A 54,627-nucleotide genomic window follows, 5' to 3' on the forward strand; every position below is an offset into this window, starting at 1 on the left:
GGACTGGGGCGGCTGGGCTGTTTCGGGCGTACCTGGTCGAATCGGGCGTACCTGGTCGGCTGGTCCGCCCCGGTACGCCCGAATCCGCCAGGCATCGCACGCGTTCTGGGAAAGAACGGACAGCCCGCCGGGGGCCGCCGACACTGCGCCGGGCTGTTTCGGGCGTACCTGGTCGAATCCGGCGTACCCGGTCGTTTGTTCCGCCCCGGTACGCCCGAATCCACCAGGCATCGCGCGCGTTCTGGGAAAGAACGGGCAGCCCGCCGGGGCCGCCGACACTGCGCCGGGTCGAATCGGGCGCACCTGGTCGGATCGGGCGTACCTGGTCGGTCGGTCCGCCCCGGTACGCCCGAATCCACCAGGCATCGCACGCGTTCTGGGAAAGAACGGGCAGCCCGCCGGGAGGCCCGGGGTAGCGTCCGGCGCATGACCCGCGCCGTTCTCGTGTCCAGTGCAGCCCCGCCCACCGTCACCGACGTCGACCTGCCGGATCCGGCCGAGGGCGAGGCCCTCGTCGACGTCACGTACTCGAGCGTCAACTACAAGGACGGCCTAGCCCTCGCGAGGAACCCCGGCGTCGCCCGGCTCGACCCACTCGTGCCGGGGATCGACGTGGTCGGCACGGTGTCGGGGCTCGGACCGGGCGTGCACGAAGTCGCGATCGGTGACCGGGTGGTGCTGAACGGCGCCGGCCTGGGTGAGACCCGGCACGGGGGCTGGGCGACGCAGGCCGTGGTGCAGTCCGGGTCGCTCGTCGTGCTGCCCGAGGCGATCGACGACTCGTTCGCGGCGGCCATCGGCACCGCGGGGTTCACGGCGATGCTCAGTGTGCTGGCGCTCGAGCGCTTCGTCGCGCCGGGGGACGGGCCGGTGCTGGTGACGGGGGCGTCCGGCGGGGTCGGCACCGTGGCGATCGCACTTCTCGCGGCCCGCGGGTACCGGGTGACGGCGTCGACCGGTCGCGCAGCCAACACGGACTCGCTCCGCCGACTCGGGGCGACCGAGGTGATCGACCGCGGCACCCTTTCCGAGCCGGGCAAGCCGATGCAGCGCGCCACCTGGGCCGGAGGGGTGGACAGCGTCGGCGGGGCCACCCTGGCGAACGTCCTGGCATCGACCCGGTGGGGCGGTGCCGTGACGGCGTGCGGGCTGGCGCAGGACTCCGTGCTGCCGACGACCGTGCTGCCGTTCATCCTGCGGTCGGTGTCGCTGCTCGGGATCAATTCCGTCGACGCCCCGCTCGAGCTCCGACGTCGGGCGTGGGATCGGCTCGCGACCGACCTCGACGCCGCGCTCCTGGCCGACGTCACCCGCACGGTCACGCCCGAGCAGGCCATCGCGGTGGGGGCCGAGGTCGTCGCGGGACGGGTGCACGGGCGAACGGTCGTCACCGTCGCGGGCTGATCCGGCATCCTTGCCGCGCGGTTGATTTAGCAAACGTTTGCATATTGGCACGCTAGGATTTCGAGTGTCGATTTCGTCCTCGAGGAGATGACATGCCGGTCCCCAAGTCCACCGTGGAGAGCTCTCCCCGGAAGCTCCTGCGCGACGTCGTCTACGACAAGATGCTCGCGGCCCTGCGGGACGGCACGCTCCAGCACGGCGAGCGCCTGAACGACGACGAGCTGGTCCAGTGGCTGGGTGTGAGTCGCACCCCGATCCGCGAGGCCATCGCGAAGCTCGTCGACATCGGCCTGGTCGAGATGGAGGCGAACCGGTACACCCGCGTCGCCACCCCGACCTTCGAGGACTGGGTCATCGCGACCCGCGCGACCGCCGGGTTCTTCGAGCTCAGCCTGCGCTGGGGCGTCCCGGAGTACAGCGACGAGGACGTCGAGGCCCTCACCGCGCTGCTCGACAAGGCCGACCGCATGCGCAAGGTGCGGGACTACGGGTTCAGCGGCGCCCTCACCGAGATCATCGAGTTCGCCGTCGAGCACTCCGGGAACCCCCTGGTGCAGAACGCGGCCGTCGGCGCCATGGAGCGGGTCCGCTTCACGCTCAACCCCACGCCGGCGTTCGAGCAGTACGGTTCCGAGGCGTTCTTCTCGATCCTGCGCGAAGCGCTCACCGAGCGCGACGGCGAAGGCGCTGCCGAGGCCGGACGAGCCCTCACCCGCAACTTCGAACAGCACATCGAGGCGGTCCGCGCCGACCGCGGCTGACCATGGTCGTCGGCGAGTGGGGTGACGCCGACCCCTGGGCGGCCGTGCACGACGACGCCTACGTGTCCCTGCTCGCCCACGTCCGGACCGGCCCCCGCGGACCGGTGTCCGTCGACCTCGACGCACTGAGCTGGGAGTGGGGCACCTCGCTCGGTGAGGTTCGATCGGCAGCGGCCCGGCTCGAGGACCTCGGCATCCTGGTCCACCAGCCGGACGGCACGTGGCAGTACGAGGAACTCTCCGACGCCGACCTGTCCGACGCACTGGACTTCTGGGTCGCGCTCATCGGTCCGGCCCTCCGTGCCACGATCCCGGCGCTCACCCCCGAACTGCGCGCCGAGCTCGACCGCCGGGTCGCACGGGCCCGCACCACCGCTGCCCTCCGGTTGCCGGAGTACCCGACGGCGTTCTCCGCCGCCTGCCAGTTCTGGTTCGAGCACTCCCCGAACACCCTGGTGCGCAGCCTGGGTCTGCGCGCGTTCGAGCGGATGCGGTGGGCACGCGTCCCCACCCAGCTCTGGTCGGTCCACGACGTGCACGCCTGGTTCGTGACCACCGACCGCGCCGTGGACACCGGCGACCCGGCAGTCGCGACCACCGCGGCAGAGGTCATTGACGGGCTGTTCGAGGTCCACCGGCGGAACGTCGGGATCCCGCGGACGAGCCGCCCGGCGGACGACACCACCGAACACCGTGTCGGCCCGGTCGACCGCGCCCTGCTCCGCGACGTCCGCTCCGGGGCGCTGGGGGTCGGGTCCACCCACGCGCTCGAGGAACTCGTGGCACGGACCGGCGCCGGACCCGAGCAGGTCCTCCACGGGCTGCGCTGGCTGCACGACGTGGGCCTCGCCGAGAGCGACCGGGGACGCCACCGCATCGTCGAACCGTCGCTCGCGACCTGGCGGGACACCATGGAGCTGCTCACCGGGGTCTTCGCCCACGGTGCCGTCCACGTGCTGCCCGGGCTGCGCGGATCCGACCTCGAGGAGTTCCGCCGGCTCGTCGAACGGGCGCGCGCGGACGGCCAGGTGCGCGACCACCGGTACACGGAGAGCGCGTTCGCCGTCACCCGGTTCCTGGCCGAGCAGTCCGGCAACCGCTGGACGCGGCAGGCACTGCGCCTCGCGATGGCACGGCTCGCCTACGCGCTGCCCGAGGCCCCCACGTTCCGGCAGTGGGACGCAGAAGCGCTCTGGCTGGCGCTCGACACAGCGGCCGGCACCGGAGACGTCGGTGCCGCCCGGGCAGCGGCCCGCCGGTTCGTCGACGTCGCACGGGCGCACGTGGACGACGTCACGGCGCGATGGGGCACGATGGGGTCATGACCGACGCGCACGACGACGTCCTGATCCACGCCACCGGGGTCCGGGTCACGCGCTCCGGCCGCGACCTGCTGCACGACGTCGACCTGACCGTCCGGCGCGGGGAGCACTGGGCACTGCTCGGCCCCAACGGTGCCGGCAAGTCCACGTTGCTGGCCGTCCTCGGTGCGACCGGGCACCCCACCGCCGGCACGGTCGAGGTGCTCGGTCGCCGCCTCGGACGCGTCGACGTCCGCGAACTCCGGGAGCACATCGGCCACGTCGACCCCCGACACCGGATGCTCTCGCCGCTCACGGTGCTCGAGACGGTGCTCACCGGGCTGACCGGCACGACGGACCTCATGATGCGGTGGGAGCCCTCGGCCGAGCAGGTCGCGCTGGCCGAGCAGCACATCGCCGACGTCGGGCTCACGGCACGACGGGACGCCCGCTGGCCGGTGCTGTCGCAGGGCGAGCGGGGACGCGCCCTCATCGCCCGTGCCCTGATGTCCGAACCCCAGCTGCTGCTGCTCGACGAGCCGGCGACCGGCCTCGACGTCGCCGCACGAGAGCACCTGCTGGAGACCGTCGATGCGCTGCGGCACCGACACCCCGAGCTGGGCAGCGTCATGGTCACCCACCACCTGGAGGACCTGCCGGCCTCGACGTCGCACGCGATGCTGCTCCGCGACGGTGCCGTCGTGGCCCAGGGCACCTCGGACCAGGTCATCACGTCGTCGGCGGTGTCGCACGCGTTCGACTTCCCGCTCGCGATCCTGCGGTCGGAAGGGCGCTGGGCCGCGCGCCGATCCGCCTGACGCGTGCTTGAATGGCCGTTCAGTGTCCGCGGCCCGTGTCGGGGAGGGACCCGGCACCGCACCACGGTGTCACGCCGCGGACCGTCACCAGGGGGAACCATGACGAACACGCCGCCGCCCTACCCGGGGTCCGAGCCGCAACCGAACGACGGGCAGCCCAACGCCGGCCAGCCGAACGGCCAGCAGTACCCGCAGCAGCCCGCAGGCCAGCAGTACCCGCAGCAGCCCGCCGGCCAGCAGTACCCGCAGCAGCCCGCAGGCGAGCCGTACCAGGCCCCGGCCGGCGCCGCACCCTACGCACCCCCGCCCAAGTCGTCGTCCCGCGGCAAGCGCGTCCTGATCTCGGTGCTCGGCGTCGTCGTGGCCGTGGTGGTGGCGTTCCTCGTCCGCCAGGGCCTCAACGCGGCCTTCAGCGACTCCACCGAAGAGAAGGTCTCGAAGGCCGTCGAGCAGATCCGCGAGCAGAGCGACCTGCCCAAGCAGGTCGACTCCGTCACGACGTGGACCGGGATCGAGGCCGAGGGCGCCGCGATCCACTACGACTACACGGTGTCGGCGGACGTCGACCCGGCCTCGATCAACGAGGGGGTCATCCGCGACGCCGTCGGGCCGAACCTCTGCTCGACCAGCGAGACGAAGAAGCTCCTCGACGAGGACGTCGACATGCGGTACACCTACGCGTTCGAGGGCTCGTCGAAGACCGTGGACACGACCTTCACCAAGGCCGACTGCTCCTGAGCCCCGACGCCCGTCACGCGGTCGCGGCGGCAGCAGCCTTCGCGGCCGCGGGCAGGGCGTCGAGGATCCGTCCGACCGCTCGGTCGTCGTGGGCGGCCGTCACGAACCAGGCCTCGAACACGCTCGGCGGCAGGGTCACCCCGGCGTCGAGCATCGCGTGGAAGAACGGCGCGTAGCGGAACACGTCCTGCGCCCGCACGTCGTCGTAGTTCCGCGGTGCCTGCTCGGTGAACGCGAACGAGAACAGGTTGCCGGCGCGCTGCACGGTGTGGGCGACGCCCTCGGCCGACAGGGCGTCCGACGTGGCCGCGGAGATGACCGCAGCCGTGCGGTTCAGCGACTCGTACACGGACGGCGTCGCGGCGCGCAGCGTCGCGATGCCGGCGGCGACGGCCAACGGGTTCCCCGACAGGGTGCCCGCCTGGTACACCGGCCCGAGCGGGGCGAGGAAGTCCATGACCTCACGCCGACCGCCGAGTGCGGCGAGGGGCATGCCACCGCCGATGACCTTGCCGAACGTGATGAGGTCGGGCTTCCACCCGGCGCCGTCGGGCACGACCTTGGACGCCTCGAGGCCCCACCAGCCGGCAGCACCGACGCGGAACCCGGTCAGGACCTCGTCGACGATGAGCAGCGCCCCGTGCGACCGGGTGATCTGCGCCAGGGCACGGTTGAAGCCGCGCTCCGGTGCCAGGACGCCCATGTTCGCGGCGGCGGACTCGACGATGACGGCGGCGATGCGCTCGGAGTGCTCGTCGAACGCCCGGCGGACGGCGTCGAGGTCGTTGTACGGCAGCACGAGGGTCTGCGCGGCGGTCTCGGCGGTGATGCCCGCACTGCCCGGCATGGCCAGGGTCGCGACGCCCGAGCCGGCCTCGGCCAGCAGGGAGTCCGAGTGCCCGTGGTAGTGCCCGGCGAACTTCACGAGCAGGTCGCGGCCGGTGTAGCCGCGTGCCAGCCGGATCGCGGTCATCGTGGCCTCGGTGCCGGTGGACACCATGCGGAGCTTCTCGATGGGCCCGTCGCCGTCCACCGACACCCGCTGCTTCACGAGTTCGGCCAGCTCGGTCTCACCCGGGGTCGACGCCCCGAACGACAGTCCGCGCGCGGCGGCCTGCTGCACGGCCTCGACCGTGCCGGGGTGGGCGTGCCCGAGGATCGCGGGGCCCCACGACGCGACGAGGTCGACGTACTCGCGACCCTCCGCGTCGGTGACGTAGGCGCCCTTGGCGGACACCAGGAACCGCGGGGTGCCGCCGACCGACCCGTAGGCGCGGACCGGTGAGTTCACGCCCCCGGGGATCGCGTTCTTGGCTCGGCCGAAGAGCTGGTCGTTCGTGGTCATTCGGGGGCCTTCCCGGTCGAGGCGATGCTGGCGACGTCCGCAGTGCTGCCCGAAGTGCGGAGGCCCGCTTCCTCGTTGAGCTTCCGCGCGATGTCGACGGCGAAGTAGGTCAGGATCGCGTCGGCACCGGCGCGCTTGATGCCGACGAGCGACTCCATCGCGGCGGCGTCGCGGTCGATCCACCCGTTCTGCGCTGCTGCGGTGATCATCGCGTACTCGCCGGAGATCTGGTACGCCCAGACCGGGACCGGCGAGGTGGCCGCGGTCTCGGCGAGCACGTCGAGGTAGCTCATCGCGGGCTTCACCATCACGATGTCTGCGCCCTCGTCGACGTCGAGCTCGACCTCGCGGAGTCCCTGCCGACCGTTCGCGGCATCGATCTGGTACGTCCGGCGGTCGCCGACGAGCGACGACGAAACGGCCTCGCGGAAGGGACCGTAGAACGCCGAGGCGTACTTGGCGGCGTAGGCGAGCAGCGCGGTGCCGCTGTGCCCGGCACCGTCGAGCGCGTCACGTGCGGCGGCGATCTGGCCGTCCATCATGCCGCTCATGCAGACGAGCTCGGCGCCGGCCTCGGCCTGCGCGACCGCCATGTCGCGGTAGCGCAGCAGGGTGGCGTCGTTGTCGACGGAGCCGTCGGCGGCCAGCACACCGCAGTGTCCGTGGTCGGTGAACTCGTCGAGGCACAGGTCGGACTGCACCACGAGGGCATCCCCCACCTCCTGCCGAGCGACGCGGATCGCCACGTTGAGGATGCCGTCCGGGTCGGTGGCGCCCGAGCCCTCGGCGTCCTTCGTGGTCGGGACGCCGAACAGGTTGACCCCGCCGACGCCCTGCTCTGCCGCCCCGACGAGCGCGCGGCGGAACGAGTCGAGGGAGTGCTGCTGCACGCCCGGCATGCTCGAGATGTCCACCGCGTCGGTCGCGCCTTCGCGGATGAACATCGGCAGCACGAGCTCGGCGGGGTGGAGCCGGGTCTCGGCCACGAGTCGTCGCATCGCGGGGGTGGCGCGGAGCCGACGGGGGCGGACCTGGGGGAAGCGTCCAGTCACGGGTGACCTTCCTGGTGGGGGGTGGTTGGGTTCAGTGCCTCGACGACGGCGTCGAGCAGGGCTTCTGCGGACCGGGACCGTCCGACGGCGTGCACGGGCAGTCCTGCCGCGCGCGCGTCGGCGGCGGTCCCGGGGCCGATGCAGGCCACGATGGTGCGTGGGTCGAGCGGGGTCATCCGGCGGGCGATCTCGCGGGCGACGCTGCCGCTCGTCACGAGCACCGCAGCGGGCGCCGTCTCGAGGGTGATCGGCTCGTCGCCGGTCCCCACGGTACGGTACGCGACCACGTCGTCCACGTCGATGCCGCGGGCACGGAGGCCGTCGACGAGCGTCGGTGCCGCGATCTCGGAACGGGGGAACAGCACGGTGCCGTCGGTGTCGGGGAACGCCGTTACCAGACCGGCTGCGGACGTCTCGGTGGGCACCAGGTCGACGACCCAGCCCGCAGCGCGCGCGGCACGGGCGGTCGGCTCGCCGACCGCGGCGACGCGCACCCCGGCCGGGAGGCCCGCCACGCGTTCCGACAGGACCGTCACGGCCGTCGCACTGGTCATCACCACCCATGCGTAACCAGCCACAGGGGTTCGGTCGCCGACGAGGGTCGGTGACCAGTTCCTCCCGGCCGCACCGGAGGCGACCAGACGGCGGACCGCAGCGTCGAGCGCGGTGGGGTCGGACGGCGGAGCCTCCGTGATGAGGGGGACGACGACGGGGGCGAGCCCACGGGCGCTGGCCGCTACGGCGACCCGGTCCCCCCACGCACCGCCACGCGGGACGAGGACGACCGGGGGTCGCGCCTCGTCCGTCGCGGTGGTGGAGGGTTCCGTGGTGACCGCCTACTCGGCCGGCGTCGCGAGGCCGGGGCCCGCGGTGTGCGGGCCGTCCGTGGTGTCCTCGGCGACGGTGGTCGCGAGGTCGGCCAGGTCCGCAGCACCGTTCTCGAGCAGCTCGGTCGCCACCCGGCCGCCGACCTCGAGGGCTTCGTCGAGACGGTCCTGCGCCGACCCGTCGAGCACGGCCGCGTGCGATGCGGTGCGGTACTCGGTGCCGTCGGGGCGGTAGACGGTCGCGGACACGAGCAGGAGCTCGGCGTCCACGACGGCCGTCGCACCGATCGGGGCGGAGCAGCCGGCCTCGAGCTTGGCGAGCACCTCGCGCTCGGCCGTGACCGTCAGGCGGGTCGGGGCGTGCTCGATCTTGCGGAGTGCGGCGAGCAGCCCACGGTCGGTCTCGTCCGAACGGATCTCGACCGCGAGCGCACCCTGACCGGGAGCACTCGGCCAGAAGCCGAGGTCGAGCAGCTCCGTCGCGGCCGACAGACGGTCGATACGACCCAGGCCGGCGGCGGCGAGCACCACGGCGTCGAGGTCGTCGTCCACCCGACCGAGGCGGGTGTCGATGTTGCCGCGGATGTCGACGACGTCGAGGTCCGGACGCGTCGCACGGAGCTGCGCGGCACGGCGGGGCGAACCGGTGCCGACCTTCGCGCCCTCGGGCAGGGTGTCGACGGTCGCGCCGTTCCGTGCGACGAGGACGTCACGGGCGTCCGCACGCTTCGGCACGGCACCGATCGTCAGGCCCGGGTACGGCGCGGTCGGCAGGTCCTTCAGAGAGTGCACGAGCACGTCGACCTCGCCGGCGACGAGCGCTTCACGCAGGGCGCTGGCGAAGACGCCGGTGCCGCCGAGCGACGCCAGGGAAGCACGGTTCGTGTCGCCCTCGCTCGTGACGGTGACGAGCTCGACGGGCCGACCGGCGGCCTTCGCCAGACGGTCGGCGACGTCCTGCGACTGCGCGACCGCGAGCCGGCTGGCACGCGTGCCGAGCCGGATCGGGGTCGGGCCGTCGGGCGACGTCGTGTCGGGGTCGCTCACGGGTGCATCGGTCACGGGGCGACGCCCGCGGCGGCGGGCTTGAACCCCGCTCGCACGTTCTCGCAGCACCCGGGACGGCACACGTCGTACCAGGGACCGATGTCGGTCATGTGCGGACGCTCGGCCTTCGGGGTGCCGTTGACCCGCTCGAGCACCAGGTCGACGAGCCCGGACACGTAGGCCGGGTCGATGCCGGGGGTCTGCGTACGGAGCGACCAGAAGCCGAGCTCACCGGCGGTCTCGGTGGCTTCCTCGTCGAGGTCCCACATGACCTCCATGTGGTCGCTGACGAAACCGAGCGGGACGATCAGCACGGCACGCGTCGGGCCGCCCTTGAGGTCCTCGTTCATGTAGTCGTTGATGTCGGGCTCGAGCCACGGCTGCGTCGGGGGGCCGGAGCGCGACTGGTAGACGAGCTTCCAGGCGGGCTTCGACGTGCCCTGCAGGTGGGCGTGCTCGGGCTGCTCGAGGAGCTCGGCCCAGGCCTGGTCGAGGACGACCTCGCCGACCGCCAGGTGCTGCGCCTCGTACGCGCCGTGCTCGTCGAACCCGCGGTAGTCGGGGCCGGAGCGGGCGGCGTCGGCCGAGGGGATCGAGTGCGTCGAGAAGAGCACCTGCAGCTCGGTCGCGACGTCGAGGCCGTCGTTCTCGGCGATCGCGCGGGCCATGCCGTCGCGGACGCCGTCGATGAACGGGCGGACGAAGCCCGGGTGGTCGAAGAACTGGCGGACCTTGTCGATCTGGATCGTGTCGATCAGGCCGGTCTCGTTCAGCACGCGGGCGTAGTCCTCGCGGTACTGCCGGCAGCTCGAGAACGACGAGTACGCGCTCGTGGCGATGGCGACCAGCTTGGTGTAGCCCTTGTCAGCCGCCTCGGTGAACGCTTCTTCCAGGTAGGGCTCCCAGTTGCGGTTGCCCCAGAGGACCGGCATGTCGATGCCGCGCGACGCCAGCTCGGCCTCGAGCGCTGCCTTGAGCGCACGGTTCTGCGCGTTGATCGGGCTCACGCCGCCGAAGTGGCGGTAGTGGTGCGCCACTTCTTCGAGACGCTCGTCCGGGATCCCGCGGCCACGCGTGACGTTGCGCAGGAAGGGGATGACGTCGTCCTGGCCCTCGGGGCCACCGAAGCCGGCGAGCAGGATCGCGTCGTAGGCGGTCGGGGTCTCGACGTGCTCGGGACCGGATGCCGCCGCGGGGGTGGCGGCGAGGACCTGGCCGTTCGTGATCATGCTGGTGTCGGTCATGACAGCACCTCCGGGAGTTCGGCGGTCGTCACGCGACGACCCGTGAAGAAGGGGACCTCTTCGCGCACGTGCATGCGCGCTTCGGTGTAGCGGAGATCGCGCATCAGGTCGACCAGGTCGACGAGGTCCGGGCTCTCGAGCGGCAGGATCCACTCGTAGTCGCTCAGGGCGAAGGTCGCGATGGTGTTCGTCAGCACGCGGCGGTACTTCGCGCCGGCGATGCCGTGGTCGCGGAGCATCTTCGAACGCTCCTCTTCCGGCAGCAGGTACCACTCGTAGGAGCGGACGAACGGGTACACCGTGATCCACGCCTCGGGGTCCTTGCCGCGCAGGAACGCGGGGGTGTGCCGCTTGTTGAACTCGGCCTCGCGGTGCATGGCCATCACGTGCCAGACCGGCTCGGCGTCCTGGAAGAGGCCGGTGCGACGGATTTCGCGCAGCACGGCCTGGATGACCTGCGCGTCGTCGCCGTGCAGCCAGACCATGACGTCGGCGTCGGCACGGAAGGCCGAGACGTCGTAGAAGCCACGGATCGTGACCCCGCGCTCGGCGGCGCTGGCGATCACGGTGTCGAGTTCGGCCACGGCGTCGTCTCCGACGCGGTGGACCGGACCGAGGGGCCGGCGGAACACTGCCCAGAGGGCGTAGGCCGTCAGCAGGTTCGGGTCGATCCCGGAGTCCGGGTGACCGGTCTCGGCGGGTTCGGTGTGGGGGTGGTCGTTCGCGTGCGCGGGCGCGTCGGAGCTCATGGATCCATTGTCCTATCGGTTGCCAGGGTGTTGGCCGCCCCGCATCCGGTGGACCGCGCTCGGGCGGTCTACCGCCGTCGGAGCACCATCACGACGATACCCCCGACCACCGCCACACCGGCTGCGAGACCGGCCAGGTAGGGCACCGGCTTCTCGTCGAGGCCGCGCTTGAACTTCGACGCCGCGATCCCGATCTGCTTCGGGACGTTGAGCTTGTCCTCGATCGCGTCGAGGGTGTCGAACAGCTGGGCGCGGGTCGCGGCGACGCGAGCAGCGAGATCGTCGTGCGGGTCGGTCACGGTTCCTCCGTCGGTGGTGCGGATGTCGGGCCTCAGGGTCGGCCGTCGACGTCCGGGTTGCGGCTGCCGTACTGGGTCGGCGGGGTCGGCTTCTTGCCGAGGCCCTTGACCGCGTTGATGTCGTCCTTGACGCTGGCGATCGTGCGCTTCGGCGTGACCGGCAGGCCCTTCTTCAGGCGCTTCCAGCCGATCAGGCCGAGGATCGCGGCGATGATCAGCATCACCACGGCCACCACCAGTGCGGCCAGCCACGCCGGCATCACGGTCGCGAGGCCCATCACGGCTGCGGTCAGCAGGACGCCGATCGCGTAGAGCACGACGACGAGGGCACCGACCAGCAGACCGGCTGCGAGGCCGAAGATCTTCGCCTTCGCGAGCATCTCGGCTTTGAGCAGGTCGATCTCGCCCTTGACCAGGCCCTTGACGAGCTTCGGGACGTCACCGACCAGGCCGAACAGCGAACGCGACTTGCGATCGCGGGTGTCGGTCATGAGGTGGTGGTGTCCTTCTTCTGGCCGACCTTGCGGACGGCCTTCTTGGTCGTCTCACCGATGAACTCGGCGACGTCCGGCGTCTTGTCGGCGATGAAGTCCTCGGCGACGTGCACGCCCTTCTGGACGCCGTTGCTGTTCCAGACCTTGCCGCTGACGGTCTTGATCTGCTCGTACCGCGCCCGTCCGGCTCGCGATCCCAGGACGTACCCGAGTGCGGCGCCGGCGACGAACAGGAGCTTTCCGCGCATGTGCGATTCCTCCGTGCATTGGTTGTGCGGTGGTCATGCACCGAACGGAATACGTCCGGCGGTCTGACCAACAGTAGCCCTCAGGGGCTGCGCGGTCCGCTCAGGAACCGAGGATCTCGTCGGCTGCCTTCCGAGCAGCGGCGATGATCCCCGCCAGGCCCCGTCCGGTGGAGGCCTCACCGATCCCGACGACGCCCTCGGCCAGCCCGGCCGCGGTCAGGTCCGGCCCGTACCAGCCGACGCGTGCGGCGCCGCTGACGCGGTCGGCCGTGATCGGCACACCGAGCAGCGTGGACGCGTCCTGCAGCGCGCGGCTGCCGACGGGGTCGGTCGGGTCGACCGGGAGGCTCGTGGCGACGCCCGCAGGGTCCGTCGAGGTGGTCGCGTAACTGAGCCGCAGGACGTGGCGTCCGTCCGCCGCGTCGGCCAGCCACGGCCACTTCACCGTCGCGTGCGTGAGGGCCTTCGCCGACACCGCCTGGGCGTCCGGGTGCACGAGCATCCCGGTGCCACGCGGGGCGGCGTCGAGCTCCGGCTGGTCGACGACGAGCGTGACGAGCTGGATACCGGTCCGGTCGGGGGCGGCGGTGCGCTCCGGGTCGGCGACGGACGACAGGGTGTGCTGGGCGGGCAGCCGTTCGCTCGTGCCGTCGGCGCTGACGATCTCGACCGCGTGCGCCTCGATGCGGGTCGCCCGGGTGTGCAGCCGGACGTCCACCCCGTAGGTCTCCATGTCGGCGACGAGCTCGTCCACCAGGCGCACCGTCCCGCCGCGGATCCCCTGCACCGGGGTGCCGGCGGCCGCGCGTGCCCGCAGCGACAGGACCGCCCGGGCGAGTGAGCCCTCGCGGAGCAGTGCGGCGCGCAGGCCCGGAGCCACCCGGTCGGGGTCGAGCTGGTCGGGGTGGGTGGAGTGCACGCCACCGGCGATCGGCACCACGAGGTCGTCGAGCACCCGCTCCCCCATGCGCCGACGGACGAGTTCGCCGAGCGAGGAGGCCTTGGCGCCCACCGGTGCCGGCAGCAGCGAGTCCATCTGGGCGCGCAGGCCGCCCTTCTGCCCGACCACGGCCAGCACGTCCGCGGCCATCGGGGTGCTCGGGATGCCGAGGAGCCCGGTCGCCGGGATCGGGGAGGTCCGGCCGTCGCGGGTCATCAGCCAGGCACCGCGGGGGTCGGGGGCGACGACGTCGTTGCCGAGCCCGAGCTCGATCGCCAGGCGGCCGACGGCGTCCGTGCGGGTGGCGAACGAGTCGGCCGCCATGTCCAGGTCGATCCCGCCGACGGTGTGCCGACGGATCATGCCGCCGAGCTCGCCCGAGGACTCGACGAGCACCACGTGGGCGCCGCCCTTGGCGAGGTCACGGGCGGTGACGAGCCCGGCGACCCCACCGCCGACCACGACGACGTCGGTCACGCGCCGGCTCCGTCCTGCGCTGCGCCGCCGTCCGCGCGGCCGTCGCCGAGCGAGTGGACCAGCTCGACCACCCGGGTCAGGACGTCCGGGTCGGTCTCGGGCGGGACGCCGTGGCCGAGGTTCACGACGTGGGCCCGTGCGGCACCGCCCCGACGGACGACGTCGCGGACGTGCGCTGCGAGGACACCCCACGGCGCCGAGAGCATCGCCGGGTCGATGTTGCCCTGCACGCTGACCCCGGTGCCGACGCGCTGGACGGCCTGGTCGAGCGGCAGGCGCCAGTCGACCCCGACCGCGTCGACGCCCACGGAGTCCGTGCCGAAGGTCGTCATGTCGGCCAGGACCTCACCGCTGCCGACGCCGAAGTGGATGCGCGGCACCCCGAGCTCGGCGACGTGCGACATCGCCTGGGCGGAGTGCGGTGCGACGGACCGGACGTAGTCGGCGCGGGAGAGCGACCCGACCCACGAGTCGAAGAGCTGCGCGGCCGAGGCCCCGGCGAGCACCTGTGCCCGGAGGAACATCCCGGACACCTCGGCGGCCCAGGCGAGCAGCCGCGACCAGGTCTCGGGGTCGGCGTGCATGAGCGTGCGGGCGCGGATGTGGTCCTTGGACGGGCCACCCTCGACCAGGTAGGCGGCGAGGGTGAACGGCGCCCCCGCGAAGCCGATCAGCGGGGTGTCACCGAGCTGCTCGACCGTGCGTCGGACGGCCTGCTCGATGGGGGCGAGGGCCGCGGGGTCGAGCTGCTCGAGGGCGTCGACGTCGGCGGGGGTGCGGATCGGCGACGAGAGCACCGGGCCACGACCGGGGACGATCTCGACGTCCACGCCGGCGAGCTTGATCGGCACGACGATGTCGCTGAAGAAGATGCCCGCGTCGACCCCGTGCCGGCGCACCGGCTGCAGGGTGATCTCCGACGCCATCTCCGGGTCGAGGCACGCGTCGAGCATGGCTGTGCCGACCCGGAGCTCCCGGTACTCCGGCAGGGACCGTCCGGCCTGGCGCATGAACCACACCGGGAGCGTCTCCGGACGGTCACCCCGCAGGGCCCGTACCAGGCGGGAACCACTCGTCCGCCCTGATGCCAGGGGGTGGGAGTCGGGGAGGGATGTGGTCGTCGCTTCGGTCACCGGATGATTCTCCCATCGAGCGCGTTACCATTGACTACGTGCTCATCTGTCTCACGGCGTCGCATCGCAACGCCAGCTTTGATCTCCTGGAGCGACTGAGCATCGGTGCACCCGCGGCAGCCAGCCGACTCGTCACGGATGCCGGCGTCCTGGACGGTGCCGTGGTGCTCGCCACCTGCAACCGCTTCGAGGCGTACCTCGACATCGCAGGCGACGAGAGCGACTCCGCCGTCTCTGCCACCGTGCAGGCCGTGGCCGCCGCGAGCGACCTGGACGCCACCGAGGTCCTCGACTCCGTCAACGTGCTGGACGGCAAGGACGTCGTGCAGCACCTGTTCGCCGTGTCGAGCGGTCTCGAGTCCGTCGTCGTCGGCGAGACCGAGATCTCCGGCCAGGTCCGTCGCTCGCTCGAGGACGCGCGGTCGAACGGCACCACCACCTCGGACCTCGAGCGCCTGTTCCAAGAGGCCGCGCACACCTCGCGCGGCGTCAAGACCCGCACCCGCATCGGCGCCGCCGGCCGGTCGCTCGTGCGCCTCGGCCTCGAACTCGCCTCGTCACGGGTCACCGACTGGGCCCGCACCCGCGTGCTGCTCGTCGGCACCGGCAGCTACGCGGCCACCACCATCGCCGCCCTGCGTGACCGCGGCGCCACGAACATCCAGGTGTTCTCGCCCTCGGGCCGGGCGCCCTGGTTCGCCGCCAAGCACGACCTCGTCGCCGCCCGCGACCTGCGCCAGGCCATCGGCGAGAGCGACGTCCTGATCACCTGCACCTCGAGCGAGGTCCCGGTCGTCGCACCGGCCGACCTCGACGACGGGGTCCGTCGGATCGTCATCGACCTCGGGCTCCCCCGCAACGTCGACCCCGCAGCCGCCGGAGTCGACGGCGTCGAGCTGCTCGACCTCGAGACGATCAGCATCCACGCCCCGATCTCCGAGCTGAACGCCGAGTCCGAGGCCCGCGCGATGGTCGACGACGCCGTGTCCCGGTTCCGCGCCCAGGCGATGGAACAGTCGACGACCCCGGCGCTCGTGGCGTTCCGCAAGCACGTGTTCGACATCCTCGACGACGAGATCGAGCGGGCCAAGCGCCGCGCGGACGCCGACGGCGAGTCCGTCGAGCACACCGAGCGGGCACTCCGGCACCTGGTCGGCGTCCTGCTGCACCGGCCATCGGTCCGCGCCCGTGAGCTCGGTCGCGCCGGTCGCGGCGAGGAGTTCGTCGGGGCGATCGACTCCCTGTACGGCGTCCGGCCCGCGGCCGAGCCGGAGCTGCCGTCGCCCGTCGTCCCGCTCGCCGACCGCACGGCACTGGACCCGACCGCCTCGGATCGCGACGACCAGGCGGACGCGAGCTGAGCCTCCAGGCCGCTCCTCAACCACCCACGCTGCGCGTGAGTGCGCTGTTGCTGGTGCGTGACCGACGTGTCCTGATGGTGCGCGCCAGGGCGCGCGACGTGCTCTACCTGCCCGGCGGCAAGGCGGAGCCGCACGAGACCGACGTCGAGGCCGCCGTGCGCGAGGCGTACGAGGAGACCGGCCTGCGGCTCACCGCCGCCGACGTCGATCCGTTCGGCGTCGTGCTCGAGCCCGCCCACGGGCAGGCTCCGGGGACCATGGTCGCGATGACCCTGTTCCTGGTCCGCGCGGGAGGCCCGCTGGACTCCGCCACGCCCGTCGCCTCGGCCGAGGTGGACGAGGTCGAGTGGGTCACCTCCGCCGACGCGGACCGCTGCCCGCCTGCGGGCGTGGAGACGCTCCGCCGCCTGGTGGCGGCGGAGCTGATCGACTGACCGTCAGGCCTTGTCGGTGTCGGTGTACTCCCCGACCTCGCCGTTCTGGGCCGGCTCGGCCTCTCCGGGGATCTCCGAGTCGACGTACTCGCCGTCGGGTCCGGCTCCGGTCGGACGCGTCTCGCCAGGGATGTCGCTCGAGACGAACTCGCCGACGGGCTCCGTCGACTCGACGGGCTCCTCGCCCGGGATCTCGCTGTCCGTGAAGGCTCCGGCGCGGGGCTCGACCCCGTCCGCGCGACCCTCGTCGCCTCGTGCCTGTTCGTGCTTGCCCGTCATGTCCGACCTCCGCTGCTCGGGTTGCTTGTCTCGGAGTGTGCCCGTGGTCCCTGGACGCCGACCGAACCGGATGCGGCGTCCGGTGCCGGAGGGGCAGCACGCTCCCTGAGTCTCGACCCCGCGGACAGTTTCGCCGTCGCTCCGCCAGTGATCGGTCCGCCGGGCCGAGACTCGGCACGGGCGGCGGCGAGCGCCCTCAGCGACGAGCCGGGGCGTGCACGGCCTCGAGCACCTCGGTGCCCATGGTCCGCAGCGCCTCGACGACGGCCAACCGCCGCTGCAACGAGGCGTCGTCGAACGTCACCGTCACGGCGTAGCTGACCGACGACCCGGGCCCCCGCAGGATCCCCGCCTCGGCCCGCACGCCGGTGCTCGACCCGGTGACCGCGACGACCTGCAGCCCGTGGTCGAGCGCCCGGTGCGCCAGGGGGTCGAGCCCGAAGGAGCCGGCGACCAGGTTCAGGTCACTCGCCAGGGACAACCAGCCGAGCACCCGGTTCGACACCGCTTCGTCGACGACCTCGCCGAGCGCCAGTCCGCGCATCACCCACGACAGCTCCCCGGTCGGTGCGACGGAGGCGTCGGGGGCGTCGTCCGGTCCGCGGCGGTCCCGCACGCGGTCGATCAACGCGGTGCGCTCGATGCCCAGGGACTCCGCGCGCTCACGGACGGCGTCGATCCCCACGGTCGACAGCAGTGCGTTCATGGCCCAGGCGTCGGCGCTGGCCCCGACCAGGGTCGCCAGGTCGGGCACCTGCATGGTCGGCTCCTGCAGGAACTGCCACAGGCCGGCGCCGGTCGCGGTGTCGCGGGCCATGCGCTGCAGTCGGTCACCGTGCAGGCGGCCGTCCTCGAGCTGGGCGGCGACCTCGATGAGCAGCAGGACACGGCCCAGGCTCGCGACCGGCTGCACCAGGGTGTCGTCGATCGCGAGCAGGGCCTTGCCGCTCGAGGTGTCGATCACCGAGGCGCTGACCCCGGCACCCTCGAGCGCGAGGGCACCGAGGGCCTCGGTGGTGGCGGTGAAGCGGTCGTCGGACCGGCCGCTGTGCCGCCCACGACCGCGGCCGCCACCTGCTGGGCGGTCGTCCGGTCGCCGGCGGCGCGACGACCGGGCCGCGTCCGGCTCCGTCATCACCAGATGGCGACGCGCTCGGCGGGGTCGAGGTACATCGCGTCCTGCTCGGTCACGCCGAAGGTGTCGTACCAGACGTCGATGTTCCGCACGACCTGGTTGCAGCGGAACTCGTTGGGCGAGTGCGGGTCGATCGACAGCAGACGAGCCGCTTCTTCCGGGCGGATCGCCATGCGCCAGGCCTGTGCCCAGCTCAGGAAGAAGCGCTCGGCACCGGTGAGGCCGTCGACGACCGGGGGCTCCTGGCCGTCGAGGGAGAGCAGGTACGCCTTCCACGCGATCGACAGGCCACCGAGGTCACCGATGTTCTCGCCGATCGTCAGGGCGCCGTTCACGTGACCGTCGGGCACCTCGGTCGGCACCAGGGCGTCGTACTGGGCGATGAGGGCCTTCGTCCGCTCCTCGAACGCGGCACGGTCGGCCTCGGTCCACCAGTTCTCGAGCTTGCCGTCGCCGTCGTACTGCGAGCCCTGGTCGTCGAAACCGTGGCCGATCTCGTGCCCGATGACGGCCCCGATCGCACCGTAGTTCGCGGCGGCGTCGCGGCTCGCGTCGAAGAACGGGAACTGCAGGATCGCCGCGGGGAACACGATCTCGTTGAAGCCCGGGTTGTAGTACGCGTTGATCGTCTGCGGGGTCATGAACCACTCGTCACGGTCGATCGGCTTGCCGATCTTGCCGAGCTCGCGGTCGACCTGGAACGAGGCGTTGGCGCGGACGTTGGCGACCAGGTCGTCGGCACGGACGGGCAGCGCCGAGTAGTCGCGCCACTTCACCGGGTACCCGATCTTCGGCGTGAACTTGTCGAGCTTGTCGAGCGCACGGGCACGGGTCTCGTCGGTCATCCAGTCGAGCCCCGTGATGCTCTGCCGGTACGCCTCGACCAGGTTGGCGACGAGGTCGTCCATCTCGGCCTTCGAGGTCTCGTCGAAGTGCTCCTGCACGTAGATGCGGCCGACGGCCTCGCCCATCGCGCCCTCGACCAGCGAGACGCCGCGCTTCCAGCGCTCGCGCTGCTTGGGCGCACCGGTGAGTGCGGTGCCGTAGAACGAGAAGTTCGTGGCCGAGAACGCGCTCGTCAGGTACGCGGCGGAGCCACGGATGACCTGCCAGCGCAGCCAGTCCTTCCAGACCTCGAGCGGCTGGTCGTTCAGCAGGTCGGCCAGGCCGGTGATGAACGAGGGCTCACGGACCACGACGGTCTCGAAGGCGCCCGCCGGTGCCTCGATGGCCTGCCACCAGATCTGCAGGTCGACGCCCTTCGCGAGCGCCGCGACCTCGGCCCAGGGCAGCTTGTTGTAGGTCTTCTGGCTGTCACGCGTGGTGACGTTCTCCCAGTGCTGGGCGGCGAGCGCCGTCTCGAGCGCGATGACGTGCTCGGTACGGGCACCGCCGTCGTCGAGGCCGGCGAGCGGGAACATCGCCGCGACGAACTCGCGGTACTTCTCGCGGATGTCGGCGAAGCGCTCTTCGCGGTAGTACGACTCGTCGGGCAGCCCGAGGCCGGACTGCTCCAGGAACACGACGTAGGACTCGGGGTCGCCCGGGTCGTTGTCGACGAAGAGCTGCAGGAAGCTCGGCAGGCCGAGGCGCTCGAAGCGGCCGACGGCGGCGATGACCTCGCGCACGGACTGGATCTCGGTGATCTCGGCGAGCAGGTGCTCGATCGGGGCGGTGCCGAGCTCCTCGAGCCGCGCTTCGTCGGTGAACGAGGTGAAGAGGTCACCGACCTTGCGCTCCTCGGTGCCGGGGGCGGCCTGCTGCGAGCGCTCGATGATGTCGCGCACGGCGATCTCGGCGGCTTCGGCCAGCACCGTGAAGGAGCCGTACCGGGCCTTGTCGTCGGGGATCGGCGTCGCCTCGATCCAGGTCCCGTTCACGTGGCGGTACAGGTCGTCCTGGGGGCGCACCGCGGGGTCGAGTTCGTCAGTGTGGATGCCGGAGGCACGTGCGACGTCGGTCATGTCGTCCACGATAGCCACCGTCCCCATGGGGCAGGCCGATCCGGGTCGTCACCGGCGCACGGCTGCCGGTACGGTCATCGCATGGGACTTCCGTGGAAGCTGCACGGGGACGGCAAGACCGTCTCCGCGACGACGATCGTGACACCGGACGAACGACTCACCTGGCCCCGGACGATCGGCCTCGGCGTGCAGCACGTCGTCGCGATGTTCGGCGCCACGTTCCTGGTGCCGCTGATCACCGGGTTCCCGCCGTCGACGACGCTGCTGTTCAGCGGCATCGGCACGATCCTGTTCCTGCTCATCACGGGCAACCGCCTGCCGAGCTACCTCGGGTCGTCGTTCGCGTTCATCGCCCCGATCGGCGCTGCCACCGAGATCGGCGGCATCCCGCTCGCCCTGTCCGGCATCATCGTCGTCGGCGCGCTGCTCGCGATCGTCGGCCTCGTCGTGCACCTGGCCGGAGCCGGCTGGATCGACCGCCTGATGCCCCCGGTGGTCTCCGGCGCGATCGTCGCCCTGATCGGTTTCAACCTGGCACCGGCCGCCCGCGACAACTTCACGGCGTCCCCGGTCATCGCACTCATCACCCTCGCGGCGATCATCCTGGTCACCGTCCTGTTCAAGGGCCTGATCGGCCGGCTGTCGATCGTCATCGGCGTCCTGATCGGCTACGTGGCCGCGCTCATCGGCGGCCAGGTCGACTTCTCGAAGGTCGGTGAGGCGAAGTGGATCGGTCTGCCGGACTTCACCGCGCCCGCGTTCGACCCGTCGCAGCTCGCGATCTACCTGGCGTTCGTGCCGGTCGTCCTGGCGCTGGTCGCCGAGAACGTCGGGCACGTCAAGGGCGTCGGACAGCTGACCGGCCGTGACCTCACGCCGCTCACCGGTCGCGCGCTCTTCGCCGACGGCATCTCGACCGTGCTCGCGGGCGTCGGCGGCGGCTCCGCCACCACCACCTACGGCGAGAACATCGGCGTGATGGCCGCCACCCGCGTCTTCTCCACCGCCGCCTACTGGGTCGCCGCCATCGCGGCCGTCCTGCTCGGCCTGTCGCCGAAGATCGGCGTGGTCATCTCCTCGGTTCCGGCCGGCGTGCTCGGCGGCGCCACCACCGCGCTCTACGGCCTGATCGGCGTCATCGGCATCCGGATCTGGGTCGAGAACCGCGTCGACTTCTCGAAGCCGAAGAACCAGCTGACGGCCGGCATCGCCCTGATCATCGGCATCGCCGACTTCACGTTCCGCTTCGGCCAGGCGAGCTTCGGCGGCATCATCGTCGGCACCATCGCAGCGATCGTCGTCTACCACGTGATGGACGTCATCGGCCGGGCCCGTGGCACCGACGAGCCGTCGACCGAGGTCTCCGACCCCGCGCACGCCGCCAACGGCGCCGTCCCCGCGGAACCGCGCGCCGACTGACGCAAGTGGTCGGCCGGAACGCGCGTCCGGCCTGACGACGTGGGACCACCGGACTGGAGGCCCGTGGCGGCGCCGTCACGAGCCTCCAGTCCGTCACGGGGTCGTGCCCACCCCGCCTGGCGACCACGACGGGTCGGCATCGCCGACAGAATGGGTCGGTGCAACGACCGACGCGACCTGCGGCGACCGCTGAGCGGCGCGCGGTCGACCGCGACATCGTGCGGCTGGCGGTGCCGGCGCTCGGCGCACTCGTGGTCGAGCCGCTGTTCCTGCTGACCGACACCGCGCTCGTCGGGCACCTCGGTGCGACGCCGCTGGCGGCCGTCGGGCTCGCGAGCGCCGTGCTGTCGACGGTGACCGGGCTGCTGGTGTTCCTGGCGTACTCGACGACCCCGGCCGTGGCGCGCGCGCTCGGTGGTGGCGACCGACGCGGAGCCGTGCACGCTGGCATCGACGGGATGTGGCTCGCACTCGTGCTGGGGGTGCTGCTGGCGCTGGTCGGGTGGCCGCTCGCCGGACCGCTCGTCGACCTGTTCGGCGCCTCGGCCGAGGTGTCGGCGGCAGCGACCGCGTACCTGACGATCTCGCTGATCGGGCTGCCCGGCATCCTGGTCGTGACCGCCTCGACCGGACTGCTGCGTGGGCTGCAGGACACCAAGACCCCGCTCGTCGTCGCGACCATCGGGTTCGTCGCGAACGGGCTGCTCAACGCCGTCCTGATCTACGGCGCCGGCTGGGGTGTCGAGGGATCCGCCGCCGGCACCGTCATCGTGCAGTGGGCGATGGCCGTCGTCTACGTGCGCATCGCGGTGCGGGCCGCTCGGTCGTCGGGGGCGCCGCTGCGACCCGGCGCCTCGGGCGTCGCCCGGGCCCTGCGGTCTGGGGCATGGCTGTTCCTGCGGACCGCGTCGCTGCGGATCGCGATGCTCGCCACTGTCGGTGCCGCTGCCGGCCTGGGCACCACCGGGCTGGCGACGACGCAGGTCGGGCTGACCGTCTTCTCGACGCTGGCGTTCGCGCTCGACGCCCTGGCGATCGCCGGGCAGGCACTGGTCGGACACGGGCTCGGCGGGCGGGACCCGGAGCGGGTGCGACTGGTGACGCGACGGCTCGTGCTGCTCGGGATAGCCGGTGGTGTGCTGCTCGGAGTGCTGACCCTGGCGGTGAGCGGGGTGCTCGGGCCGGTGTTCTCGGACTCGCAGGCGGTGCGGGACGCCCTGCCCGTCGTGCTGGTGCTCATCGCCGTCGGGATGCCCGTCGCCGGGTACGTCTTCGTGCTCGACGGGGTGCTGATCGGCGCCGGGGACGCGCGGTACCTGGCAATCGCCGGAGGCCTGAACCTCGTCGTCTACCTGCCGCTGCTCTGGTGGGCAGGCGGGACGCTCGCGGGGTTGTGGGCGGCGTTCGCCCTCGGGTACATCGGGGTCCGGGCGGTGACGCTCGGGGTGCGGGCGCACCGGCGCGGCTGGGTGGAACAGGCGTTGGCGCGGTGAGCGGGTCTGCTGCTTCTGCGGCGCCGTCATCCTCGGTGGCTTCGTCGGCCGTGCTCGCCACGGTCGGCATCGGCGTGCAGGGCGTCGCGAAGCTGCTCGTGACCGTCGTCGTCGGTCGGGTGTTCGGCACCGAGACCCTCGGGCAGACCACCGCCCTGCTGTCGCTCTCGGTCTTCGTCGCGCTGCTCTGGCCGAACGCCGCGGGCAACACCGCGTCACGGTTCCTGGCGATCGCGCTGCGGGGCCGGCGCTCCGACGCCGCGGTGAACCGGCTGCTCGGGGTGTCCATGCTGGTGTCGAGCGTGGTGCTCGCGGCGGTCACCGTGCCGATCGCGCTGGCCTGGGGCAACGGCCCCGGCATGGTGCTCGGTGGTGCCGCGGTCGTCGTCGGCTACGGCCTCTACTGCTACGCCCGCGGCGCGCAGCTCGGCTACGACCGGGCCCCGCGGGTCGCGCTCTGGGACTCCGTGACGAGCGTGCTGGCGCTCGGGTTGCTCGTGGTGGCGTGCGTCGCCCGCCTCGAGCCCTTCGTGCTGCTGCCCCTGGCCATCGGGTACACGGTGTTCGCGATCGCGTGCTGGCCGCGGGGCAACGGCTTCTCGCCGACTTCGCGCGAACCCGCCGCCGGGGTGCTCGGGTTCGCAGCGTGGAACGTCCTGGCCGTGGTGACCTCGAACGGGTTGCTGCAGTTGACGATGATCTCGGCGCAGGTGACGTCCTCGGCGCACGACGCCGGTGTCTACGCCGCCGCGTTCACCCTGGCGACACCGGCGTCGATGCTCGGACAGGCGTTGGGGCAGGTGCTCGTTCCGGCGTTCGCGCACCGGACCGACGGCGGATCGTTGCGCTCCCGCGGCGCCCTGCTGCTCGTCGTCGGGTTCGCTGCAGCATCCGCCGTCGTCTTCGGCCTGGTCGCCCTGCTCGCCGGGTGGTTCCTGCCGATCGTCTACCCCGCCGAGGGGGCCGCTGCCGTCGCCGACCTGCGGTACCTGATGGTCGCGGTGTGGGTGTTCACCGTCGGGCTCGTGCCGGCGGCGTTGCTGCTCGCCGCTGGACGCTCGCGCCAGGTTGCCCTTGCCTCGGTCGCCGGGTTCGTCGTCGGGGCTGGGCTCATGGCCGTGCTCGGACCCGTCGCAGGTGTCGCGGGTGGGACCACGGGATTCCTGGTGGGGAGTGCGGTGAACCTGGTTGCGGTGGTGGGGCTCGGGGTGCGGCGGCGCTGAGCCGAGCTACGCCTGATCACGCGGAGGCACCAGTCCAAGGGAGTTCACAACACCGATGACACCTCACGACACCTGACCATCAGCTACGCCGAACTGGCGCCGCTGTATCAGCGCAGCAACAAGCTACTCGCGTCGATGAGGCGCCGTCCCGAGGAGTGAGCCAGCTTCATCGAGGGCGGAAACACGTGAGGACTGCACGCTCCAGAACAAGCCTTGCGCGGTGCTGATGTCGAGCTGTCCGTATTGCACGACGGGAAGAGTGGGATTGTTCTTGAAACGCCGGTCAGGGCCGCCTTTGACGTTGACGTACTGCCAGGTCTCGCCGATCAGCTGGGTGTCTTTCGGCACTTGTCCGGGTTGTTCAACGAAGCGGGTCGCTGAGCGCCGTACTGTCAGGTGCCGGTAGCTGACGTCCGAGTAGCGCTTGCCGGAACCCACGAGGAGCCGATCCGGCAGAAAGTAGAGCACCTCTTTCCCCGCCCGGACGGTCGGAATGTCGATATTCGTGGACAGGTACTTCGGCTGCTGGATCCTCGCCTCGGCGGTGACTCGTTGAACGATGGACCCGACGCCGGCGTTGACCTTGTGCTGGTAGGTGGTCTGGACTTGGCCTGACTGGACGGTTCGCCACAGCTTGTCGCTGCTCGACGTTGCGTCCCACGAGGTGACAAAACGGTCGAACCAAAGAGCTGCGCTGCCCTCGAGGTCATAGAAGAGGACGACGTTCTTCCGAAGTCCGTCACGGAGGAAGAGCCACCAGCAGCCGGGGATGGCGAGAGCCCAGACGATGAGACCCCACGGCATGAGTGCCGCCCCGATCACGAACGCGACGATCGCAGCGATCCAGCCCCAGCGGGGTCGTCGAGCAGCCTCGTTGAGCTGCTGCACGATGTCGTCACCCCCAGTGGGTCGGAGTTCGAGAGCGGACAGCCCGCTGGTGTCGTCCATGAGGACTTCAGCTGGGTTCCACGGCACAGGTGGGACTGGGGGCGCCTCGACTCTGGAGCTACTACGCGCGGTTCTGGATGACAGGTACATCGCTCCACTGGAACCAACCCGTACGTAGTTCCCCCGGGGCCCGGAACCAACACGAAGCCCCGGCAATCCCGCGCTGACGCCGATGCCTGACTTTGAAAGGTTGAACCGCAGCGGCCCAGCCTTCACACTCTTGCGGATCGAGATCCCCATGTTCCCCTCCCTAGGTTCCCGCTCATGATGCAGTGCGACAGCCTCGGAGGCGAGTGATGAATCCCGTTACTGCACGCTTCGGGCACCCTTGCCCCCTCATCTGGGGGAGCTTCCCTGCGATCGCGGCGGCGGTCCGACTTCCTCCTTGTTGATGTGTCCACCTCATAGAGAGCGCACCACCAGAGAGAGGGCGCTCTCACTACGGCGCCCCCATCCAGCTAGCCGGGGCACCGAAATATGAGGGAAGAGACGCTGGTCATGATCTGAAACAGAGCCGTCACCGGGCACTTGCCGGCCGTGTCGGAAGCTGTCCGTAGCATCTGGCCTAGCTCACGTCCGTGAGCACTGATGGCAAAGGAGCCAATCATGCGAGTTGCCGCGTACCACTCGACGAACCAATCGGACCCCGATGTCCACCACGTGGACAACGACTGCCCCGTAGGACGACAGATTCCCTCCCACAACAGGCAGCCCGGCACTAACGGCTGGCGCCGCTGCGATCGCTGCAAGTAGAACGTGCCGTGGGCTCAGGCGAAACAGCCTGTGCCCACGGCGTCCTCCCGACACCCGAACCGATGGTCCGGAACACGCTGATCGGTCGAGTCCCCCAAGCCGCCGATCAGGCGCTCCCGCAAGCGTCCCGTACGCGACTCAAACCTCCGTGCGCGTCCTGCCCGCATCAGCGTCCTCTTGGAGACCAGCGAGGCACCACTTTTACCAACCCCTAAAGCCGTCCGCGGGCAACTGGCAGGTGCCGAACGCTTATGCCGGCATTCTCAAAGCGCCAATCAGGTTGCCACCTTCGGCATACTTGCAGCAGGCAGAGTTGACTCAGCCAAATTATTGAACGGCGCGGGGTTGGCGGCACGAGTGGCCTCGACCATCGCAGAGAAGCCCTCGATCGCACGAGCAACTCGTTCGCTGGACTTGAGACCTTGATTAGTAGCGGGCACCAACTGAGCCGAAAAAGCTAAGAGTGTGTCAACCAGTGGCTGCCATGCCTCCGCCGCCTCGATTGGTGAGACATTCTTCTTGAATTTGAGTTCAGTTCGATCTGCAATGGGACGACCGATTACCGTCTCGAAGCAGGAACCAATTGCCGCCAACATCAGTAGATTCGAGCCGCGCCCACGGAAAAACTCGGCATGCTTTTTCTGAGCATCGGTGCGTTCAGTTTCCGCAATGGCGATTCTCGCTTTATCAAAGCGTCGGCCGTCAGTGCAGCCTGGTCGAGTTCGCGCTGCACATTCTTGGACTCAGGGAGATTATGCGAGTACCAAATTTCAAATTCAGTGACGGTCCCCGCCTCCAGTGCAGCGCGCACTTCTTGCGCGGCACCGCGTAGCGTCCCTGGAACAGACTCAAGCGGACCAGCGATAAGCCAGCTTACCGCTGTGTTGGCGTCGGCTGCTTTATCCTCAGGTGCGGCTGGCTTATCTTCTTTCTCGCGGAAATAGCCTTGCCCAATGACTACTTTCGCACCGTCCCGGACAACCGCAACCAGGTCCGCCTTCTTGTCGTTGCTATGATCCGTCAGAGCATTTGTCGCAAACGCCTCAATGTCATCGACACCTAGCCGGATCTGGGCTAAGAAAAGAAGTAATGCGTTCGACCCGTACTTCGCCAGGTCATCGCGCGCTTTGAACGCGTTAAAGCCTGGTCGCCCCCATCGCCATGCTCGCCGTTCGCCTCGTTGCTCGTTGAACTCACTGTGCCCTCCTTGGCCGAGTCCAGTATCACCCATCAACGAGGGTTGCTCATGTCGGTTGGGGAGTGGCATCCCATCGAGTGACGGTGTCTTGGGTACACCTCAACGCCACTTCGTCGCCCGCGCGGACGGGCGTCATTCTCGGGCGCACCAAGGCGCTTCCGCCACAGCGCCGTGCAAGCGACCTGACCCGATGCCACACGGAGCAGGGTGTGTCGCTTCCGTTAGTAAGTACCCGGAGCTGGCGGTGGTCCGGTCGTGTCCCCCACCCGTAACTCCGACGTGAACGACGCCGGCTGCGGCTCTGGGCCTTCGAGCATGGCCAGGGCGGTGCGAGCTGCGGCTTGGCTCGTCTGCACGAGGGGCTGCGCTGGGATGGTCAAGCGCCTGATCGGCCTGCGGTGGAGCGGGCTGTCCTCCACCGTGATGCCGTCGAAGCCGACGACACTGAGGTCCTCGGGGACCCGGAGTCCGGCATCGATTGCGGCCGAAATGACCCCGACGGCGATCAGCTCACTCTGGGCGATGACGGCGGTGGGGCGGGGCCGTCCGGTGCGAAGAGCTCGCTGCCGGCAAGACGTCCCTGTTCCACCGAGCTGCCCGCGGTCTCGATCGCGACGGCTTCCGGGTCGACCCCCGCACGCCACGCAGTCGTTCGGTTGCTCTCGACTGGCGCAGGGCGTCTGGAGCCGTGAGCACACCGGACGTGAACGTCGAGCTGCGAGGCTGCAACGCCCTGAGCGGAAACGTTAGGACCCTTCGCAGCACCCTCCGGATGGGAAGCAGGGCAGCCGGAAACCGCAATGTCCCCAGGGTTGGGGCTCCCAGTCTCTTCTCAGGCGTTGCACTCTGACTTCATGTCGAATCCCATGACCCCTCCGCCGTACCAGGGCCCGCCCGCTCAGTATCCGGGTCCGCAGCCGCAGAAGCCACGGAACGGGCTGGGGACGGCGGCGATGGTGCTGGGCATCATCGCAGCGGTGTTCGCGATCATTCCGGGCTTGTCCTTCGGCGCGTGGCTGTTCGCGATTCTTGCGATCATCCTTGGCATCATCGGGATGCGAAAGAGCGGCGCTCCGCGCGGACGGGCTACAGCAGGCCTCATCGAAGGTGGCGCGGCGATGGTCGTGGCAATCGCCGTCAGCATTGCGAGTGCCGGCGCCTCTTCGGGTGGCTTTGAAGACGGTGTGGACGCCGCGCAGAAGTCCCCTGCCACATCTGCGAAGCCCGCGGAGCCGTCCGAGGCTGCGCCCAAGCCCTCGAAAACATCCAAGCCGGCCGCACCCAAGACAAGTGCCGCAGCTCCGGCAGCCGCTCCAGCATCCGAGTACGGCACGCAACCGGCTGACGAGCAAGCGTTCGCGAAGTCCATCGTCGACACACGCGCTGCGCTAGGAGATGCGTCTACCGATCTGCAACGGTCCCAGTTCGTCCGCAACCGTGACGCCGCGCTGTGCGCGACGTTGGGCGATGGGACGGCCACCGACTGGACCGGGAAGATCACCAGTATCGGAGCGAACGGCGAAGGGAAGGCCTACGTCGAGATCGAGATCGCCGACGACGTCACGATCAAGACTTGGAACAATGCCTTCTCCGATGCGGTAGATCAGACGCTTATCGACCCGAGCGCGCCGTTCTTCAACGGCTTAGTTGCCATGAACGAAGGACAGACCGTCAAGTTCACCGCCGCAATGGTGCCGGACGATGGTTCGTGCCTTTCGAAGGCCAACCTGACCGAAACGTTCTACGGCCTCTCGCCGGAGTTCGTTGCGAAGTTCTCGAACGTGGCGGCCGCGTAGCCGCTGCAAGAAGACGCCTCCCAGCGCAGTGCGCGCCGGGAGGCGTTTTCGTGCTGGTCAGCACTTGAAGGGCCAAGTGGGTCCGGCGAGCACGGAACGGCCTGCACCAGCTCGACCGCTGGGAGTCGAACCGCACCACCGGCAAGTTCGGACGCTGAAGGCGCACACGGAACCGGTCCACCGTGCGCCGGGTCCTCGGTACGGCGTATTCGGACGACGTGAGATCAGCGCGAAGGGGGCGGCGGCCCCGTCGTGTCCCCCACCCGCAACTCCGACGTGAACGACGCCGGTTGCGGCTCCGCCCCCTCGAGCATGGCCAGAGCGGCACGGGCTGCGGCCTGGCCCTTCTGCACGAAGGGCTGCACCAGGGTGGTCAGGTGCCGGATCGGGGTGCGGTGGAGCAGGCTGTCGTCCACCGTGATGCCGTCGAAGCCGACGACGCTGACGTCCTCGGGGACACGGAGTCCGGCGTCGAGCGCGGCCGCGATCACGCCGACGGCGATCAGGTCGCTCTGCGCGACGACGGCGGTGGGGCGGGGGCCATCGGCTGCGAAGAGCTCGGTGCCGGCGAGACGCCCCTCTTCCACCGAACTCCCGGCGGTCTCGATCGCGACGGCGTCCGGGTAGACCTCTCGCACACCACGCAGTCGTTCGAGCGTGGTGAAGGCGATGCCCTCGGCCTGGCGAGCAGCGTCGATCGGGCCGCGTCGGCGTGCGGCGTCGAGGGGCAGGGTCACGACGGTGACGGCGGCGTGCCCGAGGTCCTGCAGGTAGGCGGCAGCGCGGCGTGAGGCATCGCGGTTGTCGAGCTGGACGGGGACAGCGCCCTCGATCTCGTCCGCCTCGATCGCGACGACCGGGATCTGCCGACGCCGCAGCACCGCGACGGCGGGGTCGATCCGGACGTTGCACCCGACGAGCACGACGGCGTCCATCGGGGCGTCGACCAGCGGGCCGGCACCCTGCTCGTCGTCGAGTGGACTCCGCACGAGCAGCAGCGAGGCACCTGCAGCACCCGCGACCTCGGCGATGCCGTCCAGTGTCAGGACGTTGACCGGGTCACGGAACGCATCGCTCAGGCGCTCGTCCATCACGACGCCGATGACGCCGGAACGACCGCGGCGCAGCGAGCGAGCACGGGGGTCGGGGCCGCCGTAACCGAGGTCGGCGGCGGCGGCGAGCACGCGGGCCTTGGCGTCCTCGGACACCGGGCCGAGGCCGCTGAACGCGAGCGACGCCGTCGACGGCGCGACACCGGCGGCACGGGCGACCGCCGCGAGCGTCGGGCGCGACGAGCGGGTGACGCCACCACGGGAAGGCGACGCGCCGGGTCCTGTTGCCGGTTCGTCCATCGCCCGTTAGCGTAGCCGGAACGAGCAGTCGAATCGATTCGACAGCCGCAAGACCAGCACCGACACGCACCAGAACGCGCAGCACCGCGCGCGCCGCAGCACGATGGGAACCACCATGACGACGCCGTCCACCCGAACCGTCCCGACCACCAAGGCCTGGATCATCGCGGTGTTCGTCGTGTTCACCCTGTCCGGGCTGGACATCGCGACGTGGCTGGGCCGAATCCCGAGCGTCCGCGACTCCCTCGGGGCGAGCACGTTCGAGATGGGCCTGCTCGTGCTCGGCATGGCCGTCGGCTCCATCGGCGGTCTGACCTTCGCCGGCCACATCGTCGCCAAGCTCGGTGCTCGCCGGGGCGTGCAGGTGGCTGCGGCGTGCCTGGCGGTCGGCATGGTCTTCGCGGGAGTCGCGGTCACGCTCGGGTGGGGCTTCGCCGCCATCTGGATCGCGCTCATCGCGTTCGGCTTCGGCAACGGACTGTGCGACGTGTCGATGAACGTCTCCGGCGCCGCCGCCGAGAAGGCCGGCGGGCGCACGATCATGCCGCTGTTCCACGCCGCGTTCAGCCTCGGCACGCTCGCCGGCGCGGGCCTCGGCGCCCTGGCCGAGAAGCTCGAGATCCCGGTCTCGTGGCACTTCATCGTGCTCGTCGTCATCACGAGCGCCGCCATGCTCGTCGCCGTCACGAAGTTCCAGGACGAGCACCGCTTCGAGCAGCCGGTGTCGACCGACACCAGCCCGATCGCGACCCCGCTCACCCGCTGGCAGGTCTGGGCACAGCCCTCCACCCTGCTCATCGGCGTGATCGTGCTCGGCATGGCGCTGGCCGAGGGGTCCGCGAACGACTGGCTGCCCCTCGCGATGATCGACGGCCACGGGCTCGACAACGCCGGCGGGGCTGCCGTGCTGACGGTGTTCCTCGCCGCGATGACCGCCGGCCGCGTCGCCGGCAGCCCGCTGATCGACAAGTTCGGCCGCGTGCCGATCCTGCGCATCAGCGCCGCCGTCGCCGTGGTCGGCCTCGGCATGCTCATCTTCATCGACAACGTGCCGCTCGCGATCGTGGGCGTCGTGCTCTGGGGTCTCGGTGCCAGCCTCGGTTTCCCGATGGGCATGTCCGCCGCTGCCGACGACCCCCGCACCGCCGCCGCCAGGGTCAGCGCCGTCGCGACGATCGGCTACGTGGCGTTCCTGGCCGGGCCGCCCCTGATCGGGTTCCTCGGCGAGGAGATCGGCCTGCTCGGGGGGCTGCTGATCGTCTTCGTGTTCATCATCGCGGCCGGACTCGCGTCGGGCGCCGCTCGTGAGACCGGCGCCGCCGCCCGCCCGACCCGCAGCACGGGCGACGTGGACGGCGGAGGCGAGCCGCGCCTCCAGGTCGACAGCGCTGCCAGCGCTGCCATCGCAACCGACGCTGCCAGCACCCGCGACAGCAGCGACGACGTCGACGGTGGCGGTGCCCGCACCGACGTGCCGTCGGCCCGGGGCCACGACGCCGGTTAGGCTTCCGGGGTGCGTCTCGTCATCGCCCGGTGCTCCGTCGACTACGCGGGCCGGCTCTCCGCCCACCTGCCGCTCGCGACCCGCCTGCTCATGCTCAAGGCGGACGGCTCCCTGCTCGTGCACTCCGACGGCGGCAGCTACAAGCCGCTGAACTGGATGAGCCCGCCCTGCTCGATCGAGATCACCGAGCCGGACGACGAGCAGTCGAGCGCGGGCATCACGCAGGTGTGGACGGTGACGCAGAAGAAGACGCAGGACAAGCTCATCGTCTCCCTGTACGAGGTCATCGCCGACGAGACCCACGACCTGGGCGTCGACCCGGGCCTGGTGAAGGACGGCGTCGAGGCGCATCTGCAGCAACTCCTGGCCGAGCAGATCGAGCTGCTCGGAGAGGGCCACACCCTGGTCCGCCGCGAGTACATGACGGCGATCGGGCCGGTCGACATCCTGGCCCGCGATGACGCGGGAGCGAGCGTCGCCGTCGAGATGAAGCGCAACGCCAACATCGACGCGGTCGAGCAGCTCACCCGGTACCTCGAGCTCATGAACCGCGACCCGCACCTGCGTCCGGTGCAGGGCGTGCTGGCGGCGCAGACGGTGGCACCGCAGGCGCGCACCCTCGCCGAAGACCGCGGCATCCGCGTCCTCGTGCTCGACTACGACGCGATGCGCGGCATCGAGGGCGGGCACACCCGCCTGTTCTGAGCGGACCACGTCTCCCCCTCCCGCGGAACCAGGTTCCGGACACCACACCGCGCTTGTCCACGGTTCTGTGTCCGGAACCTGGTTCCGAACGGACGGACCGGCCTGGAGGCACGGCGCACCCCCGCCCCGCCGCCGACGGATCCCGGATGGTCGCCGCCACGGCCCGGCTAGGGTGGACAGGACATGACCAGCCCGTTCTCCGCCATCCTGTTCGACCTCGACGGCACCATCAGCGACTCCGCGCCGGGCATCCTCGAGAGCCTGACGCACACCTTCCGCACCGTCGGCGTCCCGGTGCCGGACCACGACACCCTGATGTCGTTCGTCGGTCCGCCGATCATGGACACGTTCCGGGTCGCGATGGGCATGGACGAGGAGCTCGCCGACCACACCCTCGCCGTCTACCGCGAGCACTACTTCTCGCACGGGGCGCTCGACTCCGAGATGTTCCCGGACATCGACGTCGTGCTGCGCACCCTGCACCAGGCGGGGCTGCCGATCTCGACGGCGACGAGCAAGCCGGAGACGCCGGCGACCTACATCCTCGAGCACTACGGGCTCACCGGGGACATCGACATCATCACGGGTGCCAGCGACGACGAGGTGCGGTCGAGCAAGGCCGACGTCGTCGAAGAGGCACTGCGACGACTCGATGCCCACGGCTTCGACATCACCCGCCCGGTGCTGATCGGCGACCGGAAGCACGACGTCGAGGGCGCCACCGCGCACGGCGTCCCGGTCGTCTTCGCCGAGTGGGGCTACGGCTCCCCCGACGAGGCCGAGGGCACCATCGCCCGCGCCGCCACCCCGCTCGACCTGCTGCCGATCCTGCTGCCGTCCGCGACACCGTCCGCATGAGCGGCGACGTCGTCCGGCGGGGGCTCCGCGGGGCCGGCTGGCTGCTGCCGGCGGCCATCGTCCTGATCGCACTGAACTTCCGCGGCCCGATCGTCGCGACCGCACCGGTCATCGGGGACGTCCGCGCCGACCTCGGCCTGACCGCGACGATCGCCGGGCTGCTGACGACGATCCCGGTGCTGTGCTTCGCCCTCGCGACGCCGTTCGCCAGCTGGGTCATCGCGAAGGCCGACCCGGAGCGCGCGGTGTCCCTGTCGCTCGTCATCGTGCTCGCCGGCACCGTCCTGCGCTCGATGCCCTCGTCGGCGGCGCTGCTGATCGGCACCGCCGTCATCGGCATCGGCATCACGATCGGCAACGTGGTGATCCCGGTGGTCATCCGGCGGGACACCTCGCCGGAGCGCGTCGGCCTGGTCACCGGCGTCTACACGTCGGCGCTCAACGTCGGGTCGATGATCATGTCGCTCGGCACCGCTCCCCTGGCAGCCCTGTGGGGCTGGCCGGTCGCCATCGCGATCTGGGCGGTCTTCGCACTCATCGCCGCCGCTGCCTGGACCTACGCGGTCGGTGCTCGCGCGGCCTGGCGCCGCCCGCTCCCGTCCGAGCGGGACGAGCCGCTGCCCGTCACGGGTCCGATCGACCAGGTGCTCGACACCGGGGCGATCCGGACGGCCCGCGCCGCCGCGGCCGCACGGGTCGCCGCCGCCGAGCCCATCCGACCGGCACGGCGGCTCATCACCTGGGGCCTGACGCTCGCGTTCGGCGGTCAGGCGTTCTCGTACTACGCCCTGACCGCGTGGATCCCGACGCTGCTGCACGACGAGATCGGCTTCTCGAAGGCGTCGTCGGGCGCGAGCTCGTCGGTGTTCCAGATCCTGGCCGTCGTCGGGGCGCTCGGTGTCCCGCTGCTCGCGACCCGGTGGCGTCCGGCGGCGATCATCGCCCTGGTCGGCACCCTGTGGCTGGCGATGCCGCTCGGGCTGCTGTTCGCCCCGCAGCTCTGGTTGCTGTGGTCGGTGCTCGGTGGCGCTGCCCAGGGTGGCGGCATCACCGTGATCTTCATCGTGATCGTGCGGATCGTCTCGAGCGATGCCGACGCCCGCAGGATGTCCGCGTTCGTGCAGGGCGGCGGGTACCTGCTCGGCTCGGCCGGGCCGCTCGTCGCCGGTGCGCTGCACGGAGCGACGGGGACCTGGACGGCACCGCTGCTCGTCGTGCTCGTCGCGGTGCTCACCCTCGGTGTCGTCGGGACGTTCGCCGCGCGACGGGTGTCCTGACCGAGGACGTCGGCACGTGCGCCGCTTCGTGAGCAGGAACGGTCGGGTGCCCGCGGCCGACCCGACACCTTCTGCTCACCAAGCACGGCGCCGGCCACGCGCGTGCGGCTCAGCCCGCGGCGAGCACCTCGCGCAGGGACATCGGCGGACGGCCGGTGATGCGTTCGACGTCGCCGGACACGTGCGCGAGCGCCCCCTCGGCGATGGCCGTGTAGGTGCTCACCCAGGCGTCGGCCTGCCACGGCTCCGGGTTCCACCGCGCACGTGATGCGTACGCCTCGTCGAGCGTCTCCGGGTGGTAGCTGACCGTGCGACCGCGGACCTCGGACACGATCGCCGCCGCCTGGGCGAGGGTGATCGCCTCGGGGCCGGTCAGCTCGTACGTCTGGTCGCGGTGGGCGTCCGGGTCGTGGAGCACGGCGGTCGCGACGCGGGCGACGTCGGCACGGGCCACCGCGGCCATGGCGCCGTCGCCGGCCGGGCCGCGGATCACGCCGTCCTCGCCGACCAGGTCCTCGACGAAGTCCAGGTAGAAGCTGTCGCGCAGGAACGTGAACGCCATCCCGCTCTCGCGGATCGCCTGCTCCGTCGCCCAGTGGTCGCGTCCGAGCGTGAAGGTCGCGTCGGGAGCCGCGCCGAGGAACGACGTGTAGACGACGTGCCGCACGCCCGCGTCCGCCGCCGCGGCGACGAACGCCCGGTGCTGGTCGAGGCGGTCCTGGGCCTCGGCCGCCGAGACCATGAGCAGCACCTCGACGCCCTGCAGCGCGTTCCGGCTCGCGTCGGCATCGGCGAAGGTCGCGACGGCGACCTCGGTGCCGGGCAGCTCCGGCGCACGCGAGGCGTCGCGCACGAGCATCCGGAACGGCACGGCGTCCGCGGCGAGCGCCGCGCTCACGGCGCCCCCGATGTTGCCGGTCGCGCCGGTGATGGCGATGGTCATGGTCGCTCCTCGTGTCGGTGTCGCGTGGTTGTCGTCGTTGGTCACGTCCACACCGTCCTGGAGGCCCGGCTCACCGTGGGCGCGACCCTCGCGGCGTTCACGCCGTCCACCTCCACCGCCCACGCGCGGGCGGCGTCGTGGTCGCGGCCGTGCCGCATGTGCCGGCCGACCAGACGGTCGAGCCGCACGTCGTCGGCGACGGCGCAGAACCAGGTCTCGGTGAAGAGCGCCGGCAGCGCCGACCACGGTGCGGTGTCGTCGAGCAGGTAGTTGCCCTCGGACACCACGAGTCGGGCTGCGCGGGGCACCGCGATGCTGCCGGCGACGGGTTCGTCCACGCGACGGTCGAAGTCCGGCGCCCACACCACGTCCTCGTCGGCGGTGACGAGTCGGCGGACGAGCGCGACGTACCCGTCGGCGTCGAAGGTGTCCGCCGCGCCCTTGCGGTCGTGCCGGCCGAGAGCGTCGAGCGCCGCGTTCGACAGGTGGAAGCCGTCCATCGGGACCTGCACCGCCGTACCGGCACCGAGGCGGTCGTCGACTGCGGTGACGATGCGGCGGGCGAGCGTGGACTTGCCGGCACCCGGTGCTCCGGCGATCCCGAGCACCGTGCGGCGGTTCGAGCTGGCCAGTTCGAGGGCGCGCTCGACGGCCTGGTCGACGGTCGTGCCGGAGTCGCTCACGACTTCATCCTCGCAGAGCGCACCGACGCCGGACCGCGGTGGTTCACTTGCCGCATGGTCGATGCGACGAAGGCGTTCAGCGGGTTCTCGGTGCGCGACGTGCCCGAGGCGAAGGCGTTCTACGAGGACGTCCTGGGGGTCGAGGTCACCGAGGACCACGGCATGCTCTTCCTGCAGCTCGGCGGCGGACACCAGGTGCTCGTCTACCCGAAGGGCCCCGGTCACGAACCCGCGGCCTTCACCGTGCTGAACTTCCCGGTGCCGGACATCGACGCCGCGGTCGACGAGCTCACCGCGAAGGGCGTCGTGTTCCTGCAGTACGAGGGGATGACCGACGACCGGGGCGTGAACCGGAGGGGCGGGCCGCTCATCGCCTGGTTCACCGACCCGTCGGGCAACGTCCTCAGCGTCATCGAGGAGTGACGCCAGCGGTCAGCGGGACAGGGCACCCGCCCAGCCGAGGGCGATCGGCACGAGCAGGCCGTGGCGGTGGTGCGGGAGCTCGGCGACGGGGATCCACCGCGACTCGTCGGTCGAGCCGTCGAGCTCGTGGCGCAGTGCTCCCCCGGTGATGGTCGCCCGGAACACCACCTGCACGGCCTTCATCGGCCGGCCGTTGGCGTGGATGCGGCGTTCCGCGGGGACGATGTGGTGCCGGACCCCGAGCAGGGCACCGGCCTGGGCCTCGTACCCGGTCTCCTCACGGATCTCGCGCACGACGGCCTGCTCGACGGTCTCGTCGAACTCGACCCCGCCGCCCGGCAGCGTCCACGTGCCCGCGTCGGGGTGGCGCAGCTTCGCCAGGAGCACGCGGTCACCGTCCGTGATCACGCCGTAGGCGGCGAGCCGGGTGTCGTAGTCCGTGTACTCCATGGGCCGACCATGCCAGGTGGGTGCACCGACGTCTGCCAGCCGCGCCGGGCCTCCAGGCCGTGGACCGGGGTGGTGCGGACGCTCACCAGCCCGCCGACCGGTCACGACCCCCCGCGGCCCGCACGCCGAGCGGTCACGGACCGTCGGCCCCGCCGCCCGCTAACAACGGAACGTGACCACGCGACGCAGCCCGTGCGGTGTGTCGCGACCACCCGGCGGGCCGGGAGGCGCGAGTCGCCGCCGCCACGGGCCTCCCCGGCCGTCCGGCGTGCCGTCGGGACGTCCACGCCGGCGCGCGGTCAGGACACCCCGATGGCCGCCCGCCGAGCGGTCACAAACCGTTGCTTGCGACACCGCCAGACGCCGCAACGCGACCGCGCGACGCTGCACGCGCGGGGAGTCGTGACCGCTCGCCGCTCAAGGCCCCGGACCCGCATGATGCGGACCGGACCCGCCGTGCTCGCCCGACCCGGATCAGGCGTCGACGCGTGCCGCTGCCCAGCCAACGCGCATCCGGGCGACCGCCCGGTCGAAGGCGCTGAGCGGTTCCCCGTCGTCGCGGATCACGGACTGGAGCTGGAGCCCCTCGTACAGCGCCATGAGCTGCTCGGCTGCGTGCCGGGGCGATGCGCCGCGGGGCTCCCGGCCGGCGACGACGTCACGGACCAGGGCGAGCGTGACGTCCTCGAACGCCCGCGTGTACTGGTTGCGGAACCATCCGGCTGCGGGGTGGTCGGGGTTCGAGGCGGCGCTGAGCACGGCGACCCGGAGTCGCACGAGGGCCGGGTCCTCGACGCCCGCAGCGAGCCGGGCTCGCAGGTAGGCGACCGTGCCGTCCCGCTCCGCGATGGGCCAGAGCTGGCGCCGGCTGCCGTTGTTCCACTTGTCCATGACCGCGACCACCAGGAGTTCCCACATCGGGTACGCCCGACGGAACTCGTCGGCCGTGACCCCGGCGTGCTCGGCGACCTCGTCGGGCCCGACGCGGTGGAAGTCCCCGGCTCGGTAGGCACTGATCGCCCCGGCGACGATGCGTGCGCGGAGGTCGACGTCGGTCGTGGGCATGCTGACGATTGTGCGGGGCCGGTCAGCAGCCCGCGACCGCCAGTTCAGGGGGCGCGGCCACCATCGCCGGCTCCGGGGTCAGCCGCGGTCGAACGTCAGGGTCTCGTCGTCGGGCGCCCGGACCTCGCCGGTGCGGGCGAAGTCGGCCCAGATCGCGCGGAAGGCCCGGCCGCGGCGCTCGACCTCTGGCCAGTCGCGTTCGGGGACGAACCGGGTGCCGGCCCAGGCCTCGCGCCCACCCAGCAGCAGCGGCAGGTCACTCATGTGCACGGCTCCGGTCGGGGCGCTCGTGACACCGCGGTGCAGTCGGTACGAGGTCGCGCGCCCGCCGGCGCATCGGTGCCGTTCGGTGAACCGTCGGGCATCGCGGCCGTAGATGACGTCGGACAGCGGACGGACGACCCACCACCGCAGGGCCGACCGCAGCACCCGCGACCGGGTGACCCGACGCAGGCCGGGCACGAGCGGCACGTACATGCCCGCCTCGTCCGAACCGGACCCGATCAGGACGTCGACGTCGGGCGCGACCCGGCTCCACGCGGCGTCGAGGTCACGCTCGGCGGGCAGCGGCGCGAACCCGTACTGGGTGCCGAACGGCATGCCGGCGGAGAGTCCGTACGGCGCGGCGGCCCGGGTACCGAGCGCCTGACGATCGAGCAGGTCCTCGAGCGGGGTGTCGGCGTGCACGGTGCCGACCGCCCGGACCATCGCGCGGTTCATCCGTGCCCGACGGCGGGACAGCCCGAGCGGAGCGCTCTGGATGATCGCGCGGCGGAAGAGTCCTCCGGCGCCGGCACTGATCATCAGGTGCGCGGCCGCGTCCCCGCCGGCCGACTGCCCGAAGACGGTGACCAGGTCGGGGTCGCCGCCGAACGAAGCGATGTTCGCGCGCACCCAGCGGAGCGACTCGACCAGGTCGAGGAGCCCGAGGTTGGCCGGGATCGTCTCGCCGTCACCGAGGAACCCGAGCACGCCGAGCCGGAACGTGACCGACACCACGATCACGCGCTGCTCGGTCACCAGGTCGCGGGCGTCGTAGATCGGCAGGTCCCCGCCGCCGATGACGTACGAGCCGCCGTGGATCCAGCCCATCACCGGCAGCTGTTCGCCCGGACGGACGTCGGCGGGCAGCGTGATCGAGAGCCGCTGGCAGTGCTCGTCGACCTCGATGCCCTGGATCGGGTTGAGCAGCAGGTCGACGAACTCCTCGTGCGGCTGCGGTGCGACCGGCGACGGGGTGGACGCGTGCAGCTCGCCCGCGAACGGTGGCATCGGCTGCGGCGGGGCGAACCGTTCGGCCTGCGCGTACGGGATCCCGAGCACCCGCACCACGTCGCCGTCGACCGTCCCGACGATGCGGCCGGCGGGGGTGTCGAACGAGGCGGGCGTGGCGTCGAGCATGGGGTTCACGGTATCGGTGCGGCGACGACACGAGCGGACGTGACGAAAGGCCGCCCCGATGCGATCGGGACGGCCTCACTCCGGCTCGGGAGCCGGGTGCACGTGGTGCTCGGCGTCAGTTCGAACGACCGTTGACGTCGCGTCGGTCGTCGTCGTTCCAGTCGGGCTTGCGCACGCCGGACTTCGCGATGCCGCGGCTGACGACGTAGGCGGCCGTCACGATCGCGACGTACAGCCAGGCCTGGTCGGCACCGAAGCCGGTGTGGCCCTCGTCCGCGTTGTCCACGACGGCCGACGCGACGAGGATCGCGATGGACACGACCAGCCAGGCGTAGAACTCCGTGGTCTTGAGTGCGGACTTGGTCTCGTTCCAGGTGGCACGGACGACCGAGTCGTTCCGTGCGGGACGTCCTGCAGTGTTCGACATGGTCACTCCTTCTGATCTCCGCCACCGGACATCGATGGCGTCATGACCGCAACAGTTGTCTCGCCTGGCTGATTACTTCCCCAGTTTGGGTTCCCAGGGAGGTCGGGGAACATGGGGTTTGTCCACCAAACGACAGGACGCAGGGGCGACCATGAGCGAAGACGACCAGCAGCGCGGATCCGATCTGTTCGACCGGCAGCCGCGCACCGCCGAGGGCGCCGCCGCGATCGCGAGCCTGCAGGCCCTGAGCGACAGCGTCCACGAGGCCGACGAGCAGGCGCTCCGCACCCTGGGGATGCTCCCCATCGATGCCCTCGCCCTGCGACACCTGGTGCTCGCGCGCCGCGATGGACGGACGGTCAACCCCACACAGCTCGCCCGGGCGTTGCGGCTCTCCACCGCGGGGATGACGAAGCTCATCGACCGCCTGGTGCGTGACGGGCGTGCGGAACGGCGGGCGAACCCCGAGGACCGCCGCGGCGTCATCATCACGGCGACCGGCTCCGCCGAGCAGGACCTCGCGCGTGCGTACGGGCACATCCACGCTCCGCTGATCGAGACCATCGACGCGCTGAGCGTCGACGAGGCGACGGCGGTCCGCCGGTTCGCCTCCCACCTCGCCGAGGCGCTCCGGCAGGAGCTGCCCTCCCCCGGCACCCCCTGACGCCGGCCCGGCGGTCGGTCCCTGCGACGGACTGGAGGCCCGTGGCGGGGTCGCCACGGGGCCTCCAGTCCGCTGTGTACTACCGCACCCGCTTGATGGGGATCACGACGAGTGCGCCGATGATGGCGATCGCGCCGGCGGCCCAGCACATGAGCGTGTAGTTGTCAGCGGCGTCCCCGGACCCGATCTTCAGGAAGAACAGGGCGACGGCCGGCGCGAGCGACTGCGGCAGGGCGTTGGCGATGTTGATGACGCCGAGGTCCTTGCCGGGACGGTCCGCGTTCGGCAGCACGTCGACGACGAGTGCGGTGTCGATCGCGGAGTAGATGCCGTACGCGAAGCCCATGATGACCTCGGCGACGTAGAAGCCGTTGACCGTGTCGGCGTGCGCCAGCACGATGAGTCCCACCGCGAACATCGCCGTGGAACCACCGACGAACACCTTGCGGCGACCGAGCTTGTCCGAGGCCCAGCCGGACAGCGCCGCACTGACCAGCAGCGCGATCGTGTAGAGCAGCACGCCGAAGGCGACGGCGGCGGTCGCCTCCTTCGCGCTCTCGATGCCGAGGTGCTGCTCCATGTAGAGCAGGCGGTACGTCGTGAACATGAAGGTCGCGAAGATGATGAGGAAGCGCGACCACCACGCGAACGCGAAGTCCGGGTTCTTGACCGGGTTCGTCCAGAACGACGCGATGAGGTTCAGGAACGTGAACTTCTTGAGCTTGTAGGTCGGCAGGTCGTCACGGGCCACGACGGCGTACACGGCGACCAGGATGATCGCCAGGATGCCCGGCGCGATGAACAGCACGGGCAGGTTCGCGACGAAGAAGACCGACAGGTAGGTGCCGGCGAGCACGGCGATGTTCTGCGCGAGCGCGATGATGCTCGAGGACCGGCCGCGCTGCAGCTGCGGCACGTTGTCGGCGAAGCTCGCGAGCAGCGTGGCGAGCGTGGCGTTCGCGGCGAGCTGGGCGAGCAGCCAGGCCAGCGTCAGGTTGAGGACGTCGGGCGAGTAGGCGATCCAGGCGAGGGCGATCGCGAAGACCACGACACCGCTGAGCAGCCAGGGGCGACGACGGCCCCAGCGCGTGCGGGTGCGGTCGGACAGGGCGCCCGCCAGGGGGTTCATGATGAGTGCACCGAACGCGCCGATCGGCAGCACCGAGCCGATGACGTTCGCGGCGTCGTCGCCGACCAGGGCCTGCGCCTTGAGCTGCATGCTCACGTAGACGGGCGCCATGAGCGCGACGAAGAGGCCGAACTGCCCGAGGAACAGGGCGATCTGGTAGCCGATGCCCACCTTCACCGTGCTGACGGGTTGGGTGATGCCCTCTTCCGGGTCGAGCAGTGCCGGGCTGCCGGGTTCGGTGGTGCTCATGACGCCTCCTTGAGTCGATGAAAACCTTGCCTGACAAGGTTTTTCCGACGCGAGCATACATCGACACGTGTTGTCTGCAACAGCAGGGGCGTCACGGTCGGCGCCGCGCGGGGTGGACGGGCCGCGTCACACGGGGCAGCAAAAACTACACACCGGGTGGTTTTTGGGGTAGCGTCGTCATCGATCTCGCCGCGGAGCATCGCTCCTCGACGGGCCGCGACACCCAGACAGGATCGAAGGAGCCTCTGCAATGCCCACCACTTCTGTGCAGCTGTACTCACTGCGCGACGCCATCGCCGAAGACCTCGACAAGGCCATCGCCCGGGTCGCCGAGATCGGGTACGAGAACGTCGAGCCCTACGCGTTCGTCGAGCGCGCCACCGACCTCGAGCGTGCGTTCGCGGCCACCGGCCTCAAGGCTCCGTCCGGCCACGTCGCCGTGATCGACGCCGAGGACACCGCGCCGATCTGGGACGCCGCCGAGCGCCTCGGCATCCGCACCGTCATCGACCCCTTCATCCCGACCGACCGCTGGCAGACCGCCGACGACGTCGCGAAGATCGCCGAGCGCGTCAACGAGCTGACCGCCGAGGCCGCCGGCCGCGGCCTGCAGTTCGGGTACCACAACCACCAGTGGGAGTTCACGAACAAGGTCGACGGCCGCACCGTCTACGACCTGTTCGTGTCGCAGCTGTCGCCGGAGACCGTCCTCGAGGTCGACACCTTCTGGGCGACCGTCGGTGGCGCCGACGCCCCCGCCGTCCTCAAGGGCCTGGGCGACCGCGTCGTCGCGATCCACGTCAAGGACGGCAAGGTCGACGGTGACATCCTCACTGCGCTGCCCTCGTCCGAGAGCGCCCTCATCGTGCCGGAGTCGCTCCAGCGCGCCTTCGAGAACCAGACGCCGGCCGGCCAGGGCGACGTCGACGTGGCGGGCATCCTCGCCGCGGCGCCGCAGGCCATCCGCGTCGTCGAGTTCGACGCCTACTCGGGCGACGTCTTCGAGGGCATCACCGAGTCCCTCACCTGGCTCAAGGACAACGACAAGTGAGCCGTGTCGGGATCGGCATCATCGGTGCCGGCAACATCTCCACCCAGTACCTGGAGAACCTGACCAAGTTCGCCGATGTCGAGGTCCGCTTCGTCGCCGACGTGCTGCTCGACCGCGCTGCGGCGCAGGCGGCGTCCTACGGCGTGGCCGCGTCCGGCACGGTCGAGGAGCTCCTCGCCCGTGACGACGTCTCGATCGTGATCAACCTGACGATCCCGGCCGCACACGCCGAGGTCGACCAGCAGATCATCGACGCCGGCAAGCACGTCTGGAGCGAGAAGCCGATCGCGACCGACCACGCGTCGGCCGCCGCGGTGCTCGAGTCGGCGAAGGCCAAGGGCCTGCGCGTCGCGACCGCTCCGGACACCGTGCTCGGCGCGGGCATCCAGACGGCGCTCCGGGCCATCGCCCGCGGTGACATCGGCGAGCCGCTGTCCGCGACGACGCTGTTCCACGTCCCCGGACCCGAGGCGTGGCACCCGAACCCGGACTTCCTGTTCGCCACCGGTGCCGGACCCCTGTTCGACATGGGCCCGTACTACGTGACGACCCTGGTGCACGCGTTCGGCACCGCATCGCGCGTGCAGGCCGTCTCGTCGAAGTCGCTCGACCGTCGCACGATCGCGTCCGGCCCCCGCGCCGGCGAGACGTTCCCGGTCGAGGTCCCGACGCACCACGCGGCCCTGATCGAGTTCGCCGGCGGGCAGTCCGCCCAGTCGACGTTCTCGTTCCAGCACGCCCTGCCGCGCATGGGCTTCGTCGAGATCAACGGCACGCTCGGCACGATCTCGCTGCCGGACCCGAACACCTTCGAGGGCTCGTCGCAGCTCTGGCGCTACGGGCAGGACGAGCCCGAGACGCTCGAGGCGGTCGGCTCCACCTGGGGTCGTGGCACCGGTGTCGTCGAGCTCGCCCGCGCCATCGCCGAGGACCGCCCCGAGCGTGCCTCCGGCGCCGTCGCGCTGCACGTGCTCGACGTGCTGCTTGGCATCCGTGACGCGGCCGAGTCGGGTTCCGCCGTCGACATCACGTCCGCCGTGGACGCGATCCCGCCGCTGCCCGAGGACTTCGACCCCGCGGCAGCCGTGCTGACCGCGGGCGCGAACGCCTAGGAGCGCCGCGAGCACCACGTCGTGAACAACAATGGTCGGGTCCCGAACGGGGACCCGACCATTGCTGCTCACCAGGGTGTGTGATCGCTCGACCCTGCGCTCCGTGGACCGGACCGCGCAGTTCGGCCAACGGATCCGCGCTCGTCGGCCATCTGGAACGGCCCGAAGTCGGGGGCTTCTTCACTCGGGTGATGAGAACCATGGGTGTGGAGGAGGAGCTGCTCCTCATCGACCGATCGACGGGCGTGCCCGTGCCGGTCGCCGACGGTGTGCTGGCCGGTGCGAGGGCGACGCGGGTGCCGGACCCCGGCGGCGTCGTGGGCGAGATGCAGCGCGAGATGATCGAGGTCACCACCCGCCCGCACACCTCGCTCGCCGCGCTCGGCGGGCAGGTGCTCGACAACCGGGCACTCGTCGAACAGGTCGCGAACGGCTTCGGTGCGCACGCGGCCCCGCTCGCGACGTCACCGACTCCGGTGACCCCGCACGTGAGCGACGGCGCCCGGTACCACCGGATGCTCGAGCGTTACGGGTCCATCCCCCGGCAGGGGCTGACCTGCGGCCTGCACGTCCACGTCGCGATCGACTCCCCCGCCGAGGGCGTCGCGGTGCTCGACCGGATCCGGACGTGGACGCCGGTCCTCATCGCCCTGAGCGCGAACTCCCCCTTCCACGCCGGGGTGGACACCGGTCATGCGAGTTTCCGATCGATCGCCTGGAGCCAGTGGCCGTCGGCCGGGCCGATGGAGCGGTTCGGCTCCGAGGAGCGCTACCGCGCCGTCACCGAGGGCATGCTCCGCACCGGCGCCCTGCTCGACGAGGGGATGCTCTACCTCGACGCGCGCCTGTCCCGCGCACACCCGACCGTCGAGGTCCGCGTCGCCGACGTCCCCCTGGACCCCGGGGTGACCGTGACGATCGCAGGACTCGTCCGGGCGATGGTCGACACCGCTGCCGAGGAGTGGCGTTCGGGGTCGCTCGAGCGCGACACCCCCGCCTGCACCGTCCGGCTCGCGAACTGGCGCGCAGCGCTCGAGGGCCTGGACGGTGAACTGGTCGACCCGTTGACGGGCCGCGCCGCACCCGCACGCGAGGTCGTCACGCTCCTGCTCGCCCACGTGCTGCCGGCGCTCGTCGCGAACGGCGACGACCAGCTCGTCGAACGCGGCCTGGCCGACCTGTTCGCGCGTGGCACCGGCGCGTCGAGGCAACGTGCGGCCTACGCGGCGACCGGTGATCTCGGGCAGGTCGCACTCGCTGCCGCGATGACGAACCTCCACGCACGGACCGGCCGCGTCGCGGCCGGCCTGTGGCCCGGTGCGGACACCGGTTCGGTGATCGGGGGCCACCCGGCGAGCACGGGCCTCAGCGGTGCGGTCGGCTGATGGGCTCCAGGTGGCAACCGTGCCCCCGGATCGCTCGTCGACACCGGGGCGTCATCGCGCTCGTGAACTCGATCTCGAACGCCTCGGCCCAGCCGGTGTTCGCGGACTCGACGTCGAGCAGGAACTCGACAGGCGTCCACTCCGGGTCGTCACAGCCTGCCGGACGCACCGGCAGGACGCGTGTGGAGAAGCCGGCGACCCACGCCCGGCGCAGCACACCCGGCAGGCTTCGGGCCCGGACCTCGCGGGGCAACACGACCCGTATCCACATCTCGCTGCCTTCCGCCCGTTCCTTCGGACACTCTGCGCACCCGTTGGACAGAATCAACGCGACCGCACATCACAGTCGGATCAGCCTCGCGCTTTCCGAACGATCCGATGGGAGCACCCCGTGACCGACCTCGAGAACCCGCCCGTCCTCGGCGAACACCCGGCGGACGTCGGCCCCGGACGTCCGGTGAAGCTCGGCGCGCGGTTCGTGCACTGGCACACCACCACCGACCACAAGACGATCGGCAACCTGTACCTGGTGACGTCGTTCGGGTACTTCTGCCTGGCCGGGGTGATGGCGGTGGTGATGCGGACGGAACTCTTCACCCCGGGACTCGACGTGCTCGAGACCCGCGAGGAGTACAACCAGCTGCTCACGATGCACGGCACGGTCATGCTGCTGCTGTTCGCGACCCCGCTGTTCTCCGGGTTCGCGAACGCGATCATGCCGCTGCAGATCGGGGCCCCCGACGTCGCCTTCCCCCGGCTCAACGCGTTCTCGTACTGGCTCTACGCGATGGGCAGCCTGGTGACGATGGGCGGGTTCCTGACACCGGGTGGAGCGGCAGCGTTCGGGTGGACGGCCTACGCACCACTGTCGGACACCACCTTCGAACCGGGCATCGGCGGGCACCTCTGGGTCGCCGGCCTGAGCATGACCGGGTTCAGCACGATCCTCGGCGCCGTGAACTTCATCACGACCGTCATCACCATGCGCGCCCCGGGCATGACGATGTTCCGGATGCCGATCTTCACGTGGAACGTGCTGATCACGTCGATCCTCGTGCTGATGGCGTTCCCGGTGCTGGCGGTCGCGCTGTTCGGCCTGCTGCTCGACCGGGTCTTCGACGCGCAGATCTTCAACCCGGCGAACGGCGGAGCGTTGCTGTGGCAGCACCTGTTCTGGTTCTTCGGCCACCCAGAGGTCTACGTGATCGCCCTGCCGTTCTTCGGCATCGTGTCCGAGGTGTTCCCGGCCTTCAGCCGGAAGCCGATCTTCGGCTACAAGACGCTCGTGTACGCCACGATCTCGATCGCGGCGCTGTCCGTGTCGGTGTGGGCGCACCACATGTTCGCGACGGGTGGCGTGCTGCTGCCGTGGTTCTCACTCATGACGATGCTGATCGCCGTGCCCACGGGCGTGAAGATCTTCAACTGGGTCGGCACGATGTGGCGGGGGTCGGTGACCTTCGAGACGCCGATCCTGTGGGCGATCGGGTTCCTCGTGACCTTCACGTTCGGCGGGCTGACCGGCGTGATCCTGGCGTCGCCGCCGCTCGACTTCCACGTCCACGACACCTACTTCGTCGTGGCGCACTTCCACTACGTGGTCTTCGGCACCGTCGTCTTCGCGATGTTCTCGGGCTTCTACTTCTGGTGGCCGAAGTTCACGGGCAAGATGCTCGGCGAAGGGCTCGGCAAGGTGCACTTCTGGATGCTGTTCATCGGGTTCCACATGACGTTCCTGATCCAGCACTGGCTCGGCGTCATCGCGATGCCCCGCCGCTACGCGAGCTACCTGCCCGAGGACGACATCACCTGGCTGCACCAGGTCTCGACGGTCGGAGCAGTCCTGACGGCGGCGTCGATGATCCCGTTCTTCCTCAACATCGTGCAGACGATGCGGAAGGGCCGCAAGGTGCTCGTCAACGACCCGTGGGGCTACGGCCGGTCGCTTGAGTGGGCGACGAGCTGCCCGCCGCCCCGGCACAACTTCACGTCGGTGCCACGGATCCGGTCCGAGTCGCCGGCGTTCGACCTGAACCACCCGGAGGCCGGCGTCCCGGTCGGGGTGGGTCCGGCGATGGACGCCCCGGACGCGGCCACGCACGACCAGGCGACGGGCAAGACCCGGCACCCGAAGGAGACCGACCAGAAGTTCTGACGGCGGCACTTGCTGGGCGGCAATGGTCGGGTCCCGAACGGGGACCCGACCATTCCTGCTCATCAAACGGGATCACGACGCGAACATCGGGACGCGGAGCCCCCGCGCGAGCCGCGCGAGCGCCGCGAACCCGGCGCGAGTCAGACCAGCGCGGTGAAGGACGCGTCGCGCACGAGCAGGGTCGCCGCGTCGCCCACCACGGCCTGGTCGGGGTCGCTCGACAGCCCGAGGGCCCAGCTGCCCCCACCCGGACGCTCCGGCAGCGTGAACTCCACCGTGGTGTCCGACGCGTTCAGCAGCACGGCCACGGTGTCGTCGCCCTGGTGCAGCACGAGCGTCACGGCCCGGTTGCCGCCGTCCGCCCAGTCGCCGTCCTCGAACCCGGCGGCGTCGGCACGGAGCACGGTCACCGTCGACTCCGAGTCCCCCGGCGCGGTGCGGAACCACTCCGGACGCAGCGCTTGATGCTGCCGACGGAACGCGATGGCCGCCGTCGTGAAGGCGAGCAGGTCCTGGTCGGCGGCGGCCCAGTCGAACCACGAGATCTCGTCGTCCTGGCAGTACGCGTTGTTGTTGCCGCCCTGTGACCGGGCGAGCTCGTCGCCACCCAGGATCATCGGCACGCCGGCGGAGAGCAGCAGGGCGCCGAGGAAGTTGCGGCGCTGCCGGTCGCGGTAGTCGTTCACCGCACCGTCGTCGGTCGGGCCCTCGATGCCGCCGTTGAACGAGGTGTTGTCGCTCTCGCCGTCGTTGTTGTCCTCGCCGTTCGCCTCGTTGTGCTTGTCGGCGTACATCGTCAGGTCGGCCAGGGTGAAACCGTCGTGGGCGGTCACGAAGTCGATCGAGCACAGCGGGGAGCGCCGTGAGCCCTCGTAGACGTCGGGGCTGCCCAGGACCCGCTGCACGGCGTCGCCGAGCGCGCCCTCGTCGCCGCGCCAGAAGGCACGCAGGTCGTCGCGGTACTTGCCGTTCCACTCGGACCAGTCGGCCGGGAATCCGCCGACCTGGTAGCCGGCGGTGTCCCACGGCTCGGCGATCATCTTGACCTCGCGCAGCACGGGGTCCTGGTGGATGATGTCGAGGAACGCGGAGTGCTTCTCGGCCTCGCCGTCCTGGCGGGTGAGCGTCGTGGCCAGGTCGAACCGGAAGCCGTCGACGTGCATCTCCTCGACCCAGTAGCGGAGCGAGTCCATGATGAGTCCGAGGGCCGCCGGGTGCCCGACGTTCAGGCTGTTGCCGGTGCCGGTGGTGTCGAAGTAGTTCGCCTCGTCACCCTCGACCAGCCGGTAGTACGACTGGTTGTCGATCCCCTTGAACGACAGCGTCGGGCCCATGTGGTTGCCCTCGGCGGTGTGGTTGTAGACGACGTCCATGATGACCTCGAGCCCCGCGGCGTGCAGGGCCTTCACCATCTCCTTGAACTCGGCGACCTGCTGCCCGCCGGTGCCCGAGGACGAGTACTCGTCGTGCGGCGCGAAGAAGCCGATGCTGTTGTAGCCCCAGTAGTTGCGGAGGCCCTTGTCGAGGAGCGTCGAGTCCTGCACGAACTGGTGCGTCGGCAGCAGCTCGACCGCGGTGACGCCCAGGTCCGTCAGGTGCTTGATCGCCGCGGGGTGGGCCATGCCGGCGTAGGTGCCGCGGATCTCCTCGGGGACGTCGGGGTGCTGCTTCGTGAAGCCCTTCACGTGCACCTCGTACACGACGGTGTCGGCGAGCGGGGTCCGCAGCAGGGCGTCACCGTCCCAGTCGAAGGACCGGTCGGCGACGACCGACTTGGGCATCGCACTGGCCGAGTCGGTGTCGTCGAGCTGCTCGGGGTCGTCCATGTCGTGGCCGAACAGGGCCTGGCCCCACTCGTAGGTGCCGTCGACGGCGGTGGCGTAGGGATCGAGCAGGAGCTTCGCGCCGTTGTGGCGCAGGCCGTTCGCCGGGTCCCACGCACCGTGCACGCGGAAGCCGTAGCGGGTGCCGACGGTCACGCCGGGCACGACGTCGTGGAAGGTGTAGCCGGTGCGGTTGCGGAGCTCGGTGCGGTGCTCGGTGCCGTCCTCGTCGAAGGTGCAGAACTCGACCCGCTCGGCGGTGCTCGAGAACAGGGCGACGTTGGCGCCCCCGTCGACGAGCGTGACGCCGAGCGGGGTGCGCGTGGAAGTGGTCATGCTGCCCTTCTACCGGCCGGTCGCTGTGCCACCGGCGGTCTGGGCGTACCCCTGGCCGCTCAGCGCACCGGCGGGACGAGTTGCTCGAGCAGCCGCAGCACCCGCTCGCCGTCGACGGCGTCCGGGTCGAGCAGCCACTGGACCTGCAGCCCGTCGGATGCCGCGATGCTCAGGCTCGCCAGGTCGACCGGGTCCAGGTCGGCGCGGATCCGGCCGCTCGCCTGGTCCGCCTCGATCAGTGCGGCGAGTTCGGCCCGCAGGCGGGCGAAGCGTTCGCGCATGAAGTCGCGCGTGGCCGGGTGGCCCTCCTGCACGGCGTCGGCCGCGAGGGTCGTGTACAGCTGCACCAGCCCCGGCACGGCCCGGTTGCGCGACGCGCTCTCGCGCATGTCGCCGATCGCCGACTTCATCCGGTCGGGCGCGCCCTGCTCGCGGACCTCGTGCTCCCGGTAGACGGCGAGCAGCAGTTCGTCGCGACTCGGGAAGTAGTGGCGGAGTGCCGCGTGCGTGATCCCGAGGGCCTCGGCCACTGAGCGCAGCGACGATGCGTCGACCCCCTGCTCCGCGACCATGCGGATCATCTCGTCGAGGATCTGCGTGCGTCGCTCGGCGCCCTTGCGGTACCCGCCGCGGCGCGGCTGGGCCGCGTCGGCGTCGTCCGCGGGGTGGGTCATGCACCCAACTTACCGCTGGAAGGTTTTCTCGCCACCGTCCGGTCTGGAGGCCCGTGGCGGGCGCACCACGGGCCTCCCGTCCGTCTCGCCGGTCGCGTCACACCCGCCGGGCCGCGTCAGCCCGGCGTGCTCGCGTCAGTCCTGGTCGTCGACCGTGTACTCGTCGACCGGCGCGGGCGTGCCCGCGGCGAGCGCGTCGACGATCTTCGTGAGCGAGTCGGCGAGGACGGCGTTGTCCGCGTCGGGGAGTTGCTCGAGCACCTCGACGACGGCCGCGTGGAAGCGCGCGTACGAGGCGTCGATCTTCTCGGCGGCCTTGTCGGTCGGGGCGAGCACCTGCGCACGACGGTCCGTGGGGTGCGCCGTGCGCGACAGCAGCCCCTTCTGCACGAGCCCGTCGACGATCTTGGTGACCGAGGCGTTCGAGACGGCGAGCATGATGGCGAGGTCCTTCGGGCCCATCGCCCGGCCGTCCCGGTGCGCCTGGAGCATGTACCGGACGGCGAGGAACTCGTTCTTCGACAGGCCGCTCTCGATGCGGGCGGACTCGATCTGCTGGTCCTCGGCGTGCTGCAGACGGAGCAGCGCGTCGACGGCGGTCTTCGCGACCCGGGACTCGGGCTCGCGGGCGTAGAGGTGGACGTGCTCTCGACGGACGACGGTCAACGGCATGGGGTCATGCGCTCCTTGCTAAACGGCAGGTGTGGTGAAGAAGTCCGCGTAGGACGGCTCGGAACGACCGGCGAGCAGCGAGGGGTCCTGGATGCGACGCTCGACGTACGCGTCGATGATCGCCGGGTCGGTGAGACCGACGCGCGTGTGGCTGCCACCGATCCGTGCCGTCCGAGGCATCCCGGAGTACGTGCTGTGCATGTCCTGTCCCGCCCTTCTTGCTTGCCGTGTGTCCCCTGCGGACGCCTGAACTCTTTCACGAAGTGAACGGTCAGTTCAACGAACCATTGGCGCTGTGTACGTTTTGCGCGCCGAACGGTTCGGGACCGTCGGTCAGGGTCGTCAGGAGCTGCAGGAGTGCCGCCCGTCGCGGCTCGTCGAGCGGTGCGAACAGGCCGTCGAGCACCCCCTCGGCGATGCGGTGTCCCTCCTCGAGCACCCGCCGACCGTCCTCGGTGACGGTGTGCTCGATCCGGCGGCCCCGGCCGGCGGTCCGGGTGATGAGCCCACGGCCGAGCATGCGGTTCGCGAGGGTGCCGAACGCCTGGTCGCTCTGGAACGTCGCGACGGCGAGGTCGTGCCCGGATGCGCGGGGCATCCGGTCGATCGCGCGCAGGGCGTCCCACTGCACGAGCGTCACGCCGAGGTCGCGCAGGGCGGCGTCCATCGTGCGGTGGTTGCGGTACTGCGCCCGCTTGACGGCGTGGCCCAGGGCTTCGAGGTCGGTCGGCATGGTGCTACGGTATCAACACTCGTACATAAACATGTTGATACGGAGCATTCATGACCGACACCCGCACCCGCACCGCGCTCGTCCTGCACGGTGGCGGTGGCCCCAGGACCGTCGCACCGATCGTCGCGCACCTCGCGCCCGCCTTCCACGTCGTCGCCCCCACGCACCCCGGGTGGGACGGCACCCCGCGCCCGGACGGGATCGACTCCGTCCCGGCCCTGGCGGCCGCGTACCTCGAGCAGCTCCTCGCCGCCGGGGAGCAGGACGTCATGCTCGTGGGGTCGTCGATCGGCGGCTGGATCGCCCTCGAGATGGCCGTGCAGGCAGCTGCCGACGACCGGTTCGCCGGGGTCGTCGGTGCCGTCGTCGACATCGACGGCGTGGGTGCGGTGGTCGAGGGCGAACCGATCGCCGACTTCTTCGCCCTCGATGCCCGCGGGCTGGCCGAGGTCGCCTGGCACGATCCCGAGCGGGGGTACCAGGACCCGGCGTCGGTCACCGAGGAACAACAGGCGGTGCAGCGGTCGAACGGGCAGACCATGGCGGTCGTCGCCGGCCGGTCGATGAGCGACCCGACCCTGCTCCGGCGGCTCGGGGCCGTACGGGTGCCGACGCTCGTGGTCTTCGGTGCGAGCGACGCGGTCGTGACCCCGGCGTACGGTCGCGCGGTGGCGGCGGCCGTGCCGGGTGCGGTGTTCGCCGAGGTCCCGGCGGCCGGGCACCTGCCCCATCTCGAGGCCCCCGGGGCGACGTGGGCGGTCATCGACCCGTTCCTGGCGCCCCTGCTCGGCTGAGTTCTCGGCGTCCTCTGAGCGATCTTTTGGCACTCACCAGGGTCGAGTGCTAAAACGGTGGCAGTTGAGTCGAGGGGACTCAACGAGAACCACGAAGGAGTTGATTTCGATGACGATGAACTTCGACCCGTTCCGCGAGCTCGACCGCCTCGCGGGTTCGCTCCTCGGCACCGCCGGCGGCCCGCGCTCGATGCCGATGGACCTGTACCGCACCGGGGACCACTACGTCCTCGACGTCGACCTGCCCGGCATCGACCCGGGCTCCGTCGACATCGACGTGGACGGCTCCGTCCTGACCATCCGCGCCGAGCGCACCCTGGGCGCGCCCGAGGGCTCGCAGTGGCTCACGCGTGAGCGCCAGCCCGGCACGTTCGTCCGGCAGCTGACGCTCGGCGACGGCCTGGACGCCGAGCGCATCACCGCCGGGTACGACAACGGCGTGCTGAGCGTCACGATCCCCGTCAAGGAGTCCGCGAAGCCGCGCAAGATCGCCGTCACCGTCGGTGGCGCGTCCGAGCAGCTCGCGGTCGGTTCCGGCGCCGCCGCCGAGTGAGGAGCTGAGCGATGACGTCCGTCCTGCTGAACGCTGTGGTCGCGGTCCTCGTCGTCACCGCGGCGCTCGCGCTGACGAGCCTGGACCGGCGCACCGCCGTGCTCCTCGGGGCCACCGGCAGCCTGACCGGCACGTTCCTGACCTGGGTCGCCGCGCCCCGGCTCTTCGAGCAGTCGCTCCTGGCCCCGTGGGTCGCGGCGGTCCTCGGCACGGCCCTGCTGATCGCGGGGTGGAGCGCGGTCCGCTCCTACTCGGGCATCTTCGAGGCACCACGCGACGAAGAACCCGAGACGGGGGCACTGATGACCGTGGGCGGGTCCGCCCCCTCGGTGCGGTGACCATGTGACGGACAGGAGGCCCGGTGCACGTCGTGCGCCGGGCCTCCTGTCGTTCCGTCGGTCGCGTGGGCGACCGTCGGGACTACTCCTTGTTCAGCTTGTCCTGCACCAGGCCGGCCGTCTTCTCGACGACGTTCGGCAGCTCGGTGGTGCCGTAGAGCCGGACGTCGGGGTGCGTGGGCGGGGGCATCGGGACCGAGGTCGTCGGGCCGTCGTGGTACGAGTACTCGCCCTTGCCGTCGAACGAGGGGCCGCTCGCCCACGGGCCGTTCTTCGCCTCGGCACCGTCGGAGAAGTTGAGGTACTGGTAGTTGACCTCCTGGTTCTCCTTCGACTGCGGGAAGTTGCTCGGCACGGGGAAGCCCTCGACGCCCTTCTCGCGCAGTTCGGCCGCGGCGGTCGCCCACATGTTCTGGTGCATGGTGTCGCGGGCGATGAGGAAGGACAGCAGGTCCCGCACGCCGTGGTCGTCGGTCATGTGGTAGAGCCGGGCGGCCTGCACACGACCCTGCATCTCGGCGTTCTCGTTCGCCGTGAAGTCGGCCAGCAGGTTGCCGCTGGCGGTGATGTACGAGCCCTGCCAGGGGTTGCCGTTGCTGTCCACCGGACGGGCGCCCGCACCGGCGACGATCGCGTGCTGGACGTCCGTGCCGCCGACGATCGCGGCGACCGTCGGGTCGTCCTGCAGCGCGTCCTCGGTGATCCCGAGCGGGGACTTCTCGAGCAGCTGCGCGATCATCGTCGCGAGCATCTCGACGTGGCCCATCTCCTCGGCGCCGATGCCGAACACCATGTCGCGGTACTTGCCGGGGATGTGCATGTTCCACGCCTGGAACTGGTACTGCAGCGCGACGGAGATCTCTCCGTACTGGCCACCGAGCACCTCCTGCAGCTTGCGGGCGTAGATCGCGTCGGGCTTGTCGGGCGTTGCCTTGAACTGGAGTTCCTGCTTGTGGAAGTACAAATCGTGCTCCTTCGTGTCGATCGAGCG

Annotated in this window: 57 protein-coding genes and 1 pseudogene; 24 read left to right on the top strand and 34 right to left on the bottom strand. The window is 70.7% G+C overall.

The window, feature by feature from the left end; translation table 11 throughout:
- Nucleotides 1-426 precede the first annotated feature (426 nt).
- The 5 genes from DEJ35_RS11950 (at nucleotide 427) to DEJ35_RS17340 (ending at nucleotide 5,022) form a co-directional block, all read left to right on the top strand.
- The gene (locus DEJ35_RS11950; protein WP_110862062.1) at nucleotides 427-1,404 is read left to right on the top strand and encodes an acryloyl-CoA reductase; all 978 of its coding nucleotides are present in this window, start codon (nucleotides 427-429) and stop codon (nucleotides 1,402-1,404) included.
- A gap of 92 nt (nucleotides 1,405-1,496) precedes the next feature.
- The gene (locus DEJ35_RS17465; RefSeq protein WP_071404482.1) at nucleotides 1,497-2,165 is read left to right on the top strand and encodes a GntR family transcriptional regulator; all 669 of its coding nucleotides are present in this window, start codon (nucleotides 1,497-1,499) and stop codon (nucleotides 2,163-2,165) included.
- Between the two features lie 2 nt (nucleotides 2,166-2,167).
- Nucleotides 2,168-3,490, top strand: a complete 1,323-nt coding sequence (locus DEJ35_RS11960; protein WP_110862060.1) for a hypothetical protein — start codon at nucleotides 2,168-2,170, stop codon at nucleotides 3,488-3,490.
- Nucleotides 3,487-4,284, top strand: a complete 798-nt coding sequence (locus DEJ35_RS11965; RefSeq protein WP_110862057.1) for an ABC transporter ATP-binding protein — start codon at nucleotides 3,487-3,489, stop codon at nucleotides 4,282-4,284. The genes DEJ35_RS11960 and DEJ35_RS11965 overlap by 4 nt, the downstream gene beginning before the upstream one ends.
- Nucleotides 4,285-4,383: 99 nt before the next feature.
- Nucleotides 4,384-5,022, top strand: a complete 639-nt coding sequence (locus tag DEJ35_RS17340; protein ID WP_181420135.1) for a hypothetical protein — start codon at nucleotides 4,384-4,386, stop codon at nucleotides 5,020-5,022.
- A gap of 13 nt (nucleotides 5,023-5,035) precedes the next feature.
- On the opposite strand, the gene hemL is transcribed toward DEJ35_RS17340, so the two are convergent.
- From hemL to hemE, 11 genes are all read right to left on the bottom strand, one after another.
- Nucleotides 5,036-6,367 carry a glutamate-1-semialdehyde 2,1-aminomutase gene (gene hemL / locus DEJ35_RS11980; RefSeq protein WP_110862052.1) on the bottom strand — a complete coding sequence of 444 codons (1,332 nt, stop codon included), beginning with the start codon at nucleotides 6,365-6,367 and terminating at the stop codon, nucleotides 5,036-5,038.
- Nucleotides 6,364-7,419: a porphobilinogen synthase gene (gene hemB, locus DEJ35_RS11985; RefSeq protein ID WP_258378473.1), complete on the bottom strand. Its 1,056-nt coding sequence runs from the start codon at nucleotides 7,417-7,419 to the stop codon at nucleotides 6,364-6,366. Before hemB ends, hemL begins: the two co-directional genes overlap by 4 nt.
- Nucleotides 7,416-7,997: a uroporphyrinogen-III synthase gene (locus tag DEJ35_RS11990; protein ID WP_258369930.1), complete on the bottom strand. Its 582-nt coding sequence runs from the start codon at nucleotides 7,995-7,997 to the stop codon at nucleotides 7,416-7,418. Before DEJ35_RS11990 ends, hemB begins: the two co-directional genes overlap by 4 nt.
- Nucleotides 7,998-8,255: 258 nt before the next feature.
- Nucleotides 8,256-9,293, bottom strand: a complete 1,038-nt coding sequence (hemC, locus tag DEJ35_RS11995; protein WP_110862046.1) for a hydroxymethylbilane synthase — start codon at nucleotides 9,291-9,293, stop codon at nucleotides 8,256-8,258.
- 11 nt (nucleotides 9,294-9,304) lie between these two features.
- Entirely contained in the window at nucleotides 9,305-10,537 is a 1,233-nt protein-coding gene (locus tag DEJ35_RS12000) for a ferrochelatase (protein ID WP_110862044.1), read from the bottom strand.
- Nucleotides 10,534-11,286, bottom strand: a complete 753-nt coding sequence (hemQ, locus tag DEJ35_RS12005; protein WP_111192799.1) for a hydrogen peroxide-dependent heme synthase — start codon at nucleotides 11,284-11,286, stop codon at nucleotides 10,534-10,536. Before hemQ ends, DEJ35_RS12000 begins: the two co-directional genes overlap by 4 nt.
- 68 nt (nucleotides 11,287-11,354) lie before the next feature.
- Nucleotides 11,355-11,585: a DUF3618 domain-containing protein gene (locus DEJ35_RS12010; RefSeq protein ID WP_027467026.1), complete on the bottom strand. Its 231-nt coding sequence runs from the start codon at nucleotides 11,583-11,585 to the stop codon at nucleotides 11,355-11,357.
- 32 nt (nucleotides 11,586-11,617) lie between these two features.
- Nucleotides 11,618-12,076, bottom strand: coding sequence for a phage holin family protein (locus DEJ35_RS12015; RefSeq protein WP_111123727.1), 459 nt, complete (start codon nucleotides 12,074-12,076; stop codon nucleotides 11,618-11,620).
- Entirely contained in the window at nucleotides 12,073-12,327 is a 255-nt protein-coding gene (locus DEJ35_RS12020) for a hypothetical protein (protein WP_017887727.1), read from the bottom strand. The genes DEJ35_RS12015 and DEJ35_RS12020 overlap by 4 nt, the downstream gene beginning before the upstream one ends.
- Nucleotides 12,328-12,427: 100 nt before the next feature.
- On the bottom strand, nucleotides 12,428-13,744 hold the full coding sequence (locus DEJ35_RS12025) for an NAD(P)/FAD-dependent oxidoreductase (protein WP_258378474.1): 1,317 nt from the start codon (nucleotides 13,742-13,744) through the stop codon (nucleotides 12,428-12,430).
- Nucleotides 13,741-14,877 (bottom strand): uroporphyrinogen decarboxylase, encoded by a 1,137-nt coding sequence (gene hemE / locus DEJ35_RS12030; protein WP_111192800.1) that lies wholly within the window; start codon nucleotides 14,875-14,877, stop codon nucleotides 13,741-13,743. Before hemE ends, DEJ35_RS12025 begins: the two co-directional genes overlap by 4 nt.
- Before the next feature lie 38 nt (nucleotides 14,878-14,915).
- Between hemE and DEJ35_RS12035 the strand changes: the two genes are divergently transcribed.
- Both DEJ35_RS12035 and DEJ35_RS12040 read left to right on the top strand, forming a co-directional pair.
- Nucleotides 14,916-16,238, top strand: a complete 1,323-nt coding sequence (locus tag DEJ35_RS12035; protein WP_027467024.1) for a glutamyl-tRNA reductase — start codon at nucleotides 14,916-14,918, stop codon at nucleotides 16,236-16,238.
- A 35-nt stretch (nucleotides 16,239-16,273) separates the two neighbouring features.
- Nucleotides 16,274-16,672: an NUDIX domain-containing protein gene (locus DEJ35_RS12040; RefSeq protein WP_111192801.1), complete on the top strand. Its 399-nt coding sequence runs from the start codon at nucleotides 16,274-16,276 to the stop codon at nucleotides 16,670-16,672.
- Between the two features lie 3 nt (nucleotides 16,673-16,675).
- On the opposite strand, the gene DEJ35_RS12045 is transcribed toward DEJ35_RS12040, so the two are convergent.
- The 3 genes from DEJ35_RS12045 to DEJ35_RS12055 all read right to left on the bottom strand — a co-directional run bounded on the left by DEJ35_RS12045 (nucleotide 16,676) and on the right by DEJ35_RS12055 (nucleotide 20,050).
- Entirely contained in the window at nucleotides 16,676-16,951 is a 276-nt protein-coding gene (locus tag DEJ35_RS12045; protein WP_110862033.1) for a hypothetical protein, read from the bottom strand.
- 196 nt (nucleotides 16,952-17,147) lie between these two features.
- Complete coding sequence (locus tag DEJ35_RS12050) at nucleotides 17,148-18,086, bottom strand: serine hydrolase (protein WP_111192802.1); 939 nt, start codon at nucleotides 18,084-18,086, stop codon at nucleotides 17,148-17,150.
- Nucleotides 18,086-20,050 (bottom strand): M13 family metallopeptidase, encoded by a 1,965-nt coding sequence (locus DEJ35_RS12055; RefSeq protein ID WP_111192838.1) that lies wholly within the window; start codon nucleotides 20,048-20,050, stop codon nucleotides 18,086-18,088. Before DEJ35_RS12055 ends, DEJ35_RS12050 begins: the two co-directional genes overlap by 1 nt.
- 81 nt (nucleotides 20,051-20,131) lie before the next feature.
- On the opposite strand from DEJ35_RS12055, the gene DEJ35_RS12060 reads away from it, so the two are divergent.
- From DEJ35_RS12060 to DEJ35_RS12070, 3 genes are all read left to right on the top strand, one after another.
- Nucleotides 20,132-21,469 (top strand): uracil-xanthine permease family protein, encoded by a 1,338-nt coding sequence (locus tag DEJ35_RS12060; RefSeq protein WP_111192803.1) that lies wholly within the window; start codon nucleotides 20,132-20,134, stop codon nucleotides 21,467-21,469.
- A 158-nt stretch (nucleotides 21,470-21,627) separates the two neighbouring features.
- Nucleotides 21,628-22,962 carry an MATE family efflux transporter gene (locus tag DEJ35_RS12065; RefSeq protein ID WP_111192804.1) on the top strand — a complete coding sequence of 445 codons (1,335 nt, stop codon included), beginning with the start codon at nucleotides 21,628-21,630 and terminating at the stop codon, nucleotides 22,960-22,962.
- Nucleotides 22,963-23,012: 50 nt separating this feature from the next.
- A complete protein-coding gene (locus DEJ35_RS12070; RefSeq protein WP_146244790.1) occupies nucleotides 23,013-24,185 on the top strand; it encodes a lipopolysaccharide biosynthesis protein in 1,173 nt (390 codons plus the stop codon).
- A gap of 123 nt (nucleotides 24,186-24,308) precedes the next feature.
- On the opposite strand, the gene DEJ35_RS12075 is transcribed toward DEJ35_RS12070, so the two are convergent.
- The 5 genes and pseudogenes from DEJ35_RS12075 to DEJ35_RS12080 form a co-directional block, all read right to left on the bottom strand.
- Nucleotides 24,309-25,133 carry a hypothetical protein gene (locus DEJ35_RS12075; protein WP_258378475.1) on the bottom strand — a complete coding sequence of 275 codons (825 nt, stop codon included), beginning with the start codon at nucleotides 25,131-25,133 and terminating at the stop codon, nucleotides 24,309-24,311.
- Nucleotides 25,134-25,238: 105 nt separating this feature from the next.
- Nucleotides 25,239-25,373, bottom strand: a pseudogene (locus DEJ35_RS17715) (DUF4236 domain-containing protein); the annotation flags it as partial.
- Between the two features lie 788 nt (nucleotides 25,374-26,161).
- On the bottom strand, nucleotides 26,162-26,482 hold the full coding sequence (locus DEJ35_RS17055; RefSeq protein ID WP_146244791.1) for a hypothetical protein: 321 nt from the start codon (nucleotides 26,480-26,482) through the stop codon (nucleotides 26,162-26,164).
- Entirely contained in the window at nucleotides 26,482-27,117 is a 636-nt protein-coding gene (locus DEJ35_RS17060) for a hypothetical protein (protein WP_146244792.1), read from the bottom strand. Before DEJ35_RS17060 ends, DEJ35_RS17055 begins: the two co-directional genes overlap by 1 nt.
- 188 nt (nucleotides 27,118-27,305) lie before the next feature.
- Complete coding sequence (locus tag DEJ35_RS12080) at nucleotides 27,306-27,782, bottom strand: substrate-binding domain-containing protein (RefSeq protein WP_146244793.1); 477 nt, start codon at nucleotides 27,780-27,782, stop codon at nucleotides 27,306-27,308.
- A gap of 156 nt (nucleotides 27,783-27,938) precedes the next feature.
- Between DEJ35_RS12080 and DEJ35_RS12085 the strand changes: the two genes are divergently transcribed.
- Complete coding sequence (locus DEJ35_RS12085; RefSeq protein WP_146244794.1) at nucleotides 27,939-28,880, top strand: hypothetical protein; 942 nt, start codon at nucleotides 27,939-27,941, stop codon at nucleotides 28,878-28,880.
- Between the two features lie 224 nt (nucleotides 28,881-29,104).
- On the opposite strand, the gene DEJ35_RS12090 is transcribed toward DEJ35_RS12085, so the two are convergent.
- On the bottom strand, nucleotides 29,105-30,232 hold the full coding sequence (locus DEJ35_RS12090) for a substrate-binding domain-containing protein (RefSeq protein WP_111192808.1): 1,128 nt from the start codon (nucleotides 30,230-30,232) through the stop codon (nucleotides 29,105-29,107).
- A 115-nt stretch (nucleotides 30,233-30,347) separates the two neighbouring features.
- On the opposite strand from DEJ35_RS12090, the gene DEJ35_RS12095 reads away from it, so the two are divergent.
- The 4 genes from DEJ35_RS12095 (at nucleotide 30,348) to DEJ35_RS12110 (ending at nucleotide 34,576) form a co-directional block, all read left to right on the top strand.
- Complete coding sequence (locus tag DEJ35_RS12095) at nucleotides 30,348-31,736, top strand: MFS transporter (RefSeq protein WP_258378476.1); 1,389 nt, start codon at nucleotides 30,348-30,350, stop codon at nucleotides 31,734-31,736.
- A 9-nt stretch (nucleotides 31,737-31,745) separates the two neighbouring features.
- Nucleotides 31,746-32,441, top strand: a complete 696-nt coding sequence (nucS, locus tag DEJ35_RS12100) for an endonuclease NucS (RefSeq protein WP_111090786.1) — start codon at nucleotides 31,746-31,748, stop codon at nucleotides 32,439-32,441.
- Between the two features lie 183 nt (nucleotides 32,442-32,624).
- The gene (locus DEJ35_RS12105; RefSeq protein WP_111192809.1) at nucleotides 32,625-33,299 is read left to right on the top strand and encodes an HAD hydrolase-like protein; all 675 of its coding nucleotides are present in this window, start codon (nucleotides 32,625-32,627) and stop codon (nucleotides 33,297-33,299) included.
- Nucleotides 33,296-34,576, top strand: coding sequence for a CynX/NimT family MFS transporter (locus DEJ35_RS12110; RefSeq protein WP_111192810.1), 1,281 nt, complete (start codon nucleotides 33,296-33,298; stop codon nucleotides 34,574-34,576). Before DEJ35_RS12105 ends, DEJ35_RS12110 begins: the two co-directional genes overlap by 4 nt.
- 109 nt (nucleotides 34,577-34,685) lie before the next feature.
- Here the strand turns inward: DEJ35_RS12110 and DEJ35_RS12115 are convergent, their stop codons facing one another.
- Together DEJ35_RS12115 and DEJ35_RS12120 are read right to left on the bottom strand one after the other, a co-directional pair.
- Nucleotides 34,686-35,519, bottom strand: coding sequence for an SDR family oxidoreductase (locus tag DEJ35_RS12115; RefSeq protein WP_111192839.1), 834 nt, complete (start codon nucleotides 35,517-35,519; stop codon nucleotides 34,686-34,688).
- A gap of 41 nt (nucleotides 35,520-35,560) precedes the next feature.
- Nucleotides 35,561-36,202: a nucleoside/nucleotide kinase family protein gene (locus DEJ35_RS12120; RefSeq protein ID WP_111192811.1), complete on the bottom strand. Its 642-nt coding sequence runs from the start codon at nucleotides 36,200-36,202 to the stop codon at nucleotides 35,561-35,563.
- Between the two features lie 54 nt (nucleotides 36,203-36,256).
- Here DEJ35_RS12120 and DEJ35_RS12125 point away from each other — a divergent pair, with 54 nt between their 5' ends.
- The gene (locus DEJ35_RS12125) at nucleotides 36,257-36,625 is read left to right on the top strand and encodes a VOC family protein (RefSeq protein ID WP_110862004.1); all 369 of its coding nucleotides are present in this window, start codon (nucleotides 36,257-36,259) and stop codon (nucleotides 36,623-36,625) included.
- Between the two features lie 9 nt (nucleotides 36,626-36,634).
- On the opposite strand, the gene DEJ35_RS12130 is transcribed toward DEJ35_RS12125, so the two are convergent.
- The 4 genes from DEJ35_RS12130 to DEJ35_RS12145 all read right to left on the bottom strand — a co-directional run bounded on the left by DEJ35_RS12130 (nucleotide 36,635) and on the right by DEJ35_RS12145 (nucleotide 39,968).
- Nucleotides 36,635-37,075 (bottom strand): NUDIX hydrolase, encoded by a 441-nt coding sequence (locus DEJ35_RS12130; protein ID WP_027466986.1) that lies wholly within the window; start codon nucleotides 37,073-37,075, stop codon nucleotides 36,635-36,637.
- A 474-nt stretch (nucleotides 37,076-37,549) separates the two neighbouring features.
- Complete coding sequence (locus tag DEJ35_RS12135; protein WP_110862002.1) at nucleotides 37,550-38,140, bottom strand: TetR/AcrR family transcriptional regulator; 591 nt, start codon at nucleotides 38,138-38,140, stop codon at nucleotides 37,550-37,552.
- Between the two features lie 78 nt (nucleotides 38,141-38,218).
- Entirely contained in the window at nucleotides 38,219-39,541 is a 1,323-nt protein-coding gene (locus DEJ35_RS12140) for a carboxylesterase family protein (RefSeq protein WP_111192812.1), read from the bottom strand.
- Nucleotides 39,542-39,656: 115 nt separating this feature from the next.
- On the bottom strand, nucleotides 39,657-39,968 hold the full coding sequence (locus DEJ35_RS12145) for a hypothetical protein (RefSeq protein WP_071404437.1): 312 nt from the start codon (nucleotides 39,966-39,968) through the stop codon (nucleotides 39,657-39,659).
- Nucleotides 39,969-40,119: 151 nt separating this feature from the next.
- On the opposite strand from DEJ35_RS12145, the gene DEJ35_RS12150 reads away from it, so the two are divergent.
- Entirely contained in the window at nucleotides 40,120-40,632 is a 513-nt protein-coding gene (locus DEJ35_RS12150) for a MarR family winged helix-turn-helix transcriptional regulator (RefSeq protein WP_111192813.1), read from the top strand.
- A gap of 79 nt (nucleotides 40,633-40,711) precedes the next feature.
- Here the strand turns inward: DEJ35_RS12150 and DEJ35_RS12155 are convergent, their stop codons facing one another.
- Nucleotides 40,712-42,010 (bottom strand): MFS transporter, encoded by a 1,299-nt coding sequence (locus tag DEJ35_RS12155; RefSeq protein ID WP_110861994.1) that lies wholly within the window; start codon nucleotides 42,008-42,010, stop codon nucleotides 40,712-40,714.
- Between the two features lie 250 nt (nucleotides 42,011-42,260).
- Here DEJ35_RS12155 and DEJ35_RS12160 point away from each other — a divergent pair, with 250 nt between their 5' ends.
- The 3 genes from DEJ35_RS12160 to DEJ35_RS12170 all read left to right on the top strand — a co-directional run bounded on the left by DEJ35_RS12160 (nucleotide 42,261) and on the right by DEJ35_RS12170 (nucleotide 45,558).
- Nucleotides 42,261-43,061 (top strand): sugar phosphate isomerase/epimerase, encoded by an 801-nt coding sequence (locus DEJ35_RS12160; protein ID WP_181430128.1) that lies wholly within the window; start codon nucleotides 42,261-42,263, stop codon nucleotides 43,059-43,061.
- Nucleotides 43,058-44,173, top strand: coding sequence for a Gfo/Idh/MocA family protein (locus DEJ35_RS12165; RefSeq protein ID WP_110861990.1), 1,116 nt, complete (start codon nucleotides 43,058-43,060; stop codon nucleotides 44,171-44,173). The genes DEJ35_RS12160 and DEJ35_RS12165 overlap by 4 nt, the downstream gene beginning before the upstream one ends.
- Nucleotides 44,174-44,364: 191 nt before the next feature.
- Nucleotides 44,365-45,558: a glutamate--cysteine ligase gene (locus DEJ35_RS12170; RefSeq protein WP_181420132.1), complete on the top strand. Its 1,194-nt coding sequence runs from the start codon at nucleotides 44,365-44,367 to the stop codon at nucleotides 45,556-45,558.
- On the opposite strand, the gene DEJ35_RS12175 is transcribed toward DEJ35_RS12170, so the two are convergent.
- Entirely contained in the window at nucleotides 45,539-45,829 is a 291-nt protein-coding gene (locus tag DEJ35_RS12175; RefSeq protein ID WP_146244681.1) for a hypothetical protein, read from the bottom strand. The genes DEJ35_RS12170 and DEJ35_RS12175 overlap by 20 nt on opposite strands.
- Nucleotides 45,830-46,015: 186 nt before the next feature.
- On the opposite strand from DEJ35_RS12175, the gene ctaD reads away from it, so the two are divergent.
- Nucleotides 46,016-47,713, top strand: a complete 1,698-nt coding sequence (ctaD, locus tag DEJ35_RS12180; RefSeq protein ID WP_258376358.1) for a cytochrome c oxidase subunit I — start codon at nucleotides 46,016-46,018, stop codon at nucleotides 47,711-47,713.
- Between the two features lie 140 nt (nucleotides 47,714-47,853).
- Here the strand turns inward: ctaD and glgX are convergent, their stop codons facing one another.
- The 5 genes from glgX to DEJ35_RS12205 form a co-directional block, all read right to left on the bottom strand.
- Entirely contained in the window at nucleotides 47,854-49,872 is a 2,019-nt protein-coding gene (gene glgX, locus DEJ35_RS12185) for a glycogen debranching protein GlgX (RefSeq protein WP_111192814.1), read from the bottom strand.
- Nucleotides 49,873-49,931: 59 nt separating this feature from the next.
- Complete coding sequence (locus DEJ35_RS12190) at nucleotides 49,932-50,546, bottom strand: TetR/AcrR family transcriptional regulator (protein WP_071248778.1); 615 nt, start codon at nucleotides 50,544-50,546, stop codon at nucleotides 49,932-49,934.
- Nucleotides 50,547-50,681: 135 nt separating this feature from the next.
- Nucleotides 50,682-51,218, bottom strand: a complete 537-nt coding sequence (locus DEJ35_RS12195) for a MarR family winged helix-turn-helix transcriptional regulator (RefSeq protein ID WP_111192815.1) — start codon at nucleotides 51,216-51,218, stop codon at nucleotides 50,682-50,684.
- 18 nt (nucleotides 51,219-51,236) lie between these two features.
- Nucleotides 51,237-51,419 (bottom strand): hypothetical protein, encoded by a 183-nt coding sequence (locus DEJ35_RS12200; RefSeq protein ID WP_071404431.1) that lies wholly within the window; start codon nucleotides 51,417-51,419, stop codon nucleotides 51,237-51,239.
- A gap of 70 nt (nucleotides 51,420-51,489) precedes the next feature.
- Nucleotides 51,490-51,951 carry a MarR family winged helix-turn-helix transcriptional regulator gene (locus tag DEJ35_RS12205; protein ID WP_110861980.1) on the bottom strand — a complete coding sequence of 154 codons (462 nt, stop codon included), beginning with the start codon at nucleotides 51,949-51,951 and terminating at the stop codon, nucleotides 51,490-51,492.
- Nucleotides 51,952-52,001: 50 nt separating this feature from the next.
- On the opposite strand from DEJ35_RS12205, the gene DEJ35_RS12210 reads away from it, so the two are divergent.
- The 3 genes from DEJ35_RS12210 (at nucleotide 52,002) to DEJ35_RS12220 (ending at nucleotide 53,636) form a co-directional block, all read left to right on the top strand.
- Nucleotides 52,002-52,745: an alpha/beta fold hydrolase gene (locus DEJ35_RS12210; RefSeq protein WP_111192816.1), complete on the top strand. Its 744-nt coding sequence runs from the start codon at nucleotides 52,002-52,004 to the stop codon at nucleotides 52,743-52,745.
- 109 nt (nucleotides 52,746-52,854) lie between these two features.
- A complete protein-coding gene (locus tag DEJ35_RS12215; RefSeq protein ID WP_111192817.1) occupies nucleotides 52,855-53,298 on the top strand; it encodes an Hsp20/alpha crystallin family protein in 444 nt (147 codons plus the stop codon).
- 11 nt (nucleotides 53,299-53,309) lie between these two features.
- Entirely contained in the window at nucleotides 53,310-53,636 is a 327-nt protein-coding gene (locus tag DEJ35_RS12220) for a hypothetical protein (RefSeq protein WP_110861976.1), read from the top strand.
- Between the two features lie 82 nt (nucleotides 53,637-53,718).
- Here the strand turns inward: DEJ35_RS12220 and DEJ35_RS12225 are convergent, their stop codons facing one another.
- Nucleotides 53,719-54,600 (bottom strand): manganese catalase family protein, encoded by an 882-nt coding sequence (locus tag DEJ35_RS12225; RefSeq protein ID WP_071404423.1) that lies wholly within the window; start codon nucleotides 54,598-54,600, stop codon nucleotides 53,719-53,721.
- Between the last annotated feature and the right edge of the window lie 27 nt (nucleotides 54,601-54,627).

Origin of the sequence: Curtobacterium sp. MCPF17_051 (assembly GCF_003234595.1) — a bacterium.
GTDB lineage: Bacteria > Actinomycetota > Actinomycetes > Actinomycetales > Microbacteriaceae > Curtobacterium > Curtobacterium flaccumfaciens.

Coding starts and splice junctions, on each gene's coding strand:
- DEJ35_RS11950 (WP_110862062.1), top strand. CDS start 427: ATGACCCGCGCCGTTCTCGTGTCCAGTGCAGCCCCGCCCACCGTCACC.
- DEJ35_RS17465 (WP_071404482.1), top strand. CDS start 1,497: ATGCCGGTCCCCAAGTCCACCGTGGAGAGCTCTCCCCGGAAGCTCCTG.
- DEJ35_RS11960 (WP_110862060.1), top strand. CDS start 2,168: ATGGTCGTCGGCGAGTGGGGTGACGCCGACCCCTGGGCGGCCGTGCAC.
- DEJ35_RS11965 (WP_110862057.1), top strand. CDS start 3,487: ATGACCGACGCGCACGACGACGTCCTGATCCACGCCACCGGGGTCCGG.
- DEJ35_RS17340 (WP_181420135.1), top strand. CDS start 4,384: ATGACGAACACGCCGCCGCCCTACCCGGGGTCCGAGCCGCAACCGAAC.
- hemL (WP_110862052.1), bottom strand. CDS start 6,367: ATGACCACGAACGACCAGCTCTTCGGCCGAGCCAAGAACGCGATCCCC.
- DEJ35_RS12000 (WP_110862044.1), bottom strand. CDS start 10,537: ATGACCGACACCAGCATGATCACGAACGGCCAGGTCCTCGCCGCCACC.
- hemQ (WP_111192799.1), bottom strand. CDS start 11,286: ATGAGCTCCGACGCGCCCGCGCACGCGAACGACCACCCCCACACCGAA.
- DEJ35_RS12015 (WP_111123727.1), bottom strand. CDS start 12,076: ATGACCGACACCCGCGATCGCAAGTCGCGTTCGCTGTTCGGCCTGGTC.
- DEJ35_RS12020 (WP_017887727.1), bottom strand. CDS start 12,327: ATGCGCGGAAAGCTCCTGTTCGTCGCCGGCGCCGCACTCGGGTACGTC.
- DEJ35_RS12045 (WP_110862033.1), bottom strand. CDS start 16,951: ATGACGGGCAAGCACGAACAGGCACGAGGCGACGAGGGTCGCGCGGAC.
- DEJ35_RS12050 (WP_111192802.1), bottom strand. CDS start 18,086: ATGACGGAGCCGGACGCGGCCCGGTCGTCGCGCCGCCGGCGACCGGAC.
- DEJ35_RS12055 (WP_111192838.1), bottom strand. CDS start 20,050: ATGACCGACGTCGCACGTGCCTCCGGCATCCACACTGACGAACTCGAC.
- DEJ35_RS12060 (WP_111192803.1), top strand. CDS start 20,132: ATGGGACTTCCGTGGAAGCTGCACGGGGACGGCAAGACCGTCTCCGCG.
- DEJ35_RS12075 (WP_258378475.1), bottom strand. CDS start 25,133: ATGGACGACACCAGCGGGCTGTCCGCTCTCGAACTCCGACCCACTGGG.
- DEJ35_RS17055 (WP_146244791.1), bottom strand. CDS start 26,482: ATGTTGGCGGCAATTGGTTCCTGCTTCGAGACGGTAATCGGTCGTCCC.
- DEJ35_RS17060 (WP_146244792.1), bottom strand. CDS start 27,117: ATGGGTGATACTGGACTCGGCCAAGGAGGGCACAGTGAGTTCAACGAG.
- DEJ35_RS12085 (WP_146244794.1), top strand. CDS start 27,939: ATGTCGAATCCCATGACCCCTCCGCCGTACCAGGGCCCGCCCGCTCAG.
- DEJ35_RS12090 (WP_111192808.1), bottom strand. CDS start 30,232: ATGGACGAACCGGCAACAGGACCCGGCGCGTCGCCTTCCCGTGGTGGC.
- DEJ35_RS12095 (WP_258378476.1), top strand. CDS start 30,348: ATGACGACGCCGTCCACCCGAACCGTCCCGACCACCAAGGCCTGGATC.
- DEJ35_RS12105 (WP_111192809.1), top strand. CDS start 32,625: ATGACCAGCCCGTTCTCCGCCATCCTGTTCGACCTCGACGGCACCATC.
- DEJ35_RS12110 (WP_111192810.1), top strand. CDS start 33,296: ATGAGCGGCGACGTCGTCCGGCGGGGGCTCCGCGGGGCCGGCTGGCTG.
- DEJ35_RS12115 (WP_111192839.1), bottom strand. CDS start 35,519: ATGACCATCGCCATCACCGGCGCGACCGGCAACATCGGGGGCGCCGTG.
- DEJ35_RS12125 (WP_110862004.1), top strand. CDS start 36,257: ATGGTCGATGCGACGAAGGCGTTCAGCGGGTTCTCGGTGCGCGACGTG.
- DEJ35_RS12130 (WP_027466986.1), bottom strand. CDS start 37,075: ATGGAGTACACGGACTACGACACCCGGCTCGCCGCCTACGGCGTGATC.
- DEJ35_RS12135 (WP_110862002.1), bottom strand. CDS start 38,140: ATGCCCACGACCGACGTCGACCTCCGCGCACGCATCGTCGCCGGGGCG.
- DEJ35_RS12140 (WP_111192812.1), bottom strand. CDS start 39,541: ATGCTCGACGCCACGCCCGCCTCGTTCGACACCCCCGCCGGCCGCATC.
- DEJ35_RS12145 (WP_071404437.1), bottom strand. CDS start 39,968: ATGTCGAACACTGCAGGACGTCCCGCACGGAACGACTCGGTCGTCCGT.
- DEJ35_RS12150 (WP_111192813.1), top strand. CDS start 40,120: ATGAGCGAAGACGACCAGCAGCGCGGATCCGATCTGTTCGACCGGCAG.
- DEJ35_RS12155 (WP_110861994.1), bottom strand. CDS start 42,010: ATGAGCACCACCGAACCCGGCAGCCCGGCACTGCTCGACCCGGAAGAG.
- DEJ35_RS12160 (WP_181430128.1), top strand. CDS start 42,261: ATGCCCACCACTTCTGTGCAGCTGTACTCACTGCGCGACGCCATCGCC.
- DEJ35_RS12170 (WP_181420132.1), top strand. CDS start 44,365: ATGAGAACCATGGGTGTGGAGGAGGAGCTGCTCCTCATCGACCGATCG.
- DEJ35_RS12175 (WP_146244681.1), bottom strand. CDS start 45,829: ATGTGGATACGGGTCGTGTTGCCCCGCGAGGTCCGGGCCCGAAGCCTG.
- glgX (WP_111192814.1), bottom strand. CDS start 49,872: ATGACCACTTCCACGCGCACCCCGCTCGGCGTCACGCTCGTCGACGGG.
- DEJ35_RS12190 (WP_071248778.1), bottom strand. CDS start 50,546: ATGACCCACCCCGCGGACGACGCCGACGCGGCCCAGCCGCGCCGCGGC.
- DEJ35_RS12195 (WP_111192815.1), bottom strand. CDS start 51,218: ATGCCGTTGACCGTCGTCCGTCGAGAGCACGTCCACCTCTACGCCCGC.
- DEJ35_RS12200 (WP_071404431.1), bottom strand. CDS start 51,419: ATGCACAGCACGTACTCCGGGATGCCTCGGACGGCACGGATCGGTGGC.
- DEJ35_RS12205 (WP_110861980.1), bottom strand. CDS start 51,951: ATGCCGACCGACCTCGAAGCCCTGGGCCACGCCGTCAAGCGGGCGCAG.
- DEJ35_RS12210 (WP_111192816.1), top strand. CDS start 52,002: ATGACCGACACCCGCACCCGCACCGCGCTCGTCCTGCACGGTGGCGGT.
- DEJ35_RS12215 (WP_111192817.1), top strand. CDS start 52,855: ATGACGATGAACTTCGACCCGTTCCGCGAGCTCGACCGCCTCGCGGGT.
- DEJ35_RS12220 (WP_110861976.1), top strand. CDS start 53,310: ATGACGTCCGTCCTGCTGAACGCTGTGGTCGCGGTCCTCGTCGTCACC.